A 57,671-nucleotide genomic window follows, 5' to 3' on the forward strand; every position below is an offset into this window, starting at 1 on the left:
AAATCTCCGAATCCCTATTGAAATATTTAATAATGGAGCGTTCTCACCACCGCGGGTTATGCATTCGAATCGATATACATAGGAGAAAAAATCTTGTGTTTTTTCATCTTTTATCGGCCCTGACATCGCCTCACAAATATTTTGTGATCTAAGAGGGGAAAAATAGATTTCTTCTTCATTTGTATTTTCTAAATATATAGGACGCTCACAAAAAATATGTGAGATTAAAGCGGGCACCCACTTAGAATACGTTTCATTATCATGTAGTACTGGCAAATTAGAAATCAAATCGGATTGCCATTCATATTTTGGTGGTTCTACTAATCTATTTGGTTTCCAATCATGAATAATCTCATACCAACTTTGAAAAATATAATCGAGCTGCTCTTGTCTAATAGGTTCTTTCGATACAATCCATGGTGTATTTTCATTTAATACGTACGGGTTATGCTGAATAAACAATATATCCGAAAACATATCATACAATCTTTCATTCAAACGTTTCAACTTACTCGTTAATAAAAATGTCTTATAATGTATCTCTACGATGTCCAGCCATTCAATAGGAAAGTATATAAATGATACCTTTTCATTTAAAAGGGGTTCTACTATATTTTCAAATGTTAGCAGCCTTAATTTTTTCATAAAATGATTCCTTCCTTTCTTCAGTTGTCTTGATTATCAAAAAGCTAGAACAATAGTTACTTAATCTCATCCATTTAAACCAAGTATTTAAAAGAAACGTAAAAACTGTTTATCTACATAAATTATTATCAAACCGACTCTTTTAAAAATTCAAAGTAATTATCATGTATAACACCTCTATTATATTTGAATTTCGATACATTCGAATTATACATTACACTTAATGCATTGTACTTATCATTTACAATATCTTTACAAAAAAACCAAAAAAGAACACCTTAATTCGGTGCCCTTTTTACAAATATCAACCTTTATGTAATTGAACATATAGATAACAGTAATCCCCCAAATGAAATTGCTCCTAGTAAACCTACTACAACTCCTGTTAGACAAATACAATCAGCAAGACAAATAGAAGACTGCGATAATGGAACAAATGACCTACTTGTACTCGAACCATATTGTTTTATTTTCTCATAATTCACATCTAACATTAGATGTAAACATGTTACACCATCCTCAATAGTATGTAGAGGTTCTTTTTCTAATCGCTCCAATAATTTACTATCAAAAGCAACTGATAGAGGATACTGCTTATCTAATTTCATATTTTGATAAATTAGTTGCAAACGAGATAATATATTGTTTTTCTTCTTTTCAGATGTTACTGTACATTTCATTTTATTAAATTCATTTAATAACAGTGTCAATTCATCTCTTTTTCCGTATAAATCTTTAGCTATTTTTCTCTTTAGTTTATACGAATGGATAATAGATTTTAGTTCAATCATATTCATACACTTCCTAATTACATATTATTTACCCGATTATTTTATAGATAAACAGTACTTTTTAATCTTATTTAAATTACACTCAAGCATCTTCATTTACTATCGATTAACATTACATTAACCTTACAAAGTTGTAATAAATTCATTAGCTAGAAGAAATCAATCCCTAAACCAGACAGATATTTGATGATAAAACCATAAGAAAAAAGCAATGATTAGATTTTAAATCTAGTCATTGCTTTATCCATCACCTCTTGATTACACCTATATATCTTATTGTTACTCTTTCACTTGAATGATTGAATATATCCATTAATAATGGCTATATTCTTTGTCGGCACGTACATATATAAAACTAATGTTTTTTAATTGATAAGGTGAAACTTTAATTAGCCCTCACCAATTGGGCTTTTATGGGTAGTCCGCCATCTAACTTCTCTTTGCTCCCGCTGAATTTTTTTAGGGTCTTACTGCCCTGCAAATAGCAGGATAAATGCAATCAATATTCATACGTTATAATAGTATCAGTAGTACCACTAAAACCATCAAAACAGTTAGAGCAACCACCACAACCACCACAACCTCCACAACCTCCGCAACCAAAACAACCGAAGCAACCAATACAACGGAATCCACCACAACGGAATCCGCCACAACGACCTCCACCACAACCACCACAACGACCACAACCGCCACAGCGACGAGCAGCATCTTCAATATAGTAATATGGATATTGGTTTTGCTGGTCCCAATAGACAATATTTCCAGACCGGTAATCATTAAGACTTAACGCTTGTAGTTCTTGTTGAAACTGATTCATTTTCATAACCTCCGTTTATAAAATACAACCTCATTGATGCTTCCCTATATTTCTGTTCGTTACATCTAAGTAAAAATAGTGCTATAAACTAAGTTCAATACGTACACCAACAAAGTATGACTTATCACTAAATGATGCACCTTGTTCATATACCTATTTTTGCTATGGGCTCATTTTTATAAAGTGAAACTTTAATCAGTGGGGGGGAGTTCATCCCCCGCTGATTATTAGTCCTCACCAATCAGGCTTTTACGAACAGCCCGTTAATGCGGGATAAATAAAAATTAAAAAATATGAATTCTAGCGTCATATCTTCATACCTACTAAATTCAATTAATTTCTCAATAATTATGTTGTCATATCCTATATATTTCCGTCTGCCGCTTAGATTTTTCTGTACTGTAAATGCCTTTCACTATAACACCTCCAAGTAACCGGTTTCTATGACAGATAAGAAATTCCTACAAAGAAAAAAGCCCTTATTAGGGCTTTTCATTCTATTTCTCCAGCAAAACTCTCTATGAAATTCCTAATAGAAAAAAGACACACTTAGATTGATGCGTCTTTTTGTGATGCCTCTTTTGTGAAATCATATAAAGCAATTGCGCCTAAAAGAACAAGTATACCTTGAGGAACATCTAGTAAAATGGTTTTCCAAATTTCTGGAATTACCCATTTAATATCTGCTGCTGTTTCAAGATATGTTTGGAAATAGCTGATTGTGAAATTAATTATCCCTAAAAATACAAACAACGATAAACCAAATCGAATTAATTTCTTATTTGTAAACATATAACACCTCTCAAAATTCATTGGATATTCCTGCTTTTGCTTCTTTATATTTCTATATCTTTATATCTAATTTTAACACATAAAGAACTCAAAAAAATACGATATGCATATTTGCATATCGTATTAACCACACTCCATGATAATTTAGAAATTCCTGCAAAGAAAAAACAACTCCGTTACAGCTAACAGCTCAGGTTTCTTTTCTTATTTAACTTCATACCACCAACATTAACGTTCTTTGATTGTAAAATAAATGTGACAGAAGTTTATCCAGTTAATGCGTAGACAAGTAAATGAGCTAAATTATCGATATTCTATTTCGCCATATCCGTAGCACTAATGACTTTACGCAAATTTGACAAGAAAAAATATATAGATAGGTATGATCCGTACCTATCTATAACATTACTTCTATTCTTTATCCAATTACGTCTTTTACGTCTGTATCCACTGCCCACTTTTCTAATGTATAAGCCATTTCCCAAAATGAATATTCATATTGACTGCTAATAATAAAATGCTGTTTCATACGTTTGCGGTCTGCCTCTGTTACTTTTTCAGCGATAGTATCTAAACGTGTAATTTGTTCTTCAACTAGCGTACGGAACCAATCAGATCCATAAGCAGAAATCCATTCGTTATAAATTGGCTCTTCCGGCTGGCACTCTTTTAAGCGTTCGCCAATTTCATAATACAACCAATAGCAAGGTAAAATTACTGCAATGATATCTCCTAAATGCCCTTCATACGCAGCACGATACATATGTGAAGTATACGCATATGCAGTTGGCGCAGGAATAAAATTATCTTTTTCTTCTTTTGTTATCCCTAGCTTTTTAGCAAAATTCTCATGTAAAGATAACTCGGCCTCATATGTATTTTGAGCATGATGTGCCATACGAGCTGTCGTCTCTAATTCAAGAGCTTTTGCAGCTCCTAAAGTTTGTACTCTAGCAAAATGACTCAAATAATATGAATCTTGAAGCACATAATAGCGAAAACTAGCTAAATCTAATGTTCCTTCACCAAGTTTTTTTACAAAAGGATGGTTAAAACTCGCTTCCCAAATTGAATCTACTTCTTTACGTAATGATTGTGAAAAAGTCATTTAAATCCCTCCAATAATGTATAAAATATAAGTATTTATCCACAATTATTAAAGCTGTAAAATAAAAAAACTTTCTTTACAGGCGTAAAGAAAGTGAAATTGACAGTATTTATTTACTCATTAAATAGCAACGTCTTTCCCACTTCCCTACGCTGGCATTAACCAGATCAGGTACTAAGAGTCTCAAAATCACATTTGATCTCAGCCTATAAAAGGCTCCCCTAGTGGATAAATATTTTGTTTTTATAATGTATTCATCATAGCATACTTCGTGAAACTGTCAAAAGAATTAGTTATATAATCTCCTTAAAACCCTTCTTCATTTCTAACTTTTAATGATGTTTCAATAATTATATCTAATAGTTTGCTATAACTAATTCCCGCTGCTTCTGCACTTTTGGGCAATAGGCTTGATTGTGTCATCCCTGGTAATGTATTAATTTCCATTACATATGGAATTCCGTCCTTCACCATCATATCAACTCTTGCATAAACACTACATTTTAATGCTTTATAACAAGTCAGTGAAGCTTTATTTACACGTTCATTAATTTCTGCTGGAAGTTCGATAACTTCCTCAACTGTACTAGTATCATCATATTTTGCATTGTAATCAAAGAACTCGGCTGCATGTCGAATTGAAACTATAGGTAACTGTTTTCCATCCAGAATAGAACATGTAATTTCATCACCTTTTATATACTTCTCAATTACTACTTCAGAATCCCATTCGAATACAGTTTCTAGCATTGAGATCAATTCATTTTTATTGTAAACGATTTTCACCCCGACACTCGATCCGCCAGAGTTTGGTTTTACCACTAATGGAAATCCTAACTTATCTAACTCATCAAGATTTAGATCCTCCATTTTTGTAAGTTCAATCCAATCTGGTGTTTCTACACCTTCATAACGTAAAATCTTTTTCGAAATATTTTTATCCATACATATACTGCTAGATAACATATTACTTCCGCTATAAGGAATCCCTAAACTCTCCAGTGTTCCTTGAACTGTCCCATCTTCTCCGTATTTTCCGTGTAATGCGAGCAATGCAAAGTCAATGTCTTTCGCTTTTTCAATTAAATCCATTTTTTCGTTTAATGTAATTGGAACTATTTCATACTTATTTTTATCTAAATGAGCAATCATTTCATTCCCCGTCATAATTGAAACTTGTTTTTCAGACGATACCCCGCCCATAATAACACCGATTTTCATTTTCTCAACTCCAAATTTCATTTTTTAATGTATCACCAATTATTTTAATTCCCCGAACTATTTCTTCTTCTTTCAAGCGCGAAAACCCTAATCGGAAAGTGTTTGCTCCTTCTCCATCAGAGTAAAAAACATCTCCAGGTGAAAACGTAACGCCTTTCTCATAACACTTTTGTAAAAGTGTGCGGGCATTCATATGCTCTTCTAGCTCTATAAATAAATGAAGTCCACCATCTCCAGTCATTCTTTTAAAAGGAATGTACTGGTTACATGCCCCGACAGCTAACTCATATTTTTTCTTATAAACAGATCTTGCCTTTTTTAAATATTTTTCAAAATATCCCTCATGTAAATATTGAAACAGAACAGCTTGATCTAGCGTAGATGTGTGAATCGTTCTTGCTCTTTTTACGCTTTCTAAATAATGAATCAGCTCTTTATCTGCAATAATCCAGCCTACACGTAAACCAGGGAAAAGCACCTTTGAAAAGCTACTAATATAAATCACATTATTGCCAGCTCCCGCAAAAGTTAATAATGGAGCTAAATGTGAACCTGAATAACGTAATTCTTCATTAAATCCGTCCTCTATAATAGGAACCTTGTATTTTGAGAATAACCTCATCAATTCCGTTCTTTTCTCTGAACTCGTAACAATACCGGTTGGATTATGATAAGAAGGAATTAAATAAGCAAAATCAAAATCTTTTTCACGCAAACTTTTTTCAACTTCATTCGTATCAATACCATCCTCATGCATATCAATCCCATGAACTTCAAGTCCATGTAAACGGAAAAGCTTAAGTGCAGCATGGTGAGTTGGATTCTCACAAATGACACGACCGGATTTTTTTGATAAAGAAGAGAGTACAATATCCAATCCTTCTGTAAATCCATTTGTAATTAGAATATCTTTATTCGAAATGTCTACACCTTTCATTTCCATGTAATGAAGTAAATAATTCATTAACGGTTTATATCCCTTTGCATATCCGTAGTTCAATACGATGTCCCCTTCAATGGACATACGAGTAAGAAAAGCTCTTTTGAAATTTTCAACATCAAATAGCTTCTCATCCGGGGCTATACTATTAAAAACAATCATTCCCTTTTCCCAACGAACACCATGTTTCATTAAATCTAATTCGTCCGCTAATGCGGTCACTGTATTAAGTTTATTTTTCCAATCTATTTCAACAGACGAAGTGTTAGATATATCCACCTTCGCAACAAAGTTCCCTTTTCCTTTAACTGCATAAATGAGTCCTTCTTGCTCTAAATCTGCATAAGCAGCGAGTACAGTGTTTCTACTCACACTTAGTAATTCACTTAGTTCCCTTGTTGATGGGATTTTTTGATCCCCGAGCAAATGCCCTTTCATAATCATCTTTTTCAAATAGTCTTTTAATTGAATATAAACGGGACGATCTTTAACAACTTTAAAATCCTTAAACAATTCCTTACCCCCTGCAATCATTTTTGCATATTTATTTCATTCTCAAAAGGTCCACGACATATGTATTTTTTATAAAGGGCGGTACGGTCTTACAAATCTTTTCGATATAAGTTAATTACATCTTTTAAAGCTGCAGCTGCTGCGCCTCGTGGATTAGAAGCCCCGCCAATTGTAGTAACTTGCCCCATCGTATCTGTAAAGAACGTAATTCCTTTTTCGGTCCCATTTACTTTTGCTAACGGATGATCTTTTTCTATTTCGCACGGTTCAACATTTAAATTCACATTGCCACCCTCATCCTTATATATTGATGCTATTAATTTAATAATTTTATGTTGTTTCTTAGCATTTTGTATTTGCTGTTTTGTAACGTGCTCGATTCCTTTTATATGTATATCAGTAAGTGTTTTCTCTGTTTCCATTAAGCTGTTAGTCAAAAGTAACAATTTACACGCACTATCTGAACCACTTATATCTAATATAGGGTTTGTCTCAGCAATCCCTTTATTTTGTGCTTCTTTCAGCGCTTCTTCAAATGTCATATCTTCCTCATACATTTTCGTAAGAATATAATTAGTTGTTCCATTTAATATTCCTTCTATTTTATCAATACTGCAACCGGCTAAACTAAATTGTCCAATATCTAGTGTCGGTAGTGCAGCGGCTGTTGCACCGCTATATCGAATTCGTACATTTGCGCCTCTTGCTGCTTCATTTATTTCTCTCCAGTTTGTAACGAGCGCACCTTTAGAAATTGCTACTATATCCATCTGTTTCTCAATCGCTTGTTTCATATATTGTTTCCCTGGATTTCCATCTTTAAGATTTGTAACCGTTGATTCTACCAATACAGTACCACTTATGCTAGTTATTGCACGTTCCTTCGGATGATACTCTAAATATTTTTCAATTGCAGCGGTACCGCCACCATACATCAATAAATGATGAAGAGATAAGCCTTCTTCATTATGTATTGCAATATTTCTCCCTAATACGCCACTTACAACTAATTGAATCCCATATGTTTCATATATATATGAATATTTTTCATTTAATAATTTTATAAACTCTCTGCCTACTGTTCCGTATCCTGATAATACAACTTGAATTTTCATAATATCCCCCCATATTTTTCTACCAAATCCCTCTTTCAATATAATATAAAGCGCTCTCGAATTCCATCGAGAGCGCTTTATTATTACCTATTTCGGTAAACGTGATAGCTTTTCAGCAATTGTTCTATAAAACTCTTGAATGCTAGAAAAACCTAACGAGTCTGAAACACTTAACCCTACCATGTCGAGATGGTCCCAATTCGCTTTCGTTTCGATATGATTCCATTTTCCAACCTGTAATGACTCATTATTATTTACAGCAACATTAGAAGATGGTGCAATCATGGAATTTGTATTTACTACACCATCATTTTGCCACCAAGAAGTATCAACTAACGGACGGTTTTCTTCATATCTCGCATAAGAACCTAAGAAAAACGCATTCCCCATCAACACTTTATTCATCGTTATATGAGGTAAATGTAAACCTGTTATAGGTGCTGCTTGTGATGCATGTCCACTATAGGATAAGTAATACACATCCGGTTGTGTCTTTACCCAATTATTTAACTCCTTTGCACCATCTGTACTTAAATCCCATTGACTTATATCTTTTGTATTTTTCCAAAGTGAACTATTTAGAATACGATTACTATATTGGAAAAAGGACTCTCCAGCATTCTTCTTTATACCCCATTGATCCAATTTGAAATCATATAACGATAAATTATTGTTTCCTCCGAAGCTTGCAGTTGTAATGAGTAAATCTTTAACGAACGGTAGCAGAAGACTCCCATCCGCAAGTGTTGTACCGTTGTGAGGGGTTGCTAATGTTGTAACACTATGAACATATGATTTTCCGCCTTCAAATAGTGGTGATATTTTGGTGTTTGGGTGATTTTTCACATAATTCTTTTCTTCAAAACTGCCTTCTTTTAATAGCTGTACTAATGTTCTAATCGTTTGTCCACCCATGCTATGTCCAACTAAATGAACTTTATTTGTTTCAGTCCAATTCGGTGCAAAACCACTATAAGTTCTGCCAAAACGATTATGTCCATGTTTCTCAGCATGTACGGCACCATAGTCTACTGTCCCACCGTTAATTTGTGCATACAATTCACATGCACGATCCCAGTTACTAGAAACAGGTCCAACAGCAGCGGTATGTACCGTATAACCATTTCGTTTCAAATCTTCCTGTATATCATGAACACCACCCCAATATTTTACGCCCAGCATTTCTTCCCTACCCCATCCAGCAAATCCATTCACCAATATGATAGGATAATTATTTTGTTGCCTTTCTTCAGCGTATGATATTTTCGCTGCGAATGAACATACGGTCACTAATGCGAAAAAACATATTTTTAAAAATAACTTCCCCATACTTTCTCCCCCTAATAAAACGTTTACATTTTTCTTTTCGAAAAATTAACAGAATAATTTAATAACTTAAACATAATGTAAAGTATTTTATATACGTTGTATATATAGAAAACATATACAAATGTTGATAAATATTAATTCAAGTTAACATTTACTTTTTACAATATAACTTGTAAATCTATTTATTTAGATTTATAATTAGATATAGTTTCCTCATGTTAAAAAGATTTAAAAACCATAAGAAAACTAATCTCATTGCTTCAAAAAGGAGGAAAAAACATGCAAATCGGATCAAATATTCATACATTATCTCAACCTACTAAAATAACTCCATCTACTCTTGAGCATAATACTATCTCTTCTACTAAACTTGAAAGTAAGAAAGTAAATGATCCTATCAAGTTTGATATTCGTTCATCTGAAAAAGAAATGAAACAGCCTGAGCATAAATTTAATGAATTAGATTTATGGAAGATGTTAAAGGATAAAGGTGTTCCTTTATGGATCATCCTTGAAATGCTACAAAAGGCTCGTAAAGAAAAAGAAGCCCAAAATAATTCAGTTCAAAATTCAAATGCGATTGAGGAAACAAACGAGACTCGATTAAATGAAGTAATGTAAAGCATAATAATTGATTTGTCTATAAACTAAAAAGAGTTCGAAGCTGATAAACTTTCTATCAACCTCGAACTCTTTTTTAAGACTTTTCTCCGATCGTTACAAACTGAACTGATACTTTCTCTTTAAAACCTTCAATTAGCTTTCTTACTTTTACTTTTTCATTAATTAATGTATTATCTGTCGACATTTTAGGTTTTTCATCACCTAACGACTTTTTTAAATGTAGAAGTTGCATATTCGTTTCATTCGCTTTTATTTCTTTATACACACTATTTTTCGCCACAATGATATACCATAGTGCTCCATAGTCACGTTTATTGCCAAGCCAAGCATCACTATCATATGCAACTGGTATCTCTTTTCCTTCTATTTTAATACTTTTAATATTCTTTTCTTCTTCATTTATATATAGTAGTGAGCTTTCTTTTGGAAAATTAGGTAACGTATCTACCAGTTTGGAAAGGGCTCCTTGGTCACGTTTACGAAAAATCTTTGCTTTAATCATCGCTTGTGCAGTAGATTCATTTAATATTAATACCTTTCCTTTTTCAAATTCCCCTGTTTTCACTGGGAAAATTTCATGTTCTTTCGTATTTTCCTTATAACGATTCATAATTGCTCCAGTATGATTCTCATCTCCAATGATTAATACACCGTTAGCTGGAAATAATTCTTCACTTTTAGCACATGCACTTAAACTAATTAAAATTAATATACATAATATGAAAATTGATAATGTTTTTTTCATTACAATTCCTTTCATAACTCATATTGTTTTTTTACATGCTTTTCTGCAATGTTACTTGCTGATGTTCTCTACTGTTCCATAGTTTTATAAAGCTTTTGTAGGTAACGCCAACGAGTGATAAAGAAGTATAAAACTTGTATACATATAAATGAAATTAAAATGGCGATAGAGCTATTTATGATAGAAAAGTCGACTAATTGTTGTAATGCCATATAAGCGACTACAGTATGAATCACTGCAACGACAATTGGTAAAAAGAACATTAATAATAACTGCCTCGTTACAACCTTTTTCAACTCACCTTTACTTAATCCCATTTTCGAAATCATTTTATATTGCTGTTGATCGCGATCTAAATCTGTATATAATCGGAAATAAATAAAACTAGCGGCGAATGTAAAGAAGACGATTCCGACTAAAATACTTACCATAAGTAATAAACCATTCTTTTGCTTTGCTTCCAACAAGTTTAATGTTAAAGCTTCAAAGTAGAAATCTCTGTCCCTAAGATCTTTATCAAATATACTCTTTAATTGATTGGAAATCTCTTTCGTTTTTATCCAATCATCTACAACAAATCCGTAAGTACGATATGAAATTTCTTCATTAACTGGGTCACTAGTAAGAGGCATTCCATCATATACTTGATCTTGAACAGCGATATAAATAGTTCTAGAATCATGTGGTAAAACTAAATTTTCTACAGCTTTTTTCACATGAAATGTCTTTGTCCAATCACCTTGAATGACTTCTATATCCTTTTTATACTCGCCATTTTTAAATTCTTGTTTTTGTGATACAACTCCAGGGATTAATAAAATTTCATCTTCTTTTTCAATGGTTTCTTGTTGATAGCCTAGTGCTTTAGCAAGATCGTTGTATTCACTTAACTTCATTACATTTACGCTATTTTCTGTGTATATATATGAAGATGAAGCCATTCGATACGGAATATTAGCATCAGAAAGGTGTTTTTTTATAATAGAAAGATTTTTATTCAATACTTTGTCATTTTCCAAACTTCCATACAAAAATGTATACGGATTTGTCATCCTTACCAAATCCCTATTTCCAATTGCGGCTGTTGTACCAATTGCTGTAAATGCAACTGCTGAAACAATAGATACTATAAAAAACATCGTTGCATTATCTTTCATACGGTAAATTAATTCTGAAAATGTTAATATATTTGTTCTCTTTAAAAAGAAAGATTCTCTCCTTTTAGCAAGGTGCAATATATAAACGCTACACTGAGTATATAAAAAGTACGTTCCTATAATTACTAGAAGCACACCTATTCCAAGCGTAATAAAATTGGTACTTGGTATAAAGCGAAATACTGAAAAATATCCATACCCTATACTAATTAAAGAAAGTATCGATAATAAAACTGAAGATTTCGGTTCAGGTTTTGGCTTTTCCTCTGCTCGAATAAGTTCCACAAGTTCCGTTACTTTTATCATTTTAAATGTAAATAATGAAACAATTAAAAACAAGAAAAGAAATGTAATAACTGTTAATAATACAGCTCGGACTGGTATATAAAAAGGTAAACCATTATTAATCATTAATACACTTGCACTTATCAATAAGACTAGTTTAGAAAATATGAGTCCAATGAAAATCCCTATACAAATTGAACCCAGTCCAATCAACATATTTTCAATTAATAATAATTTCTTAAGCTGTCTCATTGACATACCTTGCATCATTAAAATGCCAAATTCTTTCTTACGCGTCTTTAAAAACGAACTAACTGAATATAAAATAAAGAAAAATGAAAATACAAAAATCAATCCTTGCGAAACTGAAAATCCCAATGTACCAAATGCACTTATTGTTGCACTTGTCGATTTCAACTCACCTTGTAAATCAGGATGAAATAATAAAAGAGCATACGTAAAGAAAATCATAATAGAAAATGCACTACTTAAAAAATGGGCAGCATATGTACGCTTATTGCGAAAAATATTATTAAATGCGAACTGACGAAAAGTCATGCCTTTTTCCTCCTAACAAAGAAAGGACATCCATAATCTTTTGATAAAAAGTTTGCCTACTTTCACCACAATAAATTTCGTTATATAGTTGACCATCTTTAATAAAGATTACTCGGCTGCAAAAGCTCGCTGCATACGGATCATGTGTAACTAACATCATCGTTGCTTTTTCTTCTTTATTTAGAGTATCAAGCATCTCCATTACATCATTTGAAGATTTAGAGTCCAAGTTCCCTGTTGGTTCATCTGCAAGTAATAATTGCGGCTTATGAACGATCGCACGAGCGATTGCTGTTCTTTGAGCTTGTCCCCCTGATATTTCAAACGTTCTTTTACTCAATATATCAGTAATGTTTAACTTCTTTGCAATCTCTTCTACTCGTTTATTCATTTCTTGGACGGAAACACCATCTAAAGTCATCGGCAATACGATGTTTTCTTTTACAGTAAGTGTGCTAAGAAGATTAAATGATTGAAATACAAATCCTAATTGTTTTCTGCGGAATAACGCTAATTCTTCTGATGATAATTGAAAAGGATTTGTACCATTAATAAATATTTCTCCCGATGATGGAGAATCAATAGTAGATACCATATTTAATAACGTTGTTTTCCCACTACCTGACGGGCCCATAATTCCTACAAATTCACCTTCTTGAATTGATAAATCAATATCTACTAATGCTTTATAAGGTACTTTCCCTTTATATACTTTACTAATACTATTTGCCTGCAAAATTTCCATTTATATTCTCCCTTCATTTCCACTGCTCACTATAGAGTGTAAATGAATTGTCTTACAGCTCATATTGATTCACCTTTCATTTATCTTACACGCTTGTAAGATTTCTAAAAAAACTGATAACAAACCTATTTTCAAATCTATAAACAAAGCATATCTATCTTATAATATTTGCATATTGGTTAGAATTACAATGCTATTTTCTAATCTTTATTTTATTAATAAGAAAAGACCGATTTTTTTATCGGTCTTTTTACTTTCAAATATTATATTTTAACTATTGTATGTAGTTGAAGCATATTTGAGTTACCCATTAAATACTATTTCACTTTATAATAACCTCTGCAAAAAAAATGAGTGCTTCGGTTTCATTGCAATCAAAAACGAATTGTAAATATCTGAGGCGGAAATGAATGCGTTTATCCAACATATAAATAATAAAATTGATTTAATATTTCCTGATACAAAGAACGATATCATGGCAGGAACTACTGATAATACAATTATAGGCAAGCTCATAAAGACCCAAAATCTCGTTTTGGGTAAGACTGCATTTGTATTTAACCAAAAAAATCTTTTACTAAATGTTAAGCTAATATCCCCTTTTTTACTTATTACTAAAATGTGTAGACATTCGTGAATGATGAAGACTAACATACCTATTATGATAAGATAAAATATATTAATATGAGTGAAACCTGTTTCAAAAAAATAAGGTATTATAAAAATGATTATCTGAAGTAAATATACAAACTTCATATAATGTTTTCGGTACCAATTATTCTGTATAAAAGGAGTCCATTCTGAAAAATCCATACTTATTTGTGGCAAGTGACGAAACCAAATTATAATATGTGTTCCCCTCCCTCATTTAAACTAATTCCTGGCTTATAGATTTAATCTACCTACTAGCACTCAACCGTAAGTTTTATATGTAGCTCTTTAATAGACTTACCAGCAATTTTTGTTGACTAAGACTAAATGCTTCTTTATACCGCCCACTTTTCCCTTCCATTTTTTAAGTAATTGATTTGTAGAATGATTTGAGTAAGAAATTTGTATTATCATTGATACATAAATTCGACAAAATATTCCAATCACCTTTTCATAAATGATTTTCAACTGGATATCCCATGTACAGCTTGATTTCCCTATTTTGTTGAAAAGCAATTCCTTCAAGAAGTCATTACAATTGTACCTTTCTTATGTCAGCAGGTATAAAGTGAAACTTTAATCAGTGGGGGTTTTACTGCCCGGTAATGCGGGATAAAATGAATATAAAAAAGCTTAGAGTTTTAGCTCTAAGCTTTTTTATGATTTCGTATTAATTCCTTTTACTGCACAATATTTTTTATCCATTCAGATTTACTCAATACATAATGATTATATAGTTGATTTGCTATCTTGTGTTCACTCAAATAAGTAAACCCGCATTTTTTAATAACTTTATTTGATGGTACATTGTTAATTAAAGTAATTGCGTTAAGGACAATTAAATTTGTTTCTTTAAACAAATAGTCAATTAAGCCTTTGGTCGCTTTTGTAGCATAGCCATGATTTTGATGTTTATTTGAGATAGCATACATTATCTCTCTGTTTGGTGAAGGGAGTTCTTCTTTCATGCCTGTGCAGCACCATCCAATGCATTCATTTGTAGCTTCCTTAAATATTCCTAGCTTTAACATATGATTATCTATGTTATTCGTAGTTTTCACTGCCTCAAGAAATGCTTTGTTTGCTGGTATTTCATAATTTGCAATCCAATCCACCCTTTGTTCTTTCGTCGATTTCCAGTCTGGTAAAAACTTTTCTATTTCCGGTTGATTGGCTATTTTATAAATACTTTCTGCATCTTTGACCATAAACCCTTGCAAGTATATATCTCCACAATCTATTCTAAATAACTTAGTTGAACTCTCTTCTCCCATGTTAATTCCCCTTACTTACGTTATAACGCCTTTATCTGCTTCGTAAGTTCTATAAATCGTTCATCAAGTTCTTTATATTCTTTGTCGTTAGAAGTTAAAAAGCATAATTTCCCTAATACTTCTTGTCTCTCTGTTTCTAACGTTAAACGTAGCTCTTCAATATTATCTCTTGTTTTAGTAGGTTCTTCTAGCTGCTTTTGTATCGTATTGTTTAAAAACACGAGTTTTATGTTAGTTGTTTTCTCTAGAAAATATCGATCGTGAGAAACAATTATTAATGTTCCGTTATACTCAGCTAATGTATTTTCAAGTTGTTCACGTGAAGGTAGATCCAAGTGATTCGTCGGTTCATCTAAAATGAGTACATCTTTTTCATCTAAAATATAAGCCATTAGCTTACATTTTACTCTTTCTCCCATACTCATATGCTCAATCGGCTCTTTCCATTGAGAAGCTTGGAACCCTAAATGTTTCATTAAATTTTGGACTTTTCCTCTTTCTTCAAATGTCTCTTTAAAAAATAAATCTTCTGGCGTTTTGTCCAGTGGCAAATCAAAAACCTCTTGTGTTAAATAACCGATGTTTGCAGATGGTGAAATCCATATTTCTCCTTCAGCAGTTTCCGCTCCCATAATCATCTTCAGTAATGTTGTTTTCCCGCTACCGTTTGGTCCAACAATTGCAACTTTCTCACCGTGCTGAATTGTAAAATTAACGTTTTCAAATAATGCTTTTCCATTAAATTCTTTTTTTAATTGCTTTACTTCTAAAAAGCGTTTTCCTACTTTTTTACTCGCTTGAATAGAGAACTCAATTGAATACTCTTCTTTCACACGTTCTACTTTCGTTTTCTCCAGCTCTTTTTCGAGACGTTTTCTTTTTGACTTCACTTGCGCATCCATTCGTTTCGCTTTTACACGATAAAACTCTTTAAAACTTTCTTGTTTTGTAGACTGCGCGTGTGCCTTTTGTGACCATGAACTTAATTCTTTTATATGTGTTTCTACTTGTTCTATCTTTTTTTGCTGCTTTTCATATTCTCGCTGCTGCGACTTCCTTCTTTGCTCACGTGCTTTCATGTAGCTTGTATAATTACCACTATGGTCAATTAATTTTTTTTCCTCAATTGACCATATTTTTGTTGCGACAACATCTAAAAAATATCGATCATGCGATACAATGATAACTGTACCTTTCATATTTTTTATTTGTTTAATGAGAAATTCCGTACTCATTTCATCTAAATGATTTGTCGGTTCGTCTAATATTAAGACATTAGGATTTTTAGCAAATCCTTTTGCTAATCGAATTTTTAACTTTTCACCACCACTTAAAGTATGAAAATCGTTCGTTGGCACGCCCCATTTCGCAAGCAGTTCTGCTTCTTTTGCAATTACATCGTTACTAATAAAAGATTCTATTTCTTGCTCAACATATGCGGTTGTCATATTCATTTGCTGCCATTCAACAATCCCTTTTGAAGGCTCAATCTTTCCATTTATTAATCGAAGTAACGTTGATTTACCAGCACCGTTTTTACCAATTAATCCGATAACATCCCCTTGTTTTACTGTCACATTCATTTTCTCTAACAACATATTTTCTTTTATTTCAACATAAACATCATTTAATTTTAATAGTTCTTTCATAATACCGATCCCTTTCATTAAGGGAGAATAAAAAAATCCTCCCAAATAAATTTGGCAGGATTAGTCGTTAAAATATTTACACCCAAATAAGCTATTACGCAACATAAATAGCAATACCGTTGTATGGAAATCGGGCAGACTAATCCTATTTTTTAGAAATTGAAATTTATTGAATTTCAACATTTAAAAATAAGATTAGTTAATCATCGTCCACCCATCATTCCTTTCCCTCATTAGTAACCATATTGTACCATAATAGTACTGTATGAGTAAATGCAATTATTTGTGCTGCTAAAAAAGATTGCTTTCTTTTAAGGTCTATTCATTATTTCTTCACTTCATATCGAACAAGTATCAGCCACATTTGTTGTACTACTTGCTTTAGCTTTCCCTAGCAATAAAATTGTAAGCATTCCCTCTTATATAAATTTTATATAAATTCATCATAAATCATATATTATACATACTAAATTTCAGTTCTTATAATAAAGGTATCATTTTTAAGGGGTGGTTCTACAATGGAATTTAGTAAACTAGGAAACAGTGGATTAACAGTAAGTAAAATCGCATACGGGAACTGGATAAACCATGGTGGAAAAGTAAACGAAGATACTGCAAATGATTGTGTAAAAGCCGCACTAGATGTTGGAATTACAACGTTCGATACTGCTGATGTTTATTCGGACACGATAGCTGAGGAAGTACTTGGCCGATCTTTGCAAGGTATACGCCGAGAAAGTATAGAACTATGTACAAAAGTATGCCATCCGACCGGTCCTGGAAAAAATGATCGTGGATTATCAAGAAAACATATTATAGAAAATTGTAATGCATCGTTAAAACGATTACAGACAGACTATATCGATATTTATTATGCACATAGATTTGATATAACAACTCCTCTTGAGGAAACAATGTTAGCTTTCTCAGATCTTGTAAGACAAGGTAAGGTTCTCTATTTAGGCGTAAGCGAATGGACATCAGAACAAATTACCCGTGGTGTAGCACTTGCACGCGAATTGAACATTCCATTTATCGCTAGCCAACCTCAATATTCGATGTTATGGCGAGTTATTGAAACTGATGTGATTCCAACATGTCAACGTGAGGGACTTGGCCAAATCGTATGGTCGCCACTTGCACAAGGTATTCTTACAGGAAAATATCAACCTGGTAAACCATTACCAAATCAATCGCGTGCTAACTCCGATGCTGGAAAACCGTTTTTTGACAAACTCGTGCAACGTTGGATGAGTGATGATGTGCTTACCGCTATCCAGGAAATTAAACCTATCGCACAAGAAATTAACCTTACCTTATCTCAACTCGCAGTTGCTTGGGTATTACAAAATCCAGCTGTTTCTTCTGCAATTATTGGTGCTTCAAATCCGGAACAAATAAGAGAAAATGTAATTGCTTCTAGTGTTAAATTGCAACCTGAAATTATGGATCAGATTGACAGTGTATTAAAAGGTTTCGCTGAGTATGATACTAGTAAAACAGGTTGAATCATGAGTAAGTTTTATCTATAAATAAACACCCCTTGCCAACTTCCCACAGCCCATCCTATAAAGATGGGCTGTGGGAAGTCATATAAACCTCTCTAACAACTGTTAAAAAGTTCTTTAACACGACAGACTTTTCATCCTTCCTCCATCCAGCATATAAATTTATTTCCGGTGTATTTTCTAGAATATCTTTATACATCACTCCTGATTTTTTATAGCTTTCCACCGAGGATGGAACGACAGAAATCCCCATTCCAGCTGCAACTAAGTTTACAATCGTTTGCATTTGAACTGCTTCTTGAACAATATTTAAACTTACCCCATATTTCCAAAAGTAACTAATAATTAAATCATAAAAATTTGTACCGAAATGACGAGGAAATAAAATGAATGGTTCCTCCACTAATGATTTGATTGAAATATTAGGTAACGAAACGAAAGGGTGATTTTCATGCAAAACCAACTTTAAACACTCTTCAGAACAAACTTCAGAAGATAATATTTCATTATTTTGCTCCGAACGAATAAATCCAATATGAATTTGTTTTTCGTAAAGCGCTTTTATTTGTTGGTCTGTTGTCATCTCACGTAATATGAGCTGAATTTTTGGAAAACGTTCTCGAAATGTTTTTAATATGCCTATAACTGTTTCTGTAGAATCGACAAAACCGATGATTAAATGCCCGATTTTCCCTTCATCTGCAAGCTGTGTTTCTTTAATCGTTCTATCTACTTGAAGTAATGTTTGCCTAGCACCTTCTAAAAAGACTTTCCCCGCCTCGGTAAGCTCAACCATCCTTTTTGTCCGGTGAAAAAGTTGAACTCCTAATTCTTCTTCCAATTTTCGAATTTCTTGACTTAAAGGCGGTTGTGCCATCATAAGACGCTCTGCTGCACGACTAAAGTTTAATTCTTCTGCCACCGTTATGAAATATTTCATTTTACGAATATCCATTTCAAGCCTCCTATCATTCGCAACTTCTATAAGATTCTATTTTTATTATAAAAAATGGTTCATGTATGTAGTCTTACATTTATTCTTATTGGGTTCATTTTGCCTCTCTTATCTATAGAATATTTCATTCTCCAATGTTATCAAGGGTACAAAACAAGGCTAAAAAACTTATCTCCAAAGTTCTTTAGCCTTGTTTACTTTTTACACATTAAAAAATATTACTCGCACTACCGTACCTTTACCAACTTCTGAATGGATTTCCACACTATGTCCTAATTGTTTTGTAATTTCATATACAAGATATAGCCCCATTCCTGTTGATTCTTTAAAATCTCTACCGTTTTCTCCTGTAAAGAAAGGTTTGAATACTCTTGGTAAATCTTGCTTCGGTATACCTACGCCATTATCAGCAATTTCAAGTATAACGGTATTACCTTCCTTACAAGCTTTCATTTTAATCTTTTCTCTACTACCTGATGAATACTTAATCGCATTCGATAGTATTTGTCCGATTAAAAACTTTAACCATTTCACATCACTTTCTACAGTAATGTCCTTATCAATTTCAAGCTCTGGATATACAAAATTCCGTATAAAGAAACGTTTATGTTCATGTACCGAATCATTCACTATTTTATGTAGTTGTACCCTTTCTACATAAAAATCTTGTGTGAACGCTTCTAATCGTGCGACATATAGAGCCATTTCCAATCCCTTTTTTAATCGGTCTGTTTCCTCATTTATACTTTCAAAACGTGAATCTACTTCATCCTGTGTAATTAATTCTATTACAGATAAAGGTGTTTTCATTTGATGGATCCACTGATTCATAAAGGTTAAATGGTCATTATTTTTTCTCTCTTGCATTTGCAGCTGATTTTGATAATGTCTATATTGCACCTCAAGTAATTCTTGAAGAGCAGCCGATACAGCTGCAAAATCAGATTTTTGAACAGATTCATCCAAAGATTGCATGGGGTTTGCTAAGCGCTCATAAAAAGAACGATGTGTAAAATAACGAAACATTAAATAACTTCCCATAAAGAAAACACCTAGAAACATTGCATATAACGCCGTTGTAATATGATTATGCCCATCAAACCAATATACGAGAAATATAGCTAGTAGTTGAATTATGGTAAAGCAAATAAGTGGTATATGATCACGTATAAACAACCTTATCATTTTTCTATACCAGTATCCCAAGTAATATGCAATCTATATCCAACACTACGAATCGTTTCAATCGCACCTTCTATATGTAACATTTGTAACTTTTTACGCACACGTGTTGTATTTACACTTAATGTATTATCATCAACATAAGATTCACTATCCCATAATTTATTAAGTAACACTTCTCTACTCACAACACGCGGATAATTTTTCATTAATGTCTCTAATAAAATAGCTTCGTTTCTCGTTATATCAATCTCGTCATTTCTAAGTTTCAATACAAGTCTTTCAGGATATAAACAAAGGCCATGTTGCTCAATCATTCGCTCTTCTAGTTTCGGTGCATAATCTCCATATGCACGTCTTAAATGACTACGAATTTTCGCCACTACAACTTCATAATGAAAAGGCTTCGGAATAAAATCATCGCCACCGTTTTCTAACGCCATAACTTGATCCATCGTGCCTTCACGGGCCGAAATGAATAGTATCGGACATGTTGAAACTCCGCGAATTTGACGACACCAAAAGTACCCATCAAAACTCGGTAAATTAATATCTAATAAAACTAACTCTGGTTGTTCTTCTAAAAAAATGTTTAATACATTTTGAAAGTCCGATACAATAACTCCTTGATAACCATATTTCGCAACATGTGTCGATAATAGTTCTGCAATTTTCATATCGTCTTCTACAATCATAATTTTGACCATTATTGAACTCCTTTTTAATCCGCAATCTCAAATATACTTATATAGAATAAATACTACCTCTTTTCACAAAATCCGTAAATTAAAAAAGGATGCTTTTATACAAAAGTATCCTTTTTCGTCCCTTATCTATTTAATATGAAATTTACTAAAAATGAATCCTAGTTTCTCCACATAATCCATTCCTAGTTCCATACGCGCTGTTTTCAGCGGATCCACAACTTGGCAAACTTTTAAATTACCTGCTGCCGATAATAAAAGCGTTGCATCAGCTTTAGACATTGCTAATTCTTCATGTAAAAATGTCACCATATTACGTACAGCACGATTTGCTGCATCATCTAACAATTTCTCTGAAGCAATCGTCATCATTTTTTCTTTTTGAATAGCCATTGGTAATGGCCATTGTTTTCCTTTTATAATTTGAACTGTTACCGTTACCTCACCAGCAACCTCTACACCACTAACACCAATTTCACCATCACCCATTGCTGCGTGTAAATCACCTAATGCTAATAGTGCTCCTGGGACATTAACTGGTAGTAGTAATATTGTTCCTTCTTTAATTTCTTTACAGTCCATATTCCCGCCGTGATCATGCGGTGTGCCACATGAAATGCTCTCTTCTTTCGGTGCAGTACCAATTACCCCAATCATTGGATTAATCGGGATTTGTAGTTCACTTGAAAACAAAACATATTCATTATGTATTGGGACAATTTTCACTGTATTTTCATTTAACTCATCACCCATTACACCAAGGTTTGCACCTGTAGTTAAAACGCCCTGCTCTGCAATTTCAATTTTTTCAATCGTTACGACTAATATATCGCCAGGTTCTGCTCCTTTAACATATACAGGTCCAGTCGCTGGATTAATTCGGTTCCAATCTAATTCTTGAAACACAACATCTTCAGAATCGATTTGATTTTCAAAGCAATCATATGTTTCAAATACAAGACTGCTCCCAATTTCTACTTCCATACACGGCTTATTTTCTGGTGACATTGAGTAAATGATATGGTCTTTATGAATTCGATACATAATACCTCTCCCTTTTATATTTATCTACTATTACTAATTAGCTTTTTTTATACAAGCTCCTCTTAAAATTAAATGTTATTTTTAAGTAAAAAAGCACGCAGATTGTTTTATAACATACACTCTTTACTATAACAGAAAGGTGGTATCACTATGCCCCTTATTCCATACAACGAAAGTGATGTTGATTTACTAGCTCGATTAATTCGTGCTGAAGCTGAAGGCGAAGGTCGCCAAGGTGAGGAGTTAGTTGGATGCGTTGTAGTAAACCGTGTATTTTGTGATTGCTTAGATTTTAAACAACTCCGTACCGTACGAGACGCTGTATATCAAAGCCCCGGCGGATTTGAAGCAGTACAATATGGATATTTTTATCAACGCGCTCGTGAATCAGAAAAAGAACTCGCACGAAAAGTTTTACAAGGTCAATGGCGCTGGCCTGCACGATGGGCTCTTTGGTATTTCCGTCCAGTTGGAGCTTGTCCACCTGAATGGTATAATCAGCCATTTGTAGGACAGTTTAAAAGCCATTGTTTTTATGAACCAAGTGGTGATGAATGTCCGAAAATGTATTCACGATAGTAAAATTTGCAACGCAAGTACTTAGAAATTTTGGTACTTACGTTGCTTTTAACTGTGTTTTAGAAATCTAATAGTGTGACGAATTTTTCTATGCCTACTACATGTATTAATAATGGTATACGAGGACCATTTGATTGATTCATAATGAGCTTATATATAATAGTGAATAATTGTTTTTGATTTTCTTTCATTATTTTTTTATTTTCATGATGACAAATCGCATATAATTGCTCCATTAAGTTAGAGTAATCTTTATTAGAACGAAGTATTTTACAAACTTCTACTAGCCATTCTTTCTGCCTTTCATCTAATGTGTAGTAAAACTCTGCATTTTTCTCCTGATTTACCGCGATTAATTTTTCAGATTGAAAGTTTCTTATCCAATACTCTGCGCGATTACTTATCGCTCTCATTTCATCTAATGCATAGCTCCTATCTATTTTCTTTAATATCCCCTGTAAAATAGTTGAATCAAAATTTAATAATGGTAACGTTCCTGCTACTTGATTAAATTTCGGATATTCTTTAAACTCACTATCAACTCTAGAGATTTTAATTGCATCAAATAAATCTTCATTTTTGAGCGTTTTATTTTCATAACTATCTTTCAATCGCTCATACTCTGTATAATTACGAATCACATCTTCATCCAACCCAATATGAAAAGCAGCGCCTGGTTTGTATTTTGCAAACATAAAGAGAATTACTTCTGGTATATACACTTTCAATAAATCGCTTGGTGTAATACTATTCCCTGAAGAACTAGACATTTTTTCATGATTCCCTTTAATACCAATAAAATCGTAAGAAACGTAATGAGGCGCTTCTCGATTGAATATTTTCCTTGCAATTTCTTTTGATACATTATAACTACCCGTTTCTGATGAATGATCTCTACCGCCCGGTTCAAAAATAACATCCTCTATCATCCATCTCATCGGCCAATCGATTTTCCAGTTTAGTTTCATTTTATTTGTATTTAATACGGATAACTCTTTTTCATTTCCGCATTCACATTCATACCGCACTGTTTTTAATACTTCATTAAAATGTGTAATAGTTGTTGTATCTTTTCCGCACCTCTCACAATATAATGTAGCTGGATAAAAGCTCTCTCGCTCTTCTTCACTACACTCTCCAGTTTTAAAACCCATTAAAATATCATATATTTCTTTTCGTTTATACAAGGCCTCTAATATATTTTCGTTATATCTTCCGCTTCTATATTCATCATGTTGATAAATAAATTCTACTTCAATTCCAAATGCTTGAAGCGATTTTTCAAACTCTTTTTCAAAATGCTCCGCATACGAGTTATGACATCCATACGGATCTGGAATATCACAGTATGGCATACCAATATACTTTGCAAAAGATGGATCAATATTTTTTGGAACTTTTCTAAACCTATCATAATCATCCCACGAAAATATAAAACGAGTCTTTTTCCCTAAATCTTGAAGTGCTCTTACTACGAAATAAGTCGTTACGATTTCACGAAAGTTCCCAATATGAACAGAACCTGACGGACTAATTCCAGATGCACAAACAAACATTTCTTTATTTGGATGTTTCCTAATTAATTCATGTGCTACTTCATACGCCCAATGCATATATTACTCACCTCAATTATTTTTTGTTTCTCATTTCCAGTTTTATGCAACAAAAAAACTCCCACCCCCAAGATTATTCATCTTGAGGACGAGAGTTGTTAGCTTCGCGGTACCACCTCAGTTTGTTAATATGTCACCATATTAACCTCTTCAGGTACGGCAAAATATGCTTATACCCTATCTCTATAACGGGAGAACCCGTCGCACCATCCCTAAATAAATTAGTTCCTTGCGCAGCTCCAAGTCTTTTTTCATTAAGATGTATACCGCTCTTTCTCAGCTACCAGAGCTCTCTGTACGTATTCTTTCTTAACTACTCTTCTCTTCTATGCCTTAAATATTAGTTTTTTAATATGATAATTTATAACACTTTTATTGTCAAACTTTTCCGAATCGAAATCGTAAAATTATCTAAAAAATTTCTTTATCGCTTCTAATTGAATTTTGTGGCTACACTCATCACAACAATATGCCCCTTTTGGTTTCTCTTTAAATCGCTTATATTTTTCACTACCTTCGTAAACACGAAATATATTCTTACAAGAAAAGCAAACAATCTCATAAAACATCATATGCATTTTCCCCTCCGTGTTTATAAACCTTTTAATCACTTGAGAAGATTAGTTTTCTAGAGCACAAATCATAATATCCTCTGACTAAAAGGTTTACCTCTATTCTTATCGAATTATATTAATATCTTATAACGCGAGGTGAACATCTTGTTCAGTAATATAGACTTAGCTTTAAATGTTAAAGCAAGTTTAGCTGAAGGACCATGTTGGAATGAAAAAAAGCAACTTTTATATTGGGTTGATATTATGGAGAAAAAATTATGCATATATAATCCTACTACCAATACGAACCGAGTAATCGCTCTCAATCAACAAATTGGCTGTGTTGTTCCATATTTAGAGGACATATTACTCTTAGCTATGGAAAACGGCTTTTATTCTATTAATGTGAATACAGAAAAACTGACACATATGTTTGACCCCGAACCTCATTTAATAGAAAATCGTTTTAATGATGAAAAATGTGATCCCGCTGGTCGTTTCTGGGCAGGTACTACAGATACATACGGTATGAATGCTGCAGGTTCCTTATATTGTTTACATAATAATTTGAGTGTAGAGAAAAAAGTTTCACATGTAAATACTTCAAACGGAATCGCTTGGTCACCTGATCATACATACCTTTACTTTATAGATACACCTACTAAAAAAGTGGTTCGCTATCAATATAATATACGTACTGGAGACATTCATAATCCAAGTGATGTAATCATTTTCTCTGAAAATGATGGTCTACCTGATGGTATGACAATTGACGAAGAAGGTTGTTTATGGATTGCACATTGGGGAGGTTCAAAAATAACTAGATGGAATCCCTCTACTGGAGAACAAATATTAAGTATTCCAATTCCTGCGTTATATGTAACATCATGTACATTTGGTGGACCTAACTTAACTGATTTATATGTTACAACAGCCAGAACAAGAATGACGGATGACGAATTAAAACAGTATCCACATGCTGGTGGTATTTTTCGAATTCAAACAAATGTTAAAGGCTGCCCCACCTATTCATTTTGTAATGAAAATATTGGAACTGACACAATATGAACCGTATCGATTACATAAGACAAGAAGAAAAGGAATATCACGATCTTTGCTATGAACAATATAAACTATTTGAAACTGGATCTTGGCTTCACAAGCCGGTTAAAACAGTTATGGATTTAATGGACTACTTTGAAGAGAAAAACAAATTACAAGTGCTTGATCTTGGCTCTGGCGTCGGTAGAAATAGCATTCCAATTGCACAAAAGATTAAAAATGCTAGCGGAACTGTTACATGTGTTGATTTACTTGATTCCGCTTTAACAAAGCTACAAATTTATAGCAAAGAACATGACGTATTCGAGGTTATAAAAACAGAACAAGCAGCAATTGAAAACTATCATATTAGATCTAATACTTATGACTATATCGTTGCAGTATCAAGTTTGGAACATGTCAAATCAGAAGAAGATTTTAAAAATGTACTCCAATCTATGAAAAGAGGTACAAAAAACGGCGGTATTAATTGTTTAATTATTAACTCTAACATACAAGAAATTGATTCAATAACGAATGAAGAATTAGAAGCTTTAATTGAAATTAATCTTTCAACCGAAGAAATGATAAGTGCTTTAAAAAGCATTTATAAAGAATGGAAAAAACTAAAAGTTGAAATAAAGGAATTAGCTTATAATATAGTTCGTAATGAAAGACACGTTCAATTAAAAACAAATGCCATTACGTTTGTCGTTCAGAAATAACACTATAAAAAGTAAGAATATTTCCTCATATATTCATAGGAATACCCTTACCTTTTATTTTGTTATTAGTTTTCGCATCATCTAAAATATAATTTTCATTCGAAATACTACTCAGCTATTAATTGAATTCATTAACTGGAAGAAATATTCCACTTCATGAGTCTCATTCAATTTATACCATGAATGAAGTGTATCCGGCGCAAATACATCTAATTTCCTTAATACTTCCATGGCAAATTCTAGAGGTGCTACACCCGATGCAGTAATAAGATTTTCACTGGATGCTACAGGTCCTACTTCATAAAAATTTTCTCCTTTATAAGTAGGACAAACCATTTTCATATAATCTAAATTATTACTTGTGTGATTTATAGAATCCAAGTAACCGTAATTTGCAAGACCTATAGTTGCACCGCAAATGGCAGCCACAATTGTACCAAGCCTTAAGGCTTCACCAACTTTTTTCAAAATAGGTTTATGTATTTCTTCACTCCAAGTATTCCCTCCAGGTAAAATTAATAGATCGTTACTCTCAAGGATACATTCATCTAGGGAAATATCCGGCTTTATATTCAAGCCCCCCATTGAAATAATCGTTTCTTTATTTATTCCAACTGTTACTACTTTAAAAGGCGCTACATCTTTTTTGAAATATCTTCCTGTATTAAGTTCAGCAATTAAATGTCCGTATTCCCAATCAGACATCGTGTCAAATACATATAGATATGCTTTTCTTGTTTGCATTCAATAACACTCCATTCATATACTACAGTTTTAAATAAAAAAAGTACTCTTTTCAAATTTAACATTTTATGCAATATTTATGGTTTAAAATTCCAAATAAAAGAGCACTTGTTTCCGCAAGTGCTCTTTTCGGGGATTTTGAGATACCCTATTAACGAAAGTTAAGGTTACTTAAAGTTAAGAGGTATTTATACTATATGCTTGTCCTTTATATTTGTGCATAATCAATATATAAATATCTTTAGGAATATTTAAAAACTTTTATTTATAGTTCTTTCTGGCATTTTATCATTAAGAAATTTATTGAAGGTTTATTCTCCATGTTCTTATTTGGTTCATCAATTTCGGAAACTTGTACTAGTCCATATTTATTAAAATCTCGTTTTATAGATTCAGAATTATAGAAGAACATTTTTATGCCTTCCATTATTTCGAAATAGTCTTTATCCAACTGTTTCCCCTTCCCAAACATTGGGGCTTTTTGAGAAACAGTTGTGAAAACCATATATCCACCTGGTTTTAGCTGATTATAACAACCTTTAATAAATTGCTCTCTCTCTTGCTTATTCAACAAATGTAGAAGTGCATGACTATATATACCCTCATATGATTTGTTATTAAAAGGCATCTTATTTACCGAACCGTGATAGATACTAATATCTTCTAGGCCATTTTGCATTGCTAAATTAATGGCTGTTTTTGAAATCTCAATACCTGTTACATTTATACCATTATCGATAAAAACCTTTGCATTTCTTCCATATCCAATACCAGGAACTAATATATCCTTAACGTTCTTTTCAAGGAAAAAATCTTTTGTACAAATTGCAGATTCTGTAGGTTCAAATCCCCACATCGTTTGTTTTTCAATAAAACTTGATTCCCAAAATTCCATTATGTATCTATCTCCTTATTTTCAATCCATTTTTAGTATCAAATTAAAAGCATTTTTGTATTTGCTATACAGTTTTTTCTTCTACTTATACCACTTACCTTAGTCATCGTAGCTCCATTGAATATAGCATAATAATAAGCCCATATCTAATATAAAGATTGGTTAAAAATCTACCCTATTTTATTAATCCTTACGTTTATAGAAAATAAAAAAACAGCCAATATTTTTTTGGTAGTATTGGCTGTTTCTCATGAGAAATTATCTTTTTATATTGTACCGATCTAATACTTTTTCTAACATTTCTAAAGTTATTGGTTGTGCTTCTTTTATTAATTGATAACCAATACGCCCATTCGGTTCCGCTGTAACTTGCTGTAAACTCTTTACGTCATGAATCCCTTTTTCTCTTAATTGCATATAAAGTTGTTGTTCCGACATTTTTGCCTGCATCAAATTCTCTTTTACAATCTCTCCGTTTTCAACAATTATAATGCTACTTCCATTTAGGAATTGTTCCACCTTCCTTGATTTCAATTCAAAGAAATGAATGATAAGTAATATGCTTGCAAATATGATAGCCGCAAATATAGATGGGACTACTTTTCTACTTAATACAGGTTCTACAATAATACGGCCAATTGATACAACTATAATGATTTCAGCTCTTGTCATTTGGCTGGCAGATGTACTACCTGTCATTTTCAAAACAATTATTCCAGTAAAAGTTAATATAATACTTTCCAAAATTATATTCATAACTACCCAATCCTTTAATGGTGTATTTTACTATCATTCCCATTAAAGGTGTGTTTTACTTACCTATTAAGTTGTTAAATCCTTCAGACCATGATGGAAATAAAGGTATCCAACCATACTCTTTACGTGCCTTATTATTGGAAGCTCCTCTTTCCCAACTATTTTTCCCATCTTGAACTTTAGGCTGAGGTGCCCCTATCGCTGCTGCATATATTGGTAACCATTCTTTACTAGTTGCTGGATAATTATCTACAATATTTACGATTCCTGAAGGCCAATTAAGGGCTAGCATAGTAGCTCTTGCAGCATCTTCAACATGTATAAACGAGCTTATCCCGTCTGATGCGATAATTTCATTATTACCATCAGAAAGTATACATATTTGTCCATTAGTTTTAAGAGCTTTTTGCAATGCATGAAATCCACTATTTGTAGCAGAACATTCGAAACCATAATTATATGTTTCTATTATTTTTTCTTCTGAATCATATATGTTTTTCGCACCAAAATTCTTTGCAAAATCTCTTCTATTTTTATTAGGCTCAACAACATCCACGTGCTCAACGCCTACATAGTATTTTAAGAAATAACAAGCGAGTAAACCAATAACTCCCATTCCAGTTATAAGTACTTTTTCATCCTGTTGCGGGTTTAGTTTCAATACTCCTTTAGCGGCATCACACGAAAGAATAGATAATAAAGTAACTTTAGGTTGTATAGAACTAGGCACTCGAATTACTTTATGCCCCTTAACTATCCCTATTGTTTCATGTCCATAAAAAAAAACTACTTTATCGCCTACGTTTACATGTGTTACTTTATTACCAACTTCAATCACTTCACCATAACTTTCATATCCAGTTTTTCTTGGATAAAAAGGATTCGTATCCGTAACATCGGATCCATTATACTGTGGTAACTCGGCCTCAATGCTTATAGCTCCTGCAATTGTTTTAACAATAATTTCATCGTCCTGTATGGATCTAATTTTACCCGGTTCCCACTTAAGTTGTTTCGCACCTTCTAAAACTAACTTATACTGTTCCATTCATATCCTCTCACTTTATAAAAATATATTCTCACTAAATTTCAAACAATGTATAATAGATTCATCCAAAATTAAAGCTATAACGTTGGCTAGCACCCAACAGTGATAACATGATAATTGAATTTGATGGATATAGAATAAACGAGTATGTTATTGGCCGTAACTGTTCTATTAACGAATTAATAACGATGTATTTAAATGTAAGAAATGAAGAGATATCTAATGAGGATCTGCTACGCTTATTTTGTGTACGATATTATTACAAAAAAAATCCAAAGTTACTACAAGAAGACGTCACTAGCAATGTTGTCATTGATTTAGATACGGACTATATTTATATCCCAAATAGATAACAGTAAACTAGATTGATTAGTATTTATGATTCAGCTAAATGTTTAATAAAATAAGTAATTGCCCAAATTAATGTAGCAAATTGAGTGACAAAATACATTGTCCATTCAAAGCCAGTCAGTTTTCTCTCTCGTTTAACCTTCTTTAAGTATCTGTAAAATATGAGTGTACTTAAAAACATAAGTAACAATGATAATTGCTGTAAATCATCGACTATACGTACCCCCATAGACTCCATCGCCCTCCTATTCAAAATAAAAGCTATACTTTAAGAGTATCATTAATTGGTAGTTTATTTCCATTTTAAACAATTATGTCATAAATAAAAAGAGCACTCAGCTATTGAGTGCTCTAAAAAATATTAATTAAACTCAGTTCCTTGTAATGGTTACATGTAATTCCCCTTACTTTTTATAACTCAGTTCTATTACTTGTGGTATATACTTACTATCATATTTTCTCGTATAGATTTCTCCATCTGGAGTAACTAATTGTAAAACAATCTCACCACAAACCCCATCTAGTATTTCAAATTCACCTTGTGCATTTGAAATACTGCGTTCCTTACTTTCTTCAATTGAATCTTCATATATTTTCACATTAGATATAGGTTCGTTATTTTGATCTACGATAATACCTCTTGAATACTTACCAACCGCGATGCATTGGTCATCTTTTTTATAATATTTAGTCACAACTATAGCTCCAATTATTATAGCGGCACACACAAACAAGAGAATTATTTGGCGCCTCACAACAAACCTCCTAATTCAAATTATTCTTTTCTAAACTGAAAATTCAAGTGTCTTGATTGGTTGATTTCCTCAATTACTTTACGAATACCTTCTTCAATCTTATCTTCTTTTACATTCGAAACATTTAACTTTAACAGTTTTTCTTTAGGAAAATTCCTCATATAATTCTTATCAATAGTATCGACACTTATTTGCATGTCACCTAATTTTTGTATAAGTGTTTCTGTAACTGTGTTTTTCTGCATTTCTAAACAAGTGTGTATTCCAAATGTGTTTTGTCTATTATATGTAAATAATGATTGATCTTCATTTTGCACTTTTTCTAATGTTTCTGCTAGTTTTATTGATCTATTGTAGTAGGAAGAATTAATTTTACTTTTATGACGTTCAAACATACCGCTCTTTATATAAATTTCTAAAGCCGCTTGAGAAATCATCGGACTATCAATATCTAGTATCTTTTTGTATGTATAGAAAGCATTTGCAATGGATGGTGGGATGACTGCAACTCCAACCCGTAAACCAGGAAAAATAATCTTCGAATAACTTTTCAAATATATGACATGACTACAATTATCCAAGCTATATAACGGATCTGCTTTTGAATCAGTTTCTAAATCTGCTAAATAATCATCTTCCACTATAAATACATTGTATTTCTTAGCCAATAGTGCGATTTTTTCTTTCTCATCTTTAGAATAAGAAGTTCCAAGCGGATGATGATATCTCGGTATCGTATAAAAGAATTTTATTTTTCCAGTTTGAAATATTTGCTCCAATTCATTCAAATCGATACCTTCATTCGTACGTTTAATACCGATTACAGGAACTTTATTTATTTCTAGATAATCAATATATAGATGATATGTTGGCTGTTCAATTAATACAGTTTCATTTCCATTCGGAAATGGTATAGAAGTTAATATAGCAAGCGCCTGCTGCACACCTGACGTTATAAAAATATTGTCTTCTTTCGTGAACACTTGATAATTTGCCAACTGTTTTTGAATGACTGGAATTAAAGATGGTAACCCTTTCGGTGTTCCGTATACGAACAAATCATTTTTATAAGTATCAATAGCCTTATTAATGCAATGCTGAAAATCTAAATATGGGAAAACATCTGGATCTGGTGCTGAAGAAGCGAAATCAATTATCTCGTTATTTTCTATGGTACTCCCAGATTTCTTAACAACGTAGTATCCACTTTGAGGGACAGAATATATAATGTGACGCTTTTCTAATTCATGAAGCGCACGTATAACTGTTGCCTTATTACATTCATATTGCGTAACGAGTGACCGTATAGACGGTAATTTCTTCCCTTCTTTTATTTCTCCATTTTGAATCATATTTTCTATGTCATTTAAAATATGTAAATACTTATACATATTACACCTCCTCCAGCAATTCTATATTTAATTACATCGGTTCTCTATTCATATAGCATTCATTCCTCAATTAGTTAATTTTCCGATCATCTATATCGTAAATCCCAATAGCATATGAATCATTTTCAATCCATTTCTTTACTGCTTCTGTTTTAAGTACCCCTTCAACTTCTTTTTCTATTTTCTGTCCAAGTTCTCTCGCCCCTACTTCATCATCGCTAAGCTTAGTTTTTATATCAATGGTAACAGGTTGATTCTTTTTATAATTTATTTGCTGAATACCAAACCCTTCATATCCATTTTTTCTGAATACGTCATCAAATATATGTCCAAAAACTTGATTCCATCTACTCTCTGCCTTTACAACTTCTCTATTTCTTTGAGTTATATTGATTTTATAAGACGTTACACCTTGTATCACCAATCTTTTATTAATATCATTTTTTATTTCGTTACTATCTTCGCTATCAGCAATCTCTAAATCTAATATTCTTTCTTTTTCATCTCTTATAGCAGCACTAAAAAAAGATTCCTCCTTTACCGCTGCTGTGGCAATATCCATCACTATAGAATCTTCACTTTTAGCATCTTCAATGTCATTCTCACAGGCACATAATAAAGCAAATGGAAATAAAAGTACAAGTAACTTCTTTCCCTTTCTCATGTAGCACCCCTCCAAACATTTTCATTTACGATAAACTTTTTACTTTGACATATAAATACCTTCTTTAATTATTAAATTTAACATTATTTCACATTTTCCCCACTTAACAAGGAAATTACAATTAATAAATAGAATATCTCTATGAATAAATAAAAAGTGAGGGATATATAATGCAACGTGTAAATACGATTGATATTAGTAATGTACTACAATTGGACAAAACTCTTTCGACTTTATTAAATAAAATGATTTCTTCAAAACTAGACCTTGAAAATTGGTTAAAAGAGCAGTCAAAAGTAATTTGGGACATCGAAGAACAATTAAGATCACATTACATCGCCTTTCAATGTAATACGGATGATGAAGAAATAAAGGATACTTTTGAACATGATCAACAATTTGTAAAGCCACTTTTAAAGCGGTACCAAAATTTATTGGATAATAAATATTTAGAGTCACCTTTTCGAATGGAATTAGATTCTAACGTATATGGTTTATTAGATACAAAAATAAAAAACGCTCAAAAGTTATTTTGTGAGGAAAATATTGAATTAGAAATAAAGGAAGACAAATTAATCACAGAGTACTTTGAAATCACTGGAGGATTAAGTGGAATTTGGGACGGAGAAGAAAAAACGATAACAGAATTACAATCCTATTTACAAGATTCGAATCGTGACACCCGTAAAAAGGCAAAAACCATTATTTCTGAAAAATTTTTATCTGTTGAAAAAGAACTCCAAAACATATTAAATCAATTAATTGAAATTCGCCATCAAAAAGCAAAAAATATTCAACTAGAGAATTATCGCGATTATATGTTCAAAAAATACGAGCGTTTTGATTATTCAGCGAAAGATTGCTATGAACTAGCTGAATCCATACGTAAGTATGTTGTGCCTCTTAAAGATAAAATATTGCTAGAGAAAAAAGATAAACTGCAAGTTGATACGCTTCGCCCGTGGGATGTATCAGCTGTAACTCCAGATCAAAAAGTACTTAAACCTATTGCAAATGAAAATGATTTAATTGAAAAGAGCACTCATATCTTTAATAAACTAGATGTTGAATTTTCAGCACTTTTAAACCGAATGTATAAACACAATTGTCTTGATTTAACAAGCCGCAAAGGAAAAGCAGCTGGTGGCTTTTGTGAGTACTTACCAGCTTCACAATTATCTTATATTTTTATGAACTTAAATTATACACAAGATGATATTGTCACTTTTATACATGAAATGGGTCATAGTATTCATAACGAACTCATAAAACCATTAAAATTACGACAGTATATAGAAATTCCAGCTGAAACAGCTGAGCTAGCCAGTATGACAATGGAGTTATTCTCGCTTAATTATTGGGATACCTTCTATACAGACAAAAAAGATTTAAAACAAGCAAAAATTAACTTCTTTAAAGATGTTATTTCATATTTACCTATTATGCTTATTGTCGATCAATTTCAACACTGGCTGTATGAAAATCCAAGTCATACTTCTGAAGAAAGAAATGAAAAATACTTACAACTTCAAAAACATTATCAGTCTAGCGTCATACATATTGATGGCTACGAAAACTGGATAGCAACGAGTTGGCTACCTGTACTCCATATTTTTGAAGTACCATTTTATTATATTGAATATGCGATCGCCCAACTTGGTGCATTACAAATGTATAAACAATATAAAGAGGAACCTAAGCAAGCACTAGAAAATTATAAAAAGGCATTATCACTAGGAAGCTCGCAATCTATAAAAGAAGTGTATGATGCAGCCGGTATTCGTTTTGATTTTTCTGGTGAAACAATTAAAGAACTAATGCTATTTGTAGAAAAAGAATTAGAATTACTTGAGCAATTATAAGAAGAAAGCTGCACCTATATTTTTGGTGTAGCTTTCTTCTTTATTTTATTAATCAGCTCTATGTACTGAGTATCCCCATATCCGATTGTTGGAAAAAGATAAAACAACTTTATTAATAATTCACGAGTTGATAAATCTTTATTTTTAGAGATGAATTTCATTACTGCATTATCTTCTGTTAACATTTCTAAAAATAAGTCTATAGCCTGATACATTACAGGTGGTACCTTATGAGAGGTCTTTTTATGGTTTACTAATACTTCATTGTATATAGAAGAATAATTCCCCAATTCAAGTTCAATTTGATTTACTTTAAATTCATCCTCTCTAAAGCTATTTAAGTATACCTTCCCTTCATAAGCAGACTGTTCAAGGTGAGAAAGTATGGTAAGTAGGTTCATTTGGCAAAACATATCTTCACCAAACCATAGAATAATACATTTATACTTTTTCGTAAAAAGGTTTTCTAACGGATCTATAACCTTTTTTATATAACTTTCTACTGAACTGTTATGTCCTTTCGCTCTTGTTTTAATAAACTCTTCATTAAAAACTTGAGTAGTAGCCGAGTTCACACACATTGCCTCATTAAATGGTGCATAATCAGAATCACCCATTAGCTTTTCGTTTTTAAATTCTTCATACATAACTTGACCATTTAATATGTTAAGTACCTCTTTATCAAATAGCTCACTCTTCCTATTTGGTAACTGTTCAACCTCTATTTTTCTAGAAATATTCATTTTAAACACCCCTTCTTTATTTAAATTTAGTTTAACAAATGATTGAATAGGCATTTTGTTAAGTTGGTATTCTCTTGGATTCATTCCAAAAACATTTTTGAAAGCTCTACTATAAGCCTCTTGGGAAGAGTAATCGTAATCCAACGCTACCTCAATTATCTTCCTACCTTTCTTTAAATCTTCCGTAGATAAATACAACCTTCTAAGAAGAATATAACGTCTAATACTGAAACCCGTTACTTGATGAAATTTAAAAGAGCAATAATAAGGAGAATACCCCATGTAACGAGATAATTCATCTAATGAAAATCTCTTTTTTAAATTGCTCTCAATCCAATTAATCATCTGCTGTATATGTTCATTCATTTCCTTCACTCCTTATTTAAAAGTATAGGAGAAGTGCGTTTCTTTCTTTTGATATTTCTTGTGTTTTATAACATGAGCCTTTCTCTAAAGTCTTTATAATCTATATATAAGTATTAATTTTATATTTTTTCATCTATCTTATTTTGTCATACCTTCTATTCATTTTTCAATTTAGCGTTAATGAGTATGTTGGCAACACCTTACTAATTATCAAAGGTCAATTTACATCATATTTCATTTTAAAGGATTTCAAAAATTAAACACGAATTTTATAAAATAAAATTCTTTTAATTCCCAAGTTAAAAAATTAAGGTTTGGAAAGGACGTTTCAATGAACAAGCTAGAAAAAGAAATACTTCAATTCATAAATGAACAGTATCCGTTGAATTTTATTAACATTAAGCCAATAACAAATGAGATGTATGAATGTCTTACAGAACAAGGTACATACTTCAGTAGAATTACAAACTACAAAACATATGAAGAACAGATAGAGGAAGTTTTATATACAAATTTTTTATATCAAAATGGTTTAGGTGTTCCACCAATAATCCCTTCATTACAAGGGAATTTTGTAGAAAAATTCACATTAGACAAGGAGATTTTTGCTGTATTATATAAAGCTGCTCCTGGTATACATTTACCAAGGTCTGAATGGAATTCTAATATATTTAAAAAACTTGGTAAACAAATTGGAAAATTACATCGTATATCTAAAAGCTTTGAAAAGATTAAACCAGTAAAACATATAAACGATTGGTATGAAAATGAAGAATATAATTTTCTTAAATATATCCCTAAAGAAGAAAATACAATAAGAGAAATTGCATCTGACGTTTTAACTTCCATAAAAGAGCTACCAAAATCCCCTTCAAATTACGGCTTAATACACGGAGATTTATGGTTAGAAAACATTTTAGTCGAAAATAATTCAAACTTAACAATGATAGATTTTCAAGACTGCGAAAAACATTTTTACATATTCGATTTAGCCGTTCCTATTTATAGTGCGATAGAATATTCATTTGCTGGAAATGGGAATATCGTTGACTATGAGTATTCTATTACAAAAGCACTATTTGAAGGCTACCAAGAGGAAAATGAGCTACCAAAAGAGATGAAAGACAAGTTTCCGTTATTTATTAAATTAAAGGAGATTTTTGAATATAGCTTAATGCATATGTATTGGGATAAAGAAGAATTAACGGAGGAACAAGTACGGATTATGAACCTTTATAGGATGAAGATCGAAAATAAGAATACCTATATCAATATTTAAGAATGCTGTTGTTTAACTGCAAGGAAACTTTGGTTAAACAACAGCATTTATTAATTAGCTGACAACCTTTTTTATGACTTATAAATACTGATTCAATAATCTTCTCAAATACACTTCATTTTGCGGTGATACTTTTTCAGAAAATCTAGCTGCAATAATAATAGGAGCCCATTGAAAAACTTCATCTCTTGATATGCCGGTACGACTGCAATATATATGTAAATACATCTCAGCTAATTCTACCGAAGATTTTGAGTACAACAAGTATGTTCGAAATACATCTGCGCGAATATCACCTGAACTAGCATCTACCCAATCTATAACTTTCACTTTCTCTTCCTTACTCAAAATCAAATTAAATGGATGAAAATCTCCATGACATAGCCTAAAATCAAATGTAATAAAATCTAATTTTTGTAATATATCCTTCTTTTTGCGTTCATCCAATTTATGCACAGATTTAATTTGACGCTCTAACCTTCCCCTCATTAACTCCATTTCATCTGTATTCACATGTATAGCATGGATCTTTTTTTGCTCATTAACACAAAGGCTGATATAACGCTCTGCCTCATTTAAATTATTAAGCAGAAGATCACCAATGTTGTCCCCTTTTACATGTTCCATAATAATTGCCTGTCTATTTTGTATCTTTTTCACTTCAAATACGTTTGGAACTGGCAACCCACATGAATACGCATATTTTTGTTTTTTTGCTTCATTCATAGACTCTGTATCTGGGAGGTAATCTTTCAATAATTTTACAACCTTATCATCAGTTAAATAAATTTCTGCTGTATTCCCTTTTGCAATTGGATTACCTAAAACCACTTTATTTCCCCCCTTAACATAAATTAGAATAACACCTTATACTTCTCTTTAAATTCACTATAATCCTAGCTAAAACCTTCTTCACGAATATACAAAAAACTTACCGCTTTCCATCCTTAAATAGAAAGCGGTAAGTTTAATTGTTTAGGAATATCCGAATGAAACTCTGATGTATGCACAATTGAAAATGTATATCCTTGCTCAATAAATGATACTTCATTACGTTTACATTCAAATGGTACACTATTTTTCTTAAAGTTATTTTGGATTCGCTGTAAAAATGCGACGTCTGGTGTTCCGAAAGAAACGTGTACTTTCGGTGATAGAGCTTTCATTGCAATTGGAATCCAAGGTCGCTGCCACCAAGTCGCGACGATATATGCAGTGCCACCTATAACAAAGTTAAAAATATCCCCATCTTCCATCGTTTTCATATTTAGATTTGATTTTAACCATTCCGTAAAAACAGGTACACTTTTAACAGGAAGACCAATTTCCCTTACGTATAAAATGTTTAAAGGTGAGTGTGGTACTAATACATCCTCTTTAACATAACTATGTGCGATAATTTCGAGTAGATTTCCATCTCCGTCTTTAAAGTATAAATTGAATAGACCATTCTCTTCACCAATTACATTTCCATTTTGCCATTTTACAATGAGTAATCCAGAGTCCTTTAACCATTTTGCTGTTTCATGGAATTTTGAATATGGGATTTCAAAAGCAAAATGTGCAGGTGCGATTGGTTCATACACTTCTTGAAAACTAATTGTTGTATAAGGTGTTACTTCAAATTGAATGAAGGATGCTGTTTCTTTTTTTATTGGAAAAGATAATATGTCCTTATAAACTTGTTTTACCCCTTCTATGGAAACCGTTTGTAGTTTTATATCTGATATATGTGTAATCACTTTACATTCCCCCTCATTTCTTATTATCTATTCGTATTGTATTACACTTATAAATAGATAAAATCAAACGGAAGGATGGATTTTTCATATAGAAACTACAACTTTAGTATGAATATGTTAGCTCCAATTATTTTTTATTTCCACTATAACAATTTCTGGTTTATCCCAGTGCAACATGTGTGTAGTATCAGGAATTACTTTTACTATACTGTCCGTTTTCTCTTTAAAAACATTTACTGTCTTATCTCTATAATCCGCCCAAACTTGTGGGACTGTAGCTCGAAGTAATACAATATTAGCCGGTAGCTTCTCATATATATCTATCGTTTCATCTTTATGCATACCTCTTATTATATTACTAGCTGTATTCCCCCTGGCATGCCACCATACTTTATTATCCATTTCGATCCCTAGATCCTTTACAGCAACTTCTAACAATGAAGACCACCTAGTATAAGCTGCTTTTTCACTTTTGAAAAATTCGTCCCAATTATTAAAAACGTATTCATCAAAGTCCTTTTCATAATAAGCAATTTCTTCTTCCAACGTTTCTTCTTTAAGCCTTTTTGTTTGATATCCACCATCAATAAGAATACTTCCTTGTACTTTTTCTGGATGATTTAACAAATAAAATAACGCTACAAAACTTCCCCATGAATGTGATAGAAAATAGAAGTATTCGATTCTCAATTCATTTATTATTTCATTTAACCAATTTGCTAAATTGTGCATCTCATAATCTTCTGTTCTTTCAAATGGGGGTGTTTTACCGTGTCCAGGTGCATCAACGGAGATAAATCTATACTCTTCTTTTAATTCCTCAGCAATTTCTATAAAACTTAAACTCGTACTACCTAATCCATGTAAACAAAAGATAACGGGCTTCTCATTATTCCCCCATTCAGTAATATGTACATTTATTTTTTCATTGCTAATATAGTAACGTTTCAAAACATTTATCCTCCATATTTTGATTTTTTAATTTACACTTTATTTATTTCTATTATTTTCAAGTATTTCCTGTATTCTTTTCCACACAAAAAGTTGCTTTTCTTTAAATGAAAAGCAGCTTTTACACTAAAATACATTATAATTTAACAGCAATAATCATAAATCTTTTTGAATTCGTACGAATCCCTTTTTCAGAACTATTTGTTTCAATGAACTTTTGTAAAATAGTAAAATCCTCTTCCTGTTCTCCAAATCTAGGAATAATAGGAGTATGTTTTAATAAGAAAATGAGATCTTCAGACCTACTGTAATAATTAGTAACATCATATTCACGTACTTGCACGAGATCAAATCCTGCACTAATAAGTTCATTCATATACTTTTCTTTTAAAGTACCATCCCGTTCACCTAAGCATTGTCCTCTACCAAATGCTTCTTTCAGGTTTAATTTATCATTCTCACTTACTTGTTGTGTTAAGAAAAAGGCACCCTTTTTCATTACTTTTGCTAACTCAGATGCCAGAAACGGGGCATGACAACTTGAAGTAATATCAAAATGTGCATGTGGAAATGTTAAAGCTTCAGAACCCATTTGAAGAAACTCAACATTTTGTACACCTGATTTTTTCAAGTTAGAATGTGCCGTCTCAATCATGTCGTTAGAATTATCAATTCCAATCAACAATTTAGCTGATGATGCTATGTTAAGTACATTTTCTCCTCCGCCTGTACCAACATCAAGTAAAATATGTGATGGTTTACACCTTTCTTTTACCTCACTATAAAAGTCCCATGTATCTCCTACAGTTTCACATTTTATTTTGCTAAAATCCCATCCATTTAATCTTCCTACTTTATCATAGAAGCTTTTATACTCTAATTCGTTCATCTTATTACTTCCCCTTTGTAAAAATAAATTAAATATGTATAATAACCTACGACACTCCTTAATTATATATTATAAAATACAAATTATTAAAACAATATTTCCCTTCACACTACAATAAGTTTACATAACATTTTTATGGTTTATCTTTATCTATATATTCTAAATGCCCTCTTCCCCAACTACACATACTATCCAAAACAGTACTGACTGTTTTTCCATGTTCAGTTAAGCTATATTCTACTTTAGGTGGTATTTCTTGATAAATTTCGCGTTTTATTAGTTGATCTTGCTCTAATTCACGTAATTGCTTTGCTAACGTCCCTTGAGATATATCTGGTATTAATTTCTTTAATTCACCAAAACGTTTCGTTCCATCTGTTAGCAAAATATATAAAATGAGTGGCTTCCATTTCCCACCGATTATTTGTAATGTTGCTATTACTCCTTTTAACTTCGGTTCTTGTAAATCCATTTTTCTCACCTCTCCTCAGATATCATAAAGTGAAACTTTAATCAGTGGGGGTTTTGTTCATCCCACACTGATTATTAGTTGAACCAATCGGGCTTTTACGGGCAATTGATCTCTTACCTAACTTCCTTACATTTTCCTAACTTTGAGGTGGGAGTTTTACTGCCCGTTAATGCGGGATAAACCATATTTAGAAATTTTTCCTATTACTTATCCGCATGTATAGCGATTAGTACGAAATTTGCGACTATGTACATACAAAGTGCGTACTTTTCACTTGCTACCTTTTAGCGAATAATAAAAGCATAGCAGTTATATTCTAATTTTTTTATTAAAGGAGTGGCTAAAATATGTCTATTACTACATTAGAAAATAGTCGTATTGTTATCATTGGCGGGAGTTCTGGTATTGGATTGGCAACGGCAAAACAAGTAATTGAACAAGGAGCACATGTTATTATTGCAGGGCGTTCGGAAGAAAAATTAAAAGTTGCTAAAAAATTAATAAATAGCAATCATCTTCAAACTTATATATTGGATAATCAAAATAAAGAGCAATTACAAATTTTTTTCAAGACAGTTGGGAACTTTGATCATTTATTCACACCGGGAGCCTCTTACACACTTGGACCAATTACCTCTACAGAGGAAATTGCTGAAAGTAGCTTCATCGGAAAGTTTTGGCCTCAATATTATGCCGTAAAATATGCAATTCCTTTTCTTTCAAACTCTGGATCTATCGTGTTAATGTCCGGTGCATTTAGTCAAAGACCACTTAAAGGCGCACCTGCTTATGGAGCTTGCAATGGTGCTATTGAAAGTTTAGGGAAGGCTTTAGCTGTGGAATTAGCTCCTATTAGAGTTAATGTGGTTTCTCCTGGAACAATACAAAAAGAAAATGAACAAAATGAAAATAGACTAGTTGCTTACGAAGCTTATAAATCTCTTTCACTTGTACAACGAGCTGGATATAATGATGAAATTGCACATACTGTCCTATATTTAATGCAAAATAGTTTTACTACGGGTAATGTATTGTTTCCTGATGGAGGGTACACATATCATTAAATTATTTAAGACAAAAGCCCCTTATTACGGTGGCTTTTGTTGCTCATTTAAACATTGCTGAAATTTCCAAATAGATGATTACATTACTTTAGTACCAACTGGTTGGTTTTTAGATGATTCATTACAATCCGCTCATTTTGTACATTTGCAAATAAAATTGTGCTAGTAGTTGACGAATCGAATCTCGAAGTAATTTGTCTTGATATTTATGGATAAGTTTCCAAAGAAAAAAGGCATATAATTAATGCCTTTTTTCTTTATCATTATTTAACTGGATAACAAACTTCTGTAACCCACTTATTAGGATCCGATTCCATCGCTGGGCTCACATGATAAATATTAAACATCGGGCCTGCTAATTTGTAACCTTCTGTCTCAATCCATTTTGCCGCAGCCTCATTTACAGCTGTCATCTGTTCATAACTTCCATTAACTGTTATAGAAGCTATATTGGTTGATTTCATATTTTTAAATGTAACGTCTTTTGTATTTTCGTGCTTACCTAGAATACTTAGCTGTATTTCTATATCTACATCATTTTCTTTGTATTCACGATCATGGAAAACCGCAATACTATAACTCGGATGGGCAATACTAATATTTTTCATTTGAATTTCTTGCATTAATACACTCCATAAATCACCTTCGCAATTATACGATGGAATAATCTTTCTAACACTAGCTACAGTTCTTTCTGGAATTTCTTTTATTGAAACATGATAATTCATCTCAACAACATCCTCTCTCATCGTTTTCATTGAGTCTTCGAGGAGACGTAATTGTTTTTGGAGGTTATTCATGTCTTCTTTAATTTGAGCACTACGATTTAAAAATTGCTCTTTTATGCTATCTATATTATCGCATTCTATTATTTCTTTGATGGTAGCAATATTAAACCCCATAGCTTTTAATGTTTGAATTTGATTTACCTTTTTTAATTGGTCAGCTGAATAAAATCGATATCCACTCTGCTCATCGACTTTTACTGGTTGTAATAATTCCACTTTATCGTAGTGTCTCAACATACGTATACTAATGGAAGATAGTTTCGAAAAATCCCCTATTTTAAACATGATTTCCTCCTATAAGTTACATCTACTTTGAAGCTCAACTTCATCATAAACAATGACATTATGTGAGGGTCAACTATTTTTAACGATTTAAATAACAATTTAACATGTTATATTTATATAATTAAAAACCTATATTCCTGTTTTTATGACTACTGCAATTGATAACCATTAGTTATTTTTCTCAAGACATTCATAAACCGCCATCATATCTCGTTTATCCAACTCACGAATACGATTAAAAATTGGTATTTGCCCAACAGCTTCTGTTAATAAGCTCTCATCCACAACATCACTAACTTTTCCAGTTAACCACGTTTGTACATCCACGCCCTCGACAACTTCTTTTAACCCTTCGTCATTAATACCACTTGCATTACAAGTTACACATGGAATTGTTAGTTTAAAGACACCATCATGTAGATTATCTTCGGTTATCACTTTCTTACCTTTACAAAATGGACATGGATTACTTTTTTTAATTTTATTAATTTGGGTAACTATTTTTTTGTATCCAAACGCTTCGTATACATACGTAAGTTTTTTATATTTACCATTTGTGAAATACTTATCTATAATGTTTTCTCTCGTTTCATAAACATTAGGGAAATCACAAACAGTTACTTGATTATTAACACTAATGGATTCGATATTTCCTTTTATTTCACCCCAGAATGGTAAGACATTTTGTAACACCATTTCATAGTTTGAAAAGCTTGCTTGTTCTAATTCAAACATCTTCAGTGCAACTTGTGCTTTTCTTGGCAATAAAGAAACATCTTCTGTCAATGCCATATCGCCACCAACAATAGACTTCAATTTAACAAGTGTCGGTAAATCACCAACTGTTTTCACTACTTCATTAATAGGCTGATTAATTATTTCACGAATATCTACGTTATCAAATTTAAGTGGTTTATGATGATTTAAAACCGTCCCCTCGCAAATTGGACATTTCATCATTTTTTTTGAACTTTTAATTTCTTCTTTAATAGGTGCTTTTGAAATAACAATATATCCACCAATAATTGTATTAAATCCTACCCATGTTCTGCGTGTCTTTCCTTTTTTATCATAAAATGATTTTTCAAAATACCCGTACCAAAACGTATGCTTTTCTTCTTCTGACATATCATTATAGCTCTTTGACAAATCGTGATCAAGCTCATTTTTTATTTCTTCGAATAGAAATTCTATTTTTTCATGCTGATAAAATTTTAATACCTTCATGATTTCTGGATCGAATAGCCCATCCCAAAATGGAACACTTTTATCTTGAATGGCAATATCTTTATCAAAAACTTCAATTTGAAGACGTCCAGAACAAGATGGACAATGATTGTCCTGTGAATAGAAATCAAAACTTCTCGTATCTTTATTAATTGGATGAGCAGCTACAATATGATTAATTAATCCACCAATCTCATATAAGAAACTATATTGACTATATAAATGTCTTTCAAGATCAATAGCAATAACAGGTGCGATTGTATCAGATTCATATTCACCATAAATTAACCTAGCCATTGATGATAAACTTTTTAAAATACCGCCCTTATAAATATTTTCGGCATTTTTAAAATAGTTAATATGATTTTCTTCTAAATAGTGAACCCCTTTTTTCTGCTTAAGCATTGAAGAGATGTGTATTTTCTCTGTGCTATTCACATTACTTTTTTGACGATAGTAATCCTCATGATTGACAACATCCAAATGCTCTATAGATTCATTCTGCCTTTTTCCAAAATCAACTATATAATCAGAGCTTTCTAACATGTAACGATTATGCTCAATCATAATGATCGAAACTGATTCATCTTGCAGAATACCTCTAATACTATCGATAAATTGATTTAAAATATTTTGTGATAAACCTTTTGAAGGCTCATCAAAAATAAATAATGTATGTGGATTTCTAGTGTTTGCAAATAATTCCGAAACTAAATGAACACATTGAAACTCACCTGTCGATAATGTTTGTGTTTTTCTCTCTAATGTTAAATAGCCAAGCCCTAATTTAATTAGTAGGCTCAAACGTTTATAAGCGATATCTTCATTTGGAAGTTCATCAATAATATCCTCAATCGAGCGCTCAAAAATATCATCAATGTCTTCACTATACTTTGTCAGTTTCTTTTTAATATCTAGGAAAGTTGCTACAGTTGATCGACTTGTAATTGATTGATTTCGGTCTTGTCCTACCATAACTAATTTATCTTTTGGATATCGTTTCAAAAAATCTGTAGCTAGACATTCGTTGACAAGTGTAGATTTCCCACATCCTGATTCTCCTGTAACTGTTACAAGCCTGTTTTTAGGAATTTGAAACTCAGCCATTTGGATATTACGGCAATATAAATCATAGAATGTATAATATTCTGTTGGTATTTCTTTATTTCGATCCCACAGTATTGACTTTGGTCTTGGTGATTCTTCCACAATTTTCCCGCCATATTTTCCGCTACCAGGTCCAAAGAACAATTGCTCATCAGTTGTATCTAGTACTGTATCTGAATGATCAATAAGCCAAATTTGATTTTTACACCCTAATCGTTTAATCTCTTCTAAAATTTGTAATAAAGTTTCATGATCAAGTCCAACTGAAATCTCATCAATAATAATTACAGCATTTTCACTTACTGCCATGAATTCGGCCAAATAAAGTCGTGTTAACTCTCCACCTGATAACGTACCCATAATTCGATTTAATGTTAAATAACCAATGTTCATATTAATAATATTTTGCAGTATATGCTGTTTTTCTTCACTAATATTTAACTCTTTTGCTAGTGAAAGAATAGATTCAATACTTAAATCATTAATATTTGAGATTGAATGTGGCTTGTCCAACAAATCAATTTCATGTTGTTCAATTTCTTCACTATAACGTTTTCCCTTACATTTTTTACACTCAACATTTTTTGTAGTACCACGGCCTTTACAACCAGTACACCAGCCTAATTGATTATTAAATGAAAAGACCTCTGGAGAAAGATTAAATACTTCAGCAAGTTTTTCCCGAACCTCTGTAAAAACACCAGTATGAGTACCAATCGTTGAACGCGGATTAGACGAAATCGATGATTTTCCTAGAAAAAGTACTAAAGGTATTTCTTCCATCTTAATGGCACTAAAATTTGTTTCCATAATGTTAGGAAATAAATATTGATATTCAGCCTTTGGCAATAAAGAAACTAATCGTTTTTTTGATTCTTCACCAATTGTTTGGCAAAAAGTTGTTTTACCCGATCCAGATAAACCAGCAATTCCAAACGATTTATTAAACGGTATAGTTGCATCTAATTTATTTATGTTATTAGCAATTAATTGATTTACTTTCATATTAACCTCTATTCTTATTTATTCACAAAAGCATTTTTACAATATAATAATTACATAATGAATATTACCTATTATGCAATTATCCTCTCGCTTCATGAATCTTATCCTTGTATATTTCAAACCATTGTTGCCATTCATCTTTAGAAAATTCTTTCTCTTCTCCTTTTAAAACGTAAGAAAAAAGATTTAAACAAATATGCCAACCAGCTATATCTCTCGGTGTATGATCTGTTAATTCATGAATGTACTCTTTAAGAAGTAAAAGAGTACCATTTTCCTCTTTATGTATTTCAAATCGGACACGGTCTTTATCCCAAGTAAATTCAAGTACTGAGTTTAGTTGACATTCTAAAATATCAATGTTTATGAATGAACCGTCCATCATGTCGAACTTTATTATTCCACCAGTTTTAAGGCTTTCAATCTGTAAATTGGACATCCATTTTTTCAGCTTACTGTTTTCTGTTAATACAGACCAAACTTCCTCTACCGTATATGGAAATTCGCGTTCAAATTTTACAATATATCCACCAGTTAGTTTCCCAATTTCAGCTATCATTTTAATTGCCTCCTTATATAGAATATATGTTCTCATCTCATTTTACACGAATATAAATATAAAATAAATATTTATGTCAGCGAAGTGTTAATTTAAAGTGAATGGTGCTGAGAAAAACTTAAATATTTTCTAAATCGAGTTATATAATATTGAAAATTAAATATAGATTTGCGTACAAATAAAAAAGCCGCATTTGCGACTTATGAAATCATAGGATTAACTCCTGTTTTGTTGAATGATTAACGCTTAATCGCATCGACAATTAGCGATGGAAAACCAAGTTTATCGCCTTTATTTCTAGAATCATACCTTTTCAAACGGAAAATAACACCGTCGTTTGCATCCCATTCGTTGTAATAAAACCGACCATTTTCATCACAATATTCAAGTAAAACTACCTCGAATCCAGCAGTTTCAAACATTTTCGTTAATGTTATATAATTATGAACGATTTTATGACTTGCTGCTGGATGATCTTTCGGACCGGGTCCCCCTATTTGAACTATATTTTGATATGCCTCATCCTGAAAGAATGCATCAGGGACTCCGCACCGAATATGACCAGATGGTTTTAAAAATTCATAACAAATTTCAGCTGCTCTTACACCTTCTTCAAAAGTAAGGTGTTCCCATACATGCTCAGCTAAAATAGCTGAAATAGAGTTGTATTCAAATCTTCCTTCCCACGTAGCTTTATCTAGTAAGTTAAGTTCATCTTCTTGCGTTTGAATCCAACCTGGATTATTATTAAACACTCCAGCTCCGACAACTACTTTAATTTCGTCTTGTTTTATTGCCACCATGTTCACCTCTTAAACATTTTAATTCATTAATATATTCTATGTTTACTATTATCCTTCCTCCTTCAACAAATGTAGTAACATGAGTCCAGTACAATACCGAACTCATGCCCTAAAAACTCTCTAACGCAACAATCTGTCTAACTCTATAAAATTAGTTCATAATATACGATTTTTCTTACAGAAATATAGCACAGCAAACATTAGCATAATACCAATTACGTAAAAAATTGTTGTTCCGCTCCCACCAGTATTAGGAATTACCCAATTATTCTTCGCATTTTTTACTGTTATTTTTTGTGTCTTTACTGCTTCTGTAATTTCTATTTCTATTGGATCCCTAAGTAACATGTATCCGTTCGGTGCTTTTATTTCTTTAATCGTATACTTTCCAATTGCTAATTGGTTGGAAATTACCTTTCCTTTTTCATCCGTTATTAATCTACTAACTTCTTTCCCTTCTTTATCTAACACTTGAAATACAGCGCCTTTTAGCTTTAATTCACTATCCTTATCATCAACTTTTTCAATTTCAAATTGCCCAGTCGGATCTGGCAATTTCTTATTTTCTATTTTAATTTCTACTACTGTATCTTTTTCTATTTTTACAGTTATTTTTTCTTTTAATAATTCGTAACCTTTAGGTGCTTCTACTTCCACTAAGGTATAGTTTCCTATTGGTAAGTCCTTTGATATCATTTCTCCTTTTTCATCTGTTATTAACTCTCCAACTACTTTTTCTTTTAAATCTTCTATATGAAACTTTGCTCCTGCTAGTTTTTTATTTTTATCACTTATGTCTACTTTCACAAGCTTCATTTTCCCCATTGGATCTGGCAATTTCTTATTTCCTATTTTAATTTCTACTACTGCATCTTTTTCTATTTTTACAGTTATTTTTTCTTTTAATAATTCGTAACCTTTAGGTGCTTCTACTTCCACTAAGGTATAGTTTCCTTTTGGTAAGTCTTTTGATATCGCTTCTCCTTCTTCATTTGTTACTAGTTCTCCAACTATTTTTCCTTTTGGATCTTCTATATGAAACTTTGCCCCTGCTAGCTTTTTATTTTTATCACTTATGTCTACTTTCACTAACTTCATTTTTCCCATTGGATCTGGCAATTTCTTATTTCCTATTTTAATTTCTACTACTGCATCTTTTTCTATTTTTGCAGCTATTTTATCTTTTAATAATTCATAGTCTTTTGGCGCTTCTACTTCCACTAAGGTATAGTTTCCTTTTGGTAAGTCTTTTGATATCGCTTCTCCTTCTTCATTTGTTACTAGTTCTCCAACTATTTTTCCTTTTGAATCTTCTATATGAAACTTTGCTCCGACCAATTTTTTATTATCATTATTACTATCAACTTTTTTTATTTTTACTTTTCCAGTACTAGGCTTGTTCCAATGTTGCCAGTTAAATTTGAAATTGTGAAATTCAAATCCACCAGTTTGTTGTACCGCACCGACAAATGCTTGTCCATTAATCGAACCGCCTTTTGTTTCTAATACAGCATTGGGGGCAAACACACTACCAACGACACCATATCCCTCTGTTATAATTTTTTTCGCATTTGGAAAAACCCAAATCACTTTCCCATATAGCTGAGTAAACGGGGAATTAGGAGAATATGGTTGTGATGTAGGAACTATATCTGTAGCCCTTCCAATATTGTTCGTGTCATATAGAATAGACCCATTTTTAAATGTAACCTCTGTTGCATCCGAATACATAACAATAAAATCTTTGTCCTTAGCATTTGGTAAAAATACATCTCTTATATCTAAATTAATTTTCCCTGTCAATTCTGATGAAACATAAATATTAGGATTGTTTATATCTTTTCCGATTCCATGACTCATATTTGGAATTGGGGTATTTGTTTTATATTGACCTGCATTTTTACTGACTTGGTTCACTATATTGCGAAATTCATTAAATTTCGCGTCAATTTCTAGTTTTTCTTTATAAACGATACGATCATAAGAGGATTGTATGATGCGATCTGGATCACTCTCTTTTGTCATTACTACTATTCCGTTTTGAATGATAAAAGATTCTTCTCTTGATTTCTTAAATTTTCCAGACAACAACAAGGACGGATATCCCTCATCAACCCATTTTTCACCTACTATATTAGATGTTCCCGCTGCAGCACCTACAATTGTATACCCCGATGCATCCATATCACCTTGAACTGCAGTTGCTCCTTCAATGTCGCCACCTATTGCTTTATGGTTACCAAAGACAACTGCATTATAACGCGATATATCACCTAGACCTTCTAAGTTTGTCGTGGATCCATATACTTCTTTTGGTACATATATGACAAAACTTACACTTAACATTAACAAAACAATAAAATGAATACTTACCAGCTTTAATCGTAGCCTCAATTCCTTTGTTCCCACCTTTACCGTATTTTTTCTATAGTCGAATAAAATGACATATTCACCAATGAGGATTTACTTCATCTTTTATATACTTTATATACTTTCTTTACTTATCTCTGAATTTCCGGTCCCACTTCCCATTAATGCAGGATAAATAAATACATTCTATCGAGTTAACCTTTTCTTATAAATTACGACTAGAAACACACATAACAATAGGATTGGAACTATTACAGTCCACTTATTAAATATAAATATCTCTGTACTCACTTTTTGTTTTTCTTTCTCGTTTAACTCCACACGCACACCTCGAACTAGCAACCTATTGGTGTTTACTCCATAAGGCGTACACGTAATTAAAGTTGTATAATCTTTATTTTCTACAATTTGTAGATCGTCCGTTTCGTGTGGTAACACTACTTTAATTTGATCTACTTTATAAGCAAGAACTTTGTCTAAAGAATGAATATAAAAAAGATCTCCTTCACTCAACTTATCTAAATCTGTAAATAATTTTGCTGATGGTAAACCACGATGCCCTGTTAAAATAGTGTGCGTATTTTCTCCACCTATCGGGAGCGAAGAAAAATCTAAATGACCTATCCCGCGGCTCAATACTTCCTCAGATGTCCCTTGATAGATTGGCAGTTTTATATTAATTTTCGATATTTCAATATATCCCATTACATCTCCTAAATTTAACGCATCAGCATATGCTTGATGATTACTTTTTTTTTCAGAAAATGGATCAGTAAATGTTTTCGTGGAAGTGTGAACTTGTTTATTATATTCGGCTGCTTCTTTTTCCCTACGTTCGACTTCTTTCTTTTGTAATGCTTTGATATTCTTATCGTAAGAGCTAATCTCAGAATAATGTGCACGAGTCGCCAACCAATTACTAATAGTAGGATATAAAAAAACACCTAATCCAAATAAAAAAATACCTCCCAAAACAAGATTTCGTTTCATATTTCCACCTCTGTATATGCTTAAATATCGAAAAGAGGGAAGCATTTTGCTTCTCCCCTTTTCCCATAGTTACATGTTCCTAAAATCTTAATTATTAGCAAACTTTTTTCTGAAGAAAACAAATGCCGCTGTAACCATTAACGTAAGGCCTATTACAGTAAAAAGAGTCGTTCCTATGCCACCCGTTACCGGAAGAACCCATCCACTTTTATTATTTTCAATTGTTAATTTAACCGTTTGATTATTTTCGCTAATCTTTACATCAATGGGATCTTTTAATAATTGATAAGAAGCTTTTGTACCATCTTCTTTTGTATATGTTGGAGCTTTCGTTTCGAAAATTTGATAGTCTCCATATGGAATGTTAGACCATTTAATAACACCATTTTCATCTGATACACCTGTTACTTCTTTTCCTGCTACAACAACTATTTTTCCATTTTTATCTTTAAGTACAAACTCTGCACCTTTTAATTTATTCTTATTAGCACCATCAATTTTTGTTAACTCAATTATTCCAGTTGTTGGAACAACAACTACAGGTTTAGATTCCTTTTCTCCAATTACATCATTTTTATTTGTAAAATCAATTTTTGCTGTATTTAAAATTTCCGAACCAGATGGTACTCCTTCTTTTACTTGAGATTTAATTTGCAAATGAAATTCTTTTTTACCATCTAATTTTGTGAAATCTTTTACTGTAGCTGTTACTTTTTGACCTTCTATAGCTACCTCTACAATGCTTGCATTTACTTCTGCTCCATCAATTTTCACGATTGGCTTTCCTTGAATCACTAAACGATTATCCAAAGTATCTGTTACCACATATTTTTTGTATTCCTTAATGTCTTCTGGAATTAATGTTTTAATATCATAATTATAATTAGTTAACGGATTGATTGGTAACGCTTCCAATTTTCCGTTAATCTTTTTATCAATTATTGGTTCTTCATAGTTTTTTACTTCTAATTTAACTACTGTACCAGAAGTAATAGTTCCATCTTCATTAATTGTTCCGGAGTTCTTAACAAAAAACTCACGTTTAGTTGGATCTATTACATAGCCTTTCGGAGCTTTTGTTTCTTGGAAATAGTATTCTCCATACACCAATCCTTGCACGCGAATATGACCATTAGCATCTGTTACTAACTCTTTTTTCACTTCTGTACCGTCTTTTTTAAATAAAGAGAATACTGCACCTGCTAATGCTTTTTCATTTACACCAGTTTTTATTAAATCCACTGCACCACGTTTAACCTCATTTTTAGGATACATGTGAACATCATAGTTTAGCACCTTACCCTCTTTATTCGTTAATGGGATATCCACTGTATACGTATTGGGATTTAGATTAACATGTGGAGGTCCTGCCACTTCTTTCACCTCATAACGTCCTAGCGGAATATCTTTTAATACAGCTTGTCCGTTATCATCTGTTACTACTTGCGTTGGAGTTGCTCCCATTACAGGTTTCACATCTTCTTTCACGATTTTCCCATCGTTTGAAATTTTTTCAAAAGACGCAACCTTTTTCACTTCAAACGTTACACCTTTTAATGGTTTCGCATCTTTTGGCACCTCTTGATTTGCAGAACCGTCACCTTCTAGTCCCTGCGCTCCATCTTTTTCTTGTTCATACTTATGAATCGTTAAAGTACCTTTAGATGGTGAATCTGCCTTTACTAATACACTAGACCATGTAGAAAATGTTAAGAATAACACTAAAAGCACACTAAATATTTTTTTCATTTCTCTTATCCCCTTTACTACTTCTATCATTTTAAAAATCTCTTTATTACTATTACCTTCTTAAAAGCAATAGTGTGCCAAGTATCAGATTTAAACGAATAACATAAAATATAGTCGTCCAACAATCCATTGTTTACAATCACTTATTCACATTTCTTATCTTCTATTATTACGTTGTCTCTCCACATGATATATGTAATTTTCTCCCCTAAATTACACTTATATCTCTACTTCAAAAATCATTACATTTGTTACATAATAGCTTTCACTGCTAATTTCGACTAGTCACTTACTGTCAATCTATTAATTTCTCACTTCCTATCCCTATTTAAAATCCAACCTTAATCATTTTTAATACATATAAGTAATAACCAACAAATAAGTGTGACGATTCATATTTTACGCTACTGTCCAAAACTATTACCTGTATATTCAAATAATATGTGCTATTCATGTTAAATTATGGTATTATTCTTAGAAGTTTATAACTTTTATTTATATTTTTTATTAATAAAGGTTTTCCGTTTCTACTTATGAAAAAAGGAATATATGTTTATTTAACTATTACGCATAACTGTAAGGAGGAAGAATATGACTAAAAAGCTCAGTCTAGTTGAGATAGAGTACATTTGCAATATGTTTTTCCAATCGTTTGAAATTCCAGTTTGTTTTTTAGATTGTAACAAAAATATCCTTTTAGAATTCACATCAAAAAATGATTCACACTTGTTGTATACATCAAAAATAGAACAGTTACATGTGCTTTTTCAGAGAAATGATACATATAATTCCCCCATCTTCAGAACTCACGAACATCTAGGGCACTTCATTTTAATTCACATAAAGAGCGATTATATGGTGAACGGTACTGTTATTATTGGGCCCTTGGCACATGTAAATTTTTCTACAAGTAAAGCGGATAGTAAACTTAATTTTATTCCAAATTATAAAAGAACAAGAGACCATTATTTTTCATTGTCAGTCAAAGATCAAAATTTCTTTGTAAATATAGCAATATTGTTCTATAACATTCTCTATAAAAAAAATTCAGATGTAAGCACATTTTCAAATAACAGTGACTCACTTCATATAAGTCATAGCAGAATCTTAAACGAAGATGTATATATTTCAATGCAAAAAGACGAATCCATTTATCATAATTTATATATAGAGCAGCAACTACTTGGTTCTATAGAAAACGGGGATAAAGAAACCGTGCTCAAATATTATTACGAATTCCAACAAGAGACTCTTTCATCTTTATCTTCATTCCATCAATTAAGACGTCATAAAAACATTTGTATTTCATCCATTACGCTCGCCACTAGATATGCGATAAAAGGGGGTCTTCCATCTGGGATAGCTTACAAAATTTATGATTTACATATTCAAAGAACAGAAAATTTAAAAGACAAAGAATCTGTTTGGGATTTATTAAAAAATGCTTTTTGTACCTTTGCAGACCGTGTAAAGGCACAAAAAACACAGCAAAATTCACAGACTATTGCTATTTGCAAAAACTACATTTTTAAAAACATTTACAATCCAATATCTGTTAAACAACTTGCTAAATTTGCAAATGTGAATTCAGATTATTTATCTATATTATTTAAAAAAGAAGTCGGTATTTCATTAATTGAGTACATTCAACGTGAACGAATCGAAGAAGCAAAGAAATTATTAACTTTCACCACCTATCCCTTATCAGACATATGCGCTTCGCTTAATTTTAGCGATCAAAGTTATTTTACTAAAATTTTTAAAAAATTCACCAATGAAACACCTGGTAAATATCGAAAATCTCATGTTGTCATTTAGAGTGACACTTCCATTAAAGCAAAGTGTTTTCAGTAACTTATCAATGGCAAATTAGAAGTACTCCTATATTCATGAGCTATAGGATTTATGCTATTTTCAAATCAAAAAACACGTTACTATTCTCATTAAAATAAAAGAATAGTAACGTGTTTTATATGTAATATAGTTCTGTAGACAGAATAGTATCCAACTGCAAATTTTTATAAAGGCCAAATGTACCGCTTAACTATTAAAATCTTAATAAGTAAAAAATCCATATTTCGTTTTATTTACTTTCTACTTTATTTCTTTTGAATACTGAACTCTTTTCTTCAAACGAATAATCCCTACTATTATTTTTGTATCTTTCTAAATTTGCGAATCAAAGTGAGTACTGTACCTGTAATAATCATCAATATGCCGATTGCTGCACTGTTAGTTGTACTTACACCCGTCTTTGGCAGCTCCTTATATGTATATTCTTTTTTATCTGTATTACTGTTATTTGAGATACTATTGCTATTTGTCTTATTAGCAAGACCATTAGGTTTGCTAGTTTCTTTATCTTTCACTAATACTTTTTGTATTGTATTTACCTCATTACCCACGGAATCTCTTACACTATATATTATTTCATAAGTACCAGCTTTAGTTGTATCTATAGTTCCTTCATACGCTACTTTAGAAGTAAGGTCACCGTCTTCTTTGTCAGTAGCTGATACTCCTACCAACGGATCAAATTGATCACCCTCAGTAATTGAAGTTGTAGCAGGTACTTTTAGTATTGGTTTATCATTTTTAACTTCTTCTCTAACTTTGACCGTTACAGTTTGCTTCGCCGTTACTTCATGACCTTTAGAATCTGTAACCGTGTACGTTAATATGTAAGTACCGGCTTTAGATGTATCTACTTCACCATCAACTTTGATTTTAGAAGTGAGATCACCGTCTTCTTTATCGATAGCTAATACTTCTGCCATTGAAACAAATGAATCTCCTACATGAATTGTCGCTCCAACAGGCACTGTTAATTTAGGTTCTAAATCTGATGTTTCTCCATTTTTCTCTACAATTACAGTCTGTGTTGCCGTTGCATTCCGCCCTTGAGAATCAACAACCATGTATTCCATAATGTATGTACCTGATTTTGAAGTATCTACATCGCCTTTATGCTTTACTTTATTTGTTAAATCACCATCTTCCTTATCAACAGCTTTTACATTTCTCATTGGATCAAACGTATCTCCTACACGTAGTGTAATGGTAATCGGTACAGTTAACTCTGGAGCTTGGTTTTCTATTGTTTTTTCGTTTTCTTTCACTGTTCCTGTAATTTTTGCCGCATCAAAAGCATTTTGGATTGCTTGAACTTCAATTGAGTTCGTTCCATATTTATTAGTTGCAACTGTAAGGCATGCCAATCTCAATTCAGAGAAATCAGAAGTCATGTTTAATTCATCAGTATTTGCATAATAGAAAATATCAAACATTTTATCTTCACCAATACCATTTACATTTACACCGTTATGAGTACCACCTTGTGCAATTAAATACGCAACTTTATTAATAATACTTGAGTTAAAATGAACGCCTCCATAATCCTCTCCATTTAAATCATTATATTTACTATAATCATCAGGATACGGTAGTCCTTCTGAAAAATTAATTGCAGTTGGATTTTTCATATTACGAAAAGTCGATCCAGTTTGTTCTCCTATTGTCCAGTTAAATTCCCCATTATTTATGTATTTCTCTATAGCCGTTCCCATAATATCAGATAATGCCTCGTTAATCGCCCCAGATTCTCCTGAAAATTCAAGGTTAGATTCGCTTGATGTAACTGCATGTGTAAATTCATGACCCGCTATATCGAATGCTTTTACCATAGGATCTCCATATAAAAGCATACTAATGTTATTAATATTAGTACTAAATGCATTCTCCCAATTTTCAGGATCATTTGTTCCTCCAGAATCCCATGCATGTACAACTGAAACTACTTTTTTTCCTTTATTATCAAAACTATTACGCTTATATTTTTCTTTATAAAAATCGTATACCTTTGTTGCTAAGAAATGAGCGCTTACCGCCTTTGGATCATTAAATGTTGTTGAAACACTAGTTGCTAGTATACCGGGATAATAACTTTCTT

Annotated in this window: 52 protein-coding genes, 3 pseudogenes, 1 riboswitch and 1 other annotated feature (1 of these 57 running past the window's edge); of the genes and pseudogenes, 10 read left to right on the forward strand and 45 right to left on the reverse strand. The window is 32.1% G+C overall.

Annotated elements, in window-relative coordinates:
• The 10 genes and pseudogenes from OXT04_RS25025 to OXT04_RS25070 form a co-directional block, all read right to left on the reverse strand.
• Window positions 1–645, reverse strand: a 645-nt coding sequence (locus tag OXT04_RS25025; protein ID WP_267418348.1) for a pPIWI_RE module domain-containing protein, incomplete at its 3' end; no start/stop codon positions are given.
• A 311-nt stretch (window positions 646–956) separates the two neighbouring features.
• Complete coding sequence (locus OXT04_RS25030; RefSeq protein ID WP_002041181.1) at window positions 957–1,442, reverse strand: hypothetical protein; 486 nt, start codon at window positions 1,440–1,442, stop codon at window positions 957–959.
• A gap of 209 nt (window positions 1,443–1,651) precedes the next feature.
• A pseudogene (locus OXT04_RS25035) lies at window positions 1,652–1,783 on the reverse strand (site-specific integrase); the annotation flags it as partial.
• A gap of 152 nt (window positions 1,784–1,935) precedes the next feature.
• Window positions 1,936–2,256 carry a heterocycloanthracin/sonorensin family bacteriocin gene (locus OXT04_RS25040; RefSeq protein WP_001071363.1) on the reverse strand — a complete coding sequence of 107 codons (321 nt, stop codon included), beginning with the start codon at window positions 2,254–2,256 and terminating at the stop codon, window positions 1,936–1,938.
• A gap of 549 nt (window positions 2,257–2,805) precedes the next feature.
• Window positions 2,806–3,069, reverse strand: coding sequence for a DUF3937 domain-containing protein (locus tag OXT04_RS25045; RefSeq protein WP_002082716.1), 264 nt, complete (start codon window positions 3,067–3,069; stop codon window positions 2,806–2,808).
• Window positions 3,070–3,466: 397 nt separating this feature from the next.
• A complete protein-coding gene (tenA, locus tag OXT04_RS25050) occupies window positions 3,467–4,156 on the reverse strand; it encodes a thiaminase II (RefSeq protein WP_000144516.1) in 690 nt (229 codons plus the stop codon).
• Between the two features lie 127 nt (window positions 4,157–4,283).
• Window positions 4,284–4,389, reverse strand: a riboswitch (TPP riboswitch).
• 73 nt (window positions 4,390–4,462) lie between these two features.
• Window positions 4,463–5,377: a D-alanine--D-alanine ligase gene (locus OXT04_RS25055; protein WP_002094034.1), complete on the reverse strand. Its 915-nt coding sequence runs from the start codon at window positions 5,375–5,377 to the stop codon at window positions 4,463–4,465.
• 4 nt (window positions 5,378–5,381) lie between these two features.
• The gene (gene pdxR / locus OXT04_RS25060) at window positions 5,382–6,830 is read right to left on the reverse strand and encodes a MocR-like pyridoxine biosynthesis transcription factor PdxR (protein WP_000471607.1); all 1,449 of its coding nucleotides are present in this window, start codon (window positions 6,828–6,830) and stop codon (window positions 5,382–5,384) included.
• 89 nt (window positions 6,831–6,919) lie between these two features.
• Window positions 6,920–7,945 (reverse strand): homoserine dehydrogenase, encoded by a 1,026-nt coding sequence (locus OXT04_RS25065; RefSeq protein ID WP_000701769.1) that lies wholly within the window; start codon window positions 7,943–7,945, stop codon window positions 6,920–6,922.
• An 87-nt stretch (window positions 7,946–8,032) separates the two neighbouring features.
• Complete coding sequence (locus tag OXT04_RS25070) at window positions 8,033–9,274, reverse strand: esterase/lipase family protein (protein WP_000517062.1); 1,242 nt, start codon at window positions 9,272–9,274, stop codon at window positions 8,033–8,035.
• 279 nt (window positions 9,275–9,553) lie between these two features.
• Here OXT04_RS25070 and OXT04_RS25075 point away from each other — a divergent pair, with 279 nt between their 5' ends.
• The gene (locus OXT04_RS25075) at window positions 9,554–9,895 is read left to right on the forward strand and encodes a DUF3914 domain-containing protein (protein ID WP_001165517.1); all 342 of its coding nucleotides are present in this window, start codon (window positions 9,554–9,556) and stop codon (window positions 9,893–9,895) included.
• A 76-nt stretch (window positions 9,896–9,971) separates the two neighbouring features.
• Here OXT04_RS25075 and OXT04_RS25080 read toward each other — a convergent pair whose 3' ends face one another.
• From OXT04_RS25080 to abc-f, 6 genes and pseudogenes are all read right to left on the reverse strand, one after another.
• Window positions 9,972–10,643 (reverse strand): lipoprotein BA_5634 family protein, encoded by a 672-nt coding sequence (locus OXT04_RS25080; RefSeq protein WP_002094033.1) that lies wholly within the window; start codon window positions 10,641–10,643, stop codon window positions 9,972–9,974.
• A gap of 68 nt (window positions 10,644–10,711) precedes the next feature.
• Entirely contained in the window at window positions 10,712–12,643 is a 1,932-nt protein-coding gene (locus OXT04_RS25085; protein ID WP_000144151.1) for an ABC transporter permease, read from the reverse strand.
• A complete protein-coding gene (locus OXT04_RS25090; protein ID WP_000404441.1) occupies window positions 12,618–13,388 on the reverse strand; it encodes an ABC transporter ATP-binding protein in 771 nt (256 codons plus the stop codon). The genes OXT04_RS25085 and OXT04_RS25090 overlap by 26 nt, the downstream gene beginning before the upstream one ends.
• A 317-nt stretch (window positions 13,389–13,705) precedes the next feature.
• Window positions 13,706–14,201 (reverse strand): annotated as a pseudogene (locus tag OXT04_RS25095) (DUF3267 domain-containing protein).
• Window positions 14,202–14,719: 518 nt separating this feature from the next.
• Window positions 14,720–15,313 carry a GNAT family N-acetyltransferase gene (locus tag OXT04_RS25100; RefSeq protein ID WP_000503550.1) on the reverse strand — a complete coding sequence of 198 codons (594 nt, stop codon included), beginning with the start codon at window positions 15,311–15,313 and terminating at the stop codon, window positions 14,720–14,722.
• 20 nt (window positions 15,314–15,333) lie between these two features.
• The gene (gene abc-f, locus OXT04_RS25105; RefSeq protein WP_267418364.1) at window positions 15,334–16,962 is read right to left on the reverse strand and encodes a ribosomal protection-like ABC-F family protein; all 1,629 of its coding nucleotides are present in this window, start codon (window positions 16,960–16,962) and stop codon (window positions 15,334–15,336) included.
• Between the two features lie 518 nt (window positions 16,963–17,480).
• Here abc-f and OXT04_RS25110 point away from each other — a divergent pair.
• Window positions 17,481–18,470 (forward strand): aldo/keto reductase family protein, encoded by a 990-nt coding sequence (locus tag OXT04_RS25110; protein ID WP_267418366.1) that lies wholly within the window; start codon window positions 17,481–17,483, stop codon window positions 18,468–18,470.
• A gap of 58 nt (window positions 18,471–18,528) precedes the next feature.
• Here OXT04_RS25110 and OXT04_RS25115 read toward each other — a convergent pair whose 3' ends face one another.
• The 4 genes from OXT04_RS25115 to OXT04_RS25130 form a co-directional block, all read right to left on the reverse strand.
• Window positions 18,529–19,425 (reverse strand): LysR substrate-binding domain-containing protein, encoded by an 897-nt coding sequence (locus OXT04_RS25115; protein ID WP_000354655.1) that lies wholly within the window; start codon window positions 19,423–19,425, stop codon window positions 18,529–18,531.
• 201 nt (window positions 19,426–19,626) lie between these two features.
• Window positions 19,627–20,610, reverse strand: coding sequence for a sensor histidine kinase (locus OXT04_RS25120; RefSeq protein WP_267418368.1), 984 nt, complete (start codon window positions 20,608–20,610; stop codon window positions 19,627–19,629).
• Window positions 20,607–21,314, reverse strand: coding sequence for a response regulator transcription factor (locus OXT04_RS25125; RefSeq protein ID WP_098236968.1), 708 nt, complete (start codon window positions 21,312–21,314; stop codon window positions 20,607–20,609). The genes OXT04_RS25120 and OXT04_RS25125 overlap by 4 nt, the downstream gene beginning before the upstream one ends.
• 126 nt (window positions 21,315–21,440) lie before the next feature.
• Window positions 21,441–22,355: an acetamidase/formamidase family protein gene (locus OXT04_RS25130; protein ID WP_267418369.1), complete on the reverse strand. Its 915-nt coding sequence runs from the start codon at window positions 22,353–22,355 to the stop codon at window positions 21,441–21,443.
• Between the two features lie 150 nt (window positions 22,356–22,505).
• Here OXT04_RS25130 and OXT04_RS25135 point away from each other — a divergent pair, with 150 nt between their 5' ends.
• Window positions 22,506–22,934 (forward strand): cell wall hydrolase, encoded by a 429-nt coding sequence (locus OXT04_RS25135; RefSeq protein WP_267418370.1) that lies wholly within the window; start codon window positions 22,506–22,508, stop codon window positions 22,932–22,934.
• A gap of 59 nt (window positions 22,935–22,993) precedes the next feature.
• On the opposite strand, the gene lysS is transcribed toward OXT04_RS25135, so the two are convergent.
• Both lysS and OXT04_RS25145 read right to left on the reverse strand, forming a co-directional pair.
• On the reverse strand, window positions 22,994–24,547 hold the full coding sequence (gene lysS / locus OXT04_RS25140) for a lysine--tRNA ligase (RefSeq protein WP_267418371.1): 1,554 nt from the start codon (window positions 24,545–24,547) through the stop codon (window positions 22,994–22,996).
• An 81-nt stretch (window positions 24,548–24,628) separates the two neighbouring features.
• Window positions 24,629–24,885: a binding site (T-box leader), on the reverse strand.
• 69 nt (window positions 24,886–24,954) lie between these two features.
• Window positions 24,955–25,125 carry a DUF2197 domain-containing protein gene (locus OXT04_RS25145; RefSeq protein WP_267418372.1) on the reverse strand — a complete coding sequence of 57 codons (171 nt, stop codon included), beginning with the start codon at window positions 25,123–25,125 and terminating at the stop codon, window positions 24,955–24,957.
• Between the two features lie 141 nt (window positions 25,126–25,266).
• Between OXT04_RS25145 and OXT04_RS25150 the strand changes: the two genes are divergently transcribed.
• Both OXT04_RS25150 and OXT04_RS25155 read left to right on the forward strand, forming a co-directional pair.
• The gene (locus OXT04_RS25150; RefSeq protein WP_267418373.1) at window positions 25,267–26,169 is read left to right on the forward strand and encodes an SMP-30/gluconolactonase/LRE family protein; all 903 of its coding nucleotides are present in this window, start codon (window positions 25,267–25,269) and stop codon (window positions 26,167–26,169) included.
• The gene (locus OXT04_RS25155; protein ID WP_001079445.1) at window positions 26,166–26,867 is read left to right on the forward strand and encodes a class I SAM-dependent methyltransferase; all 702 of its coding nucleotides are present in this window, start codon (window positions 26,166–26,168) and stop codon (window positions 26,865–26,867) included. Before OXT04_RS25150 ends, OXT04_RS25155 begins: the two co-directional genes overlap by 4 nt.
• A gap of 111 nt (window positions 26,868–26,978) precedes the next feature.
• On the opposite strand, the gene OXT04_RS25160 is transcribed toward OXT04_RS25155, so the two are convergent.
• The 5 genes and pseudogenes from OXT04_RS25160 to OXT04_RS29880 form a co-directional block, all read right to left on the reverse strand.
• On the reverse strand, window positions 26,979–27,611 hold the full coding sequence (locus OXT04_RS25160; protein WP_001194778.1) for a type 1 glutamine amidotransferase family protein: 633 nt from the start codon (window positions 27,609–27,611) through the stop codon (window positions 26,979–26,981).
• A 265-nt stretch (window positions 27,612–27,876) separates the two neighbouring features.
• A complete protein-coding gene (locus OXT04_RS25165; RefSeq protein ID WP_267418374.1) occupies window positions 27,877–28,506 on the reverse strand; it encodes a class I SAM-dependent methyltransferase in 630 nt (209 codons plus the stop codon).
• 258 nt (window positions 28,507–28,764) lie between these two features.
• The gene (locus OXT04_RS25170; RefSeq protein ID WP_001021412.1) at window positions 28,765–29,262 is read right to left on the reverse strand and encodes a DUF421 domain-containing protein; all 498 of its coding nucleotides are present in this window, start codon (window positions 29,260–29,262) and stop codon (window positions 28,765–28,767) included.
• A gap of 55 nt (window positions 29,263–29,317) precedes the next feature.
• Window positions 29,318–29,992, reverse strand: a complete 675-nt coding sequence (locus OXT04_RS29875) for a zinc-binding dehydrogenase (RefSeq protein ID WP_308202232.1) — start codon at window positions 29,990–29,992, stop codon at window positions 29,318–29,320.
• Between the two features lie 66 nt (window positions 29,993–30,058).
• Window positions 30,059–30,310, reverse strand: a pseudogene (locus tag OXT04_RS29880) (alcohol dehydrogenase catalytic domain-containing protein); the annotation flags it as partial.
• Window positions 30,311–30,420: 110 nt separating this feature from the next.
• Here OXT04_RS29880 and OXT04_RS25180 point away from each other — a divergent pair.
• Complete coding sequence (locus OXT04_RS25180) at window positions 30,421–30,663, forward strand: hypothetical protein (protein ID WP_015945790.1); 243 nt, start codon at window positions 30,421–30,423, stop codon at window positions 30,661–30,663.
• 23 nt (window positions 30,664–30,686) lie between these two features.
• Here OXT04_RS25180 and OXT04_RS25185 read toward each other — a convergent pair whose 3' ends face one another.
• The 4 genes from OXT04_RS25185 to OXT04_RS25200 form a co-directional block, all read right to left on the reverse strand.
• Window positions 30,687–30,890 (reverse strand): hypothetical protein, encoded by a 204-nt coding sequence (locus OXT04_RS25185; protein ID WP_000538969.1) that lies wholly within the window; start codon window positions 30,888–30,890, stop codon window positions 30,687–30,689.
• A gap of 175 nt (window positions 30,891–31,065) precedes the next feature.
• Window positions 31,066–31,416, reverse strand: a complete 351-nt coding sequence (locus tag OXT04_RS25190) for a hypothetical protein (RefSeq protein ID WP_001254186.1) — start codon at window positions 31,414–31,416, stop codon at window positions 31,066–31,068.
• Between the two features lie 20 nt (window positions 31,417–31,436).
• Entirely contained in the window at window positions 31,437–32,807 is a 1,371-nt protein-coding gene (locus OXT04_RS25195; protein WP_000280114.1) for an aminotransferase-like domain-containing protein, read from the reverse strand.
• Window positions 32,808–32,877: 70 nt separating this feature from the next.
• On the reverse strand, window positions 32,878–33,471 hold the full coding sequence (locus OXT04_RS25200; protein ID WP_267418391.1) for a DUF4030 domain-containing protein: 594 nt from the start codon (window positions 33,469–33,471) through the stop codon (window positions 32,878–32,880).
• Window positions 33,472–33,641: 170 nt separating this feature from the next.
• Here OXT04_RS25200 and OXT04_RS25205 point away from each other — a divergent pair, with 170 nt between their 5' ends.
• Entirely contained in the window at window positions 33,642–35,333 is a 1,692-nt protein-coding gene (locus OXT04_RS25205; protein ID WP_001190012.1) for a M3 family oligoendopeptidase, read from the forward strand.
• Between the two features lie 14 nt (window positions 35,334–35,347).
• On the opposite strand, the gene OXT04_RS25210 is transcribed toward OXT04_RS25205, so the two are convergent.
• A complete protein-coding gene (locus tag OXT04_RS25210; RefSeq protein WP_025118315.1) occupies window positions 35,348–36,442 on the reverse strand; it encodes a helix-turn-helix domain-containing protein in 1,095 nt (364 codons plus the stop codon).
• 331 nt (window positions 36,443–36,773) lie between these two features.
• Here OXT04_RS25210 and OXT04_RS25215 point away from each other — a divergent pair, with 331 nt between their 5' ends.
• Window positions 36,774–37,721, forward strand: coding sequence for a phosphotransferase enzyme family protein (locus OXT04_RS25215; RefSeq protein ID WP_001037123.1), 948 nt, complete (start codon window positions 36,774–36,776; stop codon window positions 37,719–37,721).
• A gap of 78 nt (window positions 37,722–37,799) precedes the next feature.
• Here the strand turns inward: OXT04_RS25215 and OXT04_RS25220 are convergent, their stop codons facing one another.
• From OXT04_RS25220 to OXT04_RS25240, 5 genes are all read right to left on the reverse strand, one after another.
• Window positions 37,800–38,552, reverse strand: coding sequence for an aminoglycoside phosphotransferase family protein (locus tag OXT04_RS25220; RefSeq protein ID WP_000242844.1), 753 nt, complete (start codon window positions 38,550–38,552; stop codon window positions 37,800–37,802).
• Between the two features lie 116 nt (window positions 38,553–38,668).
• On the reverse strand, window positions 38,669–39,463 hold the full coding sequence (locus OXT04_RS25225) for a VOC family protein (RefSeq protein WP_000627922.1): 795 nt from the start codon (window positions 39,461–39,463) through the stop codon (window positions 38,669–38,671).
• 117 nt (window positions 39,464–39,580) lie between these two features.
• Window positions 39,581–40,414, reverse strand: coding sequence for an alpha/beta fold hydrolase (locus tag OXT04_RS25230; RefSeq protein WP_196478333.1), 834 nt, complete (start codon window positions 40,412–40,414; stop codon window positions 39,581–39,583).
• A gap of 136 nt (window positions 40,415–40,550) precedes the next feature.
• Window positions 40,551–41,303 (reverse strand): class I SAM-dependent methyltransferase, encoded by a 753-nt coding sequence (locus OXT04_RS25235; RefSeq protein WP_267418407.1) that lies wholly within the window; start codon window positions 41,301–41,303, stop codon window positions 40,551–40,553.
• A 133-nt stretch (window positions 41,304–41,436) separates the two neighbouring features.
• Entirely contained in the window at window positions 41,437–41,775 is a 339-nt protein-coding gene (locus OXT04_RS25240; RefSeq protein ID WP_267418408.1) for a winged helix-turn-helix transcriptional regulator, read from the reverse strand.
• Between the two features lie 347 nt (window positions 41,776–42,122).
• On the opposite strand from OXT04_RS25240, the gene OXT04_RS25245 reads away from it, so the two are divergent.
• On the forward strand, window positions 42,123–42,839 hold the full coding sequence (locus tag OXT04_RS25245; protein WP_000029094.1) for an SDR family oxidoreductase: 717 nt from the start codon (window positions 42,123–42,125) through the stop codon (window positions 42,837–42,839).
• Window positions 42,840–43,102: 263 nt separating this feature from the next.
• On the opposite strand, the gene OXT04_RS25250 is transcribed toward OXT04_RS25245, so the two are convergent.
• From OXT04_RS25250 to OXT04_RS25280, 7 genes are all read right to left on the reverse strand, one after another.
• Window positions 43,103–43,912, reverse strand: coding sequence for a MerR family transcriptional regulator (locus tag OXT04_RS25250; RefSeq protein ID WP_000472619.1), 810 nt, complete (start codon window positions 43,910–43,912; stop codon window positions 43,103–43,105).
• Between the two features lie 168 nt (window positions 43,913–44,080).
• Window positions 44,081–47,251, reverse strand: coding sequence for an ATP-binding cassette domain-containing protein (locus OXT04_RS25255; RefSeq protein ID WP_000867735.1), 3,171 nt, complete (start codon window positions 47,249–47,251; stop codon window positions 44,081–44,083).
• A gap of 79 nt (window positions 47,252–47,330) precedes the next feature.
• On the reverse strand, window positions 47,331–47,810 hold the full coding sequence (locus OXT04_RS25260; protein WP_016077658.1) for an SRPBCC family protein: 480 nt from the start codon (window positions 47,808–47,810) through the stop codon (window positions 47,331–47,333).
• Between the two features lie 239 nt (window positions 47,811–48,049).
• On the reverse strand, window positions 48,050–48,613 hold the full coding sequence (locus OXT04_RS25265) for a class I SAM-dependent methyltransferase (protein ID WP_000225730.1): 564 nt from the start codon (window positions 48,611–48,613) through the stop codon (window positions 48,050–48,052).
• A 156-nt stretch (window positions 48,614–48,769) separates the two neighbouring features.
• Window positions 48,770–51,007 carry an MSCRAMM family protein gene (locus OXT04_RS25270; RefSeq protein ID WP_267418417.1) on the reverse strand — a complete coding sequence of 746 codons (2,238 nt, stop codon included), beginning with the start codon at window positions 51,005–51,007 and terminating at the stop codon, window positions 48,770–48,772.
• A 162-nt stretch (window positions 51,008–51,169) separates the two neighbouring features.
• Window positions 51,170–51,973 carry a class C sortase gene (locus OXT04_RS25275; RefSeq protein WP_003270597.1) on the reverse strand — a complete coding sequence of 268 codons (804 nt, stop codon included), beginning with the start codon at window positions 51,971–51,973 and terminating at the stop codon, window positions 51,170–51,172.
• An 87-nt stretch (window positions 51,974–52,060) separates the two neighbouring features.
• Window positions 52,061–53,722: an LPXTG cell wall anchor domain-containing protein gene (locus tag OXT04_RS25280; RefSeq protein WP_080117719.1), complete on the reverse strand. Its 1,662-nt coding sequence runs from the start codon at window positions 53,720–53,722 to the stop codon at window positions 52,061–52,063.
• Window positions 53,723–54,313: 591 nt separating this feature from the next.
• On the opposite strand from OXT04_RS25280, the gene OXT04_RS25285 reads away from it, so the two are divergent.
• Window positions 54,314–55,540 carry a helix-turn-helix domain-containing protein gene (locus tag OXT04_RS25285; RefSeq protein ID WP_063675388.1) on the forward strand — a complete coding sequence of 409 codons (1,227 nt, stop codon included), beginning with the start codon at window positions 54,314–54,316 and terminating at the stop codon, window positions 55,538–55,540.
• A gap of 332 nt (window positions 55,541–55,872) precedes the next feature.
• Here the strand turns inward: OXT04_RS25285 and OXT04_RS25290 are convergent, their stop codons facing one another.
• Window positions 55,873–57,671, reverse strand: the 3' portion of a protein-coding gene (locus OXT04_RS25290; RefSeq protein WP_267418425.1) for a M4 family metallopeptidase. Its footprint extends 883 nt past the window's final position; 1,799 of the gene's 2,682 nt are visible here — the last part of the coding sequence; the start codon falls outside the window, past its right edge; its stop codon occupies window positions 55,873–55,875.

Origin of the sequence: Bacillus sp. GC_Bacil_1 (assembly GCF_026540675.1) — a bacterium.
In the GTDB taxonomy this organism is placed as follows: domain Bacteria; phylum Bacillota; class Bacilli; order Bacillales; family Bacillaceae_G; genus Bacillus_A; species Bacillus_A cereus.

Coding starts and splice junctions, on each gene's coding strand:
- OXT04_RS25100 (WP_000503550.1), bottom strand. CDS start 15,313: ATGGGAGAAGAGAGTTCAACTAAGTTATTTAGAATAGATTGTGGAGAT.
- OXT04_RS25155 (WP_001079445.1), top strand. CDS start 26,166: ATGAACCGTATCGATTACATAAGACAAGAAGAAAAGGAATATCACGAT.
- OXT04_RS25240 (WP_267418408.1), bottom strand. CDS start 41,775: ATGGATTTACAAGAACCGAAGTTAAAAGGAGTAATAGCAACATTACAA.
- OXT04_RS25110 (WP_267418366.1), top strand. CDS start 17,481: ATGGAATTTAGTAAACTAGGAAACAGTGGATTAACAGTAAGTAAAATC.
- tenA (WP_000144516.1), bottom strand. CDS start 4,156: ATGACTTTTTCACAATCATTACGTAAAGAAGTAGATTCAATTTGGGAA.
- OXT04_RS25030 (WP_002041181.1), bottom strand. CDS start 1,442: ATGAATATGATTGAACTAAAATCTATTATCCATTCGTATAAACTAAAG.
- OXT04_RS25070 (WP_000517062.1), bottom strand. CDS start 9,274: ATGGGGAAGTTATTTTTAAAAATATGTTTTTTCGCATTAGTGACCGTA.
- OXT04_RS25265 (WP_000225730.1), bottom strand. CDS start 48,613: ATGGTGGCAATAAAACAAGACGAAATTAAAGTAGTTGTCGGAGCTGGA.
- OXT04_RS25205 (WP_001190012.1), top strand. CDS start 33,642: ATGCAACGTGTAAATACGATTGATATTAGTAATGTACTACAATTGGAC.
- OXT04_RS25075 (WP_001165517.1), top strand. CDS start 9,554: ATGCAAATCGGATCAAATATTCATACATTATCTCAACCTACTAAAATA.
- OXT04_RS25160 (WP_001194778.1), bottom strand. CDS start 27,611: ATGCAAACAAGAAAAGCATATCTATATGTATTTGACACGATGTCTGAT.
- OXT04_RS25195 (WP_000280114.1), bottom strand. CDS start 32,807: ATGTATAAGTATTTACATATTTTAAATGACATAGAAAATATGATTCAA.
- OXT04_RS25125 (WP_098236968.1), bottom strand. CDS start 21,314: ATGGTCAAAATTATGATTGTAGAAGACGATATGAAAATTGCAGAACTA.
- OXT04_RS25275 (WP_003270597.1), bottom strand. CDS start 51,973: ATGAAACGAAATCTTGTTTTGGGAGGTATTTTTTTATTTGGATTAGGT.
- OXT04_RS25280 (WP_080117719.1), bottom strand. CDS start 53,722: ATGAAAAAAATATTTAGTGTGCTTTTAGTGTTATTCTTAACATTTTCT.
- OXT04_RS25210 (WP_025118315.1), bottom strand. CDS start 36,442: ATGAATGAACATATACAGCAGATGATTAATTGGATTGAGAGCAATTTA.
- OXT04_RS25055 (WP_002094034.1), bottom strand. CDS start 5,377: ATGAAAATCGGTGTTATTATGGGCGGGGTATCGTCTGAAAAACAAGTT.
- OXT04_RS25200 (WP_267418391.1), bottom strand. CDS start 33,471: ATGAGAAAGGGAAAGAAGTTACTTGTACTTTTATTTCCATTTGCTTTA.
- OXT04_RS25135 (WP_267418370.1), top strand. CDS start 22,506: ATGCCCCTTATTCCATACAACGAAAGTGATGTTGATTTACTAGCTCGA.
- OXT04_RS25080 (WP_002094033.1), bottom strand. CDS start 10,643: ATGAAAAAAACATTATCAATTTTCATATTATGTATATTAATTTTAATT.
- abc-f (WP_267418364.1), bottom strand. CDS start 16,962: ATGAAAGAACTATTAAAATTAAATGATGTTTATGTTGAAATAAAAGAA.
- OXT04_RS25165 (WP_267418374.1), bottom strand. CDS start 28,506: ATGGAATTTTGGGAATCAAGTTTTATTGAAAAACAAACGATGTGGGGA.
- OXT04_RS25130 (WP_267418369.1), bottom strand. CDS start 22,355: ATGTATCGAATTCATAAAGACCATATCATTTACTCAATGTCACCAGAA.
- OXT04_RS25120 (WP_267418368.1), bottom strand. CDS start 20,610: ATGATAAGGTTGTTTATACGTGATCATATACCACTTATTTGCTTTACC.
- OXT04_RS25170 (WP_001021412.1), bottom strand. CDS start 29,262: ATGAATATAATTTTGGAAAGTATTATATTAACTTTTACTGGAATAATT.
- OXT04_RS25180 (WP_015945790.1), top strand. CDS start 30,421: ATGATAATTGAATTTGATGGATATAGAATAAACGAGTATGTTATTGGC.
- OXT04_RS25185 (WP_000538969.1), bottom strand. CDS start 30,890: ATGGGGGTACGTATAGTCGATGATTTACAGCAATTATCATTGTTACTT.
- OXT04_RS25115 (WP_000354655.1), bottom strand. CDS start 19,425: ATGGATATTCGTAAAATGAAATATTTCATAACGGTGGCAGAAGAATTA.
- OXT04_RS25285 (WP_063675388.1), top strand. CDS start 54,314: ATGACTAAAAAGCTCAGTCTAGTTGAGATAGAGTACATTTGCAATATG.
- lysS (WP_267418371.1), bottom strand. CDS start 24,547: ATGCATTGGGCGTATGAAGTAGCACATGAATTAATTAGGAAACATCCA.
- OXT04_RS25260 (WP_016077658.1), bottom strand. CDS start 47,810: ATGATAGCTGAAATTGGGAAACTAACTGGTGGATATATTGTAAAATTT.
- OXT04_RS25215 (WP_001037123.1), top strand. CDS start 36,774: ATGAACAAGCTAGAAAAAGAAATACTTCAATTCATAAATGAACAGTAT.
- OXT04_RS25090 (WP_000404441.1), bottom strand. CDS start 13,388: ATGGAAATTTTGCAGGCAAATAGTATTAGTAAAGTATATAAAGGGAAA.
- OXT04_RS25245 (WP_000029094.1), top strand. CDS start 42,123: ATGTCTATTACTACATTAGAAAATAGTCGTATTGTTATCATTGGCGGG.
- OXT04_RS25040 (WP_001071363.1), bottom strand. CDS start 2,256: ATGAATCAGTTTCAACAAGAACTACAAGCGTTAAGTCTTAATGATTAC.
- OXT04_RS25145 (WP_267418372.1), bottom strand. CDS start 25,125: ATGCATATGATGTTTTATGAGATTGTTTGCTTTTCTTGTAAGAATATA.
- OXT04_RS25235 (WP_267418407.1), bottom strand. CDS start 41,303: ATGAACGAATTAGAGTATAAAAGCTTCTATGATAAAGTAGGAAGATTA.
- OXT04_RS25085 (WP_000144151.1), bottom strand. CDS start 12,643: ATGACTTTTCGTCAGTTCGCATTTAATAATATTTTTCGCAATAAGCGT.
- OXT04_RS25250 (WP_000472619.1), bottom strand. CDS start 43,912: ATGTTTAAAATAGGGGATTTTTCGAAACTATCTTCCATTAGTATACGT.
- OXT04_RS25065 (WP_000701769.1), bottom strand. CDS start 7,945: ATGAAAATTCAAGTTGTATTATCAGGATACGGAACAGTAGGCAGAGAG.
- OXT04_RS25255 (WP_000867735.1), bottom strand. CDS start 47,251: ATGAAAGTAAATCAATTAATTGCTAATAACATAAATAAATTAGATGCA.
- OXT04_RS25045 (WP_002082716.1), bottom strand. CDS start 3,069: ATGAATTTTGAGAGGTGTTATATGTTTACAAATAAGAAATTAATTCGA.